The sequence below is a fragment of the Bacillus cereus group sp. MG1 genome, from assembly GCF_040460035.1.
Taxonomy (GTDB): Bacteria; Bacillota; Bacilli; order Bacillales; family Bacillaceae_G; genus Bacillus_A; species Bacillus_A cereus.
Genome location: NZ_JARVGY010000006.1, coordinates 1 through 57671, shown reverse-complemented (window position 1 = coordinate 57671; position 57671 = coordinate 1). Strand labels below are relative to the sequence as shown.

Sequence of the window (57671 nt, the reverse complement as noted above, 5' to 3'; positions counted from 1 at the left end):
GAAATTATTCCTGTTGCTTCTGGTGAATCTTATAATGCCAATGTTGAAAGAACGAATGACGATTTGATTACAAAGTGGATTCAGGATCAGTCATATAAATTAAAGTAAGAAAGGAGTTTGTATAATGGGAAAAATTATAGGTATATATGGTGTGCAAAGGGGATTAGGCACAACAACAATCGGTCAATCATTAGCAAAAGTTATAGGTGAATCTAATTCAAAGGTACTGTATTTAGAATTAGATTATTTAAATGCTACATTTGCACATAAAACATCAATATCTAATCCAGAAAGAAATATGGAATTGTTTATGGAAAAGGCCATTCTAGAAGGAAGATTTGATATTCAAAAGTATATCTTGAAAAAAAATGAGGTTAGAGAGGGAAAGAGATTTTCCTGGTTTCCGAGTAATATGGAATTATTGACTTTCAGCAATGATTTTGCGGAAGAGAGCTTTCCTCGTTTCAAAACAAATGTAGAAACTTTAGTAGAGAAGTTCAGTAATGATTTTATTAGTAAATTAAAGGCACTAGATTATGATTATGTAATACTTCAGTTGCCTAATCAAATAGAAAATGTTTTTGGATTACCTATGTTAAGTAAATGTGATAGTGTAGTCAGTATTTTAACAGGAAATCCAATTGTTTTATCAAGATACAAGAACATAACAAATGTTTTTGAAAAGGCAAACTTGCAACACAAAGAGTGGGTACATGTATTTAATCTATGTAGCAATAAAATTGATGAAGAGGACTACAAAATGTTAGTTGATTTTGAGGTAACAGCTTGTATTCCTTATGATCCAGAAAGAGCGGAAATAGAGTTTTCACTACAGTTGGGATCAGAAACAATAGATGAATATATGAAAAATATTGCTAGGAAATTAGGGTGCTTTATCAGAAATGAACAAAATGGATTCCGACTTTTCAAAAGTAAATAGAATTGAATGATCTAGGGGTGGTGAAATTTATGGAAAATGTGATTTCTTTAGAAGATTTAGGTTACATACCTTTAATGCCAGAAAGGATTAATATAGAAACGTTTATTTATATCATCAAATCTGGAGGACACACATCTACAACTACTAATAAAGAGATACCTCAAGATTTAATTGATACTGTAAAGAAATATTTATTAGATGAACATAAAGAATTAATTCAAGAATCCTTTGGTGATGAAGTCAAAAAGAAAGCACTATGGGGTGTTGTTTCACAGTTCATTACATCACAGCCTAATATAGAAGGATTTACATTAGAACAACTTGCTAAAGGAATTGTAGACGCCGTAGCGGGTCTTGATGTGTTAGAAGCTTTTGCTGAACAAGACACTGTTACAGATATTATTTGCAATAACTGGGACGAGATTTGGATAAAGGATTTAGAGAAAGGGGATTATCTTTCAAATGTAACCTTTAAAAGTAAAGAAGCGTATCTAGCGTTATGTAATAAATTTGTAAACGCATCTGGTCAAACTTGGACACATAGTAAGCCGAAATGTGATGCCTATTTTTCAAATATGAGAATTAACTTAGTGGGCTTTGATATTTCGAAATATGGTGTTTCGTTAGCGATTCGAATATTTGGTAAGACTTTAAGAATCAATGATGAAATCATAGTTGAAGAAGGTCTTGCAAGTAAAGAGATGCTTCCACTCTTTACAGCGATGATGAGATCGCGTTCAAGAATCCTTATATCTGGAGAAACAGGTACTGGAAAAACGGAATTTATGAAATATCTCTTGGGTAAAAAAGTAAAAACCGATAAAACATTGGTATTACAAGACGTTGATGAAATGAATTTGAAACAAATTTATTCAAAGGAATGGAATTTAAGTACTTGGTTAACCAGGGAAAGAGAAGATTCTTCTACCTCCGTTACTTATGAAGATTTATTATCTGGTGTAGTCAGACAAACTATAAAAATTATATGTATTAACGAGTTAAGAGGGAGAGAAGCTTGGGGGGCAAAGAAAATAGCAGAAACAGGTCATGGGATTCTTACAAGTTTACACTCTCCAAGCGCAGCTGATAGTGTTGAACGCTATTCTAGTATGTGTTTAGAAGCTGTGAATATATCCAAGGAATATTTACAGCAAAGTATTGCTTTGAATTTTGATTACGGTATGCACTTTGAATTAATGTTAGACGGAAAACGAAGACTAACCGAAATTGTGGAGTATATCGGCTATGAAAATGGAAAACTAATTTATACACCTCTATATTTATTTAATGTTAAAGAAATTAAAGAATTCCAGGATGAACATGATCAAACGAAATTTATAATCAATGGTTCCCATGAAAGGGTAGGGAAATTGAGTGGTCGTATGATTAAAGAGCTGAAATTTAAAGGGATTAAAACGTCTGAACTTGAGGTTACAAAAGAACTTCCTGTAGTGAAAGAGGGGGAGAAATTAATTGGGATTTCTTAATTATCTTCCATATTTTTTGATGGTAGTTGCTATATTCTTTGTAGTTAATTTGGGAATCAATTTAATTCAAAGAAGAAAAAAAGGCAAGTTAATTGTTACGAATGAAAAAGATGATAGTAAGATAGTGAAATTTTTAAAGGGAAAAGGATTGTATAAATGGATCAGTCCTAACTATATTCTGAGGGAAAGTAAAGATTTTAATTGGAATTTATCCTTCAGGGATTATCAAATCATACTAATTATAGGGACTCTAGTTGGAGCTGTTGCATTGTATGGTTTTTTTATGTCATTAAGTACAACAATATTCGGGGTATTATTAGGAGTATCTCTTCCGCCAATCATTGGCTTTTATAAGCGTAAGAAATACGAAGAATATGTGGAAAATCAGTTGATGGTTTATTTAGAAGCTGTAGCAAATGCAGTTTCTACACATGAAAGTATGACACTAGCTTTTAAGAGTGTTTTGCCGTTACTACAATCTCCTATAAAAGATGATGTAGAAAGATGCTTAATCTTATACACGGAAGATGGAAAGAGTATTAGAGATGCCTTTCATTCATTCGTACAGAAATATAATTATAAAGATATTAAGCTCTTTCATGATATGTTAGACCTTATTTCAAAAACAGGTAAAGATACGGATGACATACTTTTAAATATTGCACATGAATTTCAAGATAAAAAAATATACCGTGCAAAATTAAAATCAGGTATGCAACCGCAAAGGAAAACATTCAAGCAAACGGCTATCATGCTTGCTTCATTACCGGTTGCAGCCTTGGCGATCAATGCCGATGATTACGTTGTATTTGCAAGGACGTTACAAGGAAGGTTCATTCTTTTAGCAATAATTGTAGTATGCATATTTAGTGCATTTAAGATAGAGAAACATTCTTTCTACGATCCTACAGAAGATATTACAAAAATAAAATAATAAGAAGGTGATAGAGTGAATCTATATCCTTTAATTTTACTATTTATCTTAGTCTTACTCTTTGTATTAGTGGTTTACAACCTGGTACTGGAAAGACAAAAAAGTAAAAGGTTTCAAATTTATAGCATTGTAAAAAAAAGTAAGGTGGCAAATAAAAGACAACCTATTTTGTATACAATGCTGTACCCAATTTTAAAATTAAAGAAGAATTGGATATCACAAGAACGTGAAAAAGAATTAGAGAAAAAGCTAAAAAAAGTTAATTCGAGTCTTACACCAATGGAGTTTATTATTAGTAAACTTACCTTCTCAATTATAAATTTTTTAGTTATAGCTAGTTTAATATTTTATGTTCCGGATTTAAAAATAGTAATTTTCCCTTTAGCTTTGGTATTTGCTGTTATGGGATTTTATGTGAAGGAATCTAAATTAAATAGTGATGTTAAGGCGAAAAAATTAAGACTAGAGCTTGAATTACCAGAGTATATGATTTCTTTAGCTTATATGATTGGAAAATACACAGCATATGAAGCTACTAAGAGATCAATAGAATATGCTTCAGATAATTTAAGACCACTAGTTAAAAATCTAATTGCACAAATTGAACTTGATCCGGGGGATTTTGAACCATATCTGGAATTTGCGCGTCAATTAGATATACCAGAAGCGTATCAATTTATGGTTTCCTTGCAACAAGCAATGGTTATGGACGAAAGTCGAAGTAGAGAAATAATTAATAATCAAATTAAGTTAATGAGAAGACTACGGGCAGAATCCTATGAAACATTAGTTGCATCGCGGCCAGGTATGGTCTTCAAATACCTTATTTCTACATATTTGTGCATTATTGTATTTGTGATAGGCTTCAGTTTTACATCTATTTATGAAAAGTTTGTTCATATGTTTTAACTAAATCGTAAGGAAAGACCAACTATGAGAAGTCAAGGGGAGTTTTTTATATAAATAGGGGGTGTTTTTCTAAAAAAGGGCGTGCCAAATAAACCTAAGGATTTTCAAAAAAAATGAAAAGGTCATGTTTCTGTTGTGTGAGGTGGTACTTCATAAGGCTTATTGCTTTTAAGAATGGCATAGATAATGTAACACAGCTTTCTAGCTACCGCCCCTATACAAACATAGTAGTGCTTTCCTTGCTTTCGTTTCTTTTCATAAAAAGCTTTTAATACAGGGTCATGTTTATGCGCTGTAATAGCCGCTTGGAATAAGGCTCTACGCAAATGAGAAGAACCACGTTTGGATATAGACGTACCTGAGGCTTCAAATTGTCCAGATTGGGACACAGAGGCATCAATGCCTGCGTAAGCGACAAGTTTAGATGGTTTGTCAAAGCGGTGAATATCCCCAATTTCACTTAGTATAGTGGCTCCTAAAATGGGCCCAACACCAGGTATTGTCATGATAGGAGTATCTAAATCAATTAAAAGTTGTGACATTTCTTCTTCACATTCTTTGATTTGATCTTCGATAAAACGAATTTGTTCCATCAACATTTTTAGTTGGAAGGAAAAAGCGTCTTTACAGAAGGTAACACCAAACGAATTAGAGGCTAATTCCATTAGCTTGTTGGCTGTTTTCTTCCCCAGTCGATTACGACTGGTTTGCTCAATTATTTGTGTTAAATCATCAATAGATATCTGTTCATAGTCACTAGGAGAGGCATATTCAAGTAAGATTTGCGAAGAAGTTTTACCAAAAACATCCGAAAAGATGCTTTGGTACTCTGGGAAAGTCTGATCTAATACGACAAGAGCTTTTCGTTTTAAATCACTCATATTACTTACAAGCGCATTACGAAAGCGGCTCATTTGTTTTAGAGCGAACATTTTCTCGTCCACAAGTGGGGTTTCAACAAAACGGCCGAATCGAATGATATCGGCAATCATAGTGGCATCAATGGCGTCTGTTTTTCGCTTTCTAATTTCTGTTCCTTTTCGCCAAGCATTGGTTTGAATTGGATTTAATACAACGACTGAGAAGCCATGATCAAGTAGAAAAGAATAAACGGCTAACCAATAATGTCCTGTTGCCTCCATTCCAATCAGTATTTCTGTAGGAGACTCAATATATTGGTACATCCAATTTAACAGTGCTTGTCCGCCTTCTTTATGATTCTGAAAGGGAAATGGCTTAGTAATAGGTTTTCCAGTTTGGTCGATAATGGACGCATAATGTTTATGTTTAGCGATATCAATACCTAAATAGAACATAGCTTACACCCCTATTTTAATCAGTGTTAGATAGTGTTGTCCTCCTCTGAACTAATAAGCGCTACTACCTCGTAAGAGATACGAAGAATGACCAATGGTCATCAACATCCAACTCATTCGTAAACTACTTATTAGACAGAGGTACCATTCTTTCAACCGAATACAAAGATTCAAGGAGGTGGTCGGCAACACTCTATCTACAAATATAAGTATCTCATATAACTAGATACTCACGGGTTTATAGGTAAATCCCTTTCCTAAAAAACCTAACTTTATCATACGAGGAGGTGGATTTCATGTATTACAAGTCACCTCTGGACAGGCTTTTCTTCAAATCAATATTTCTTGCAATATCTTAGTTGATAAAGCAAGAGATAGTTAGTTTAGTTTTTAATTAATCAAATAAATCTATTAAAAGAAGAGGAGAAATTTATTTATGAAAACATTAGAAATGAAAGAATTGAAAGGTTCAAGTAAGGGGAAGGTTTCAGCTTTATTAACTCGTACAAAACAATGGTTGAAAAATGAGTCTTCAGATGAAACATCAAATAAAGTTTCATGGACTTACATTGGTCTTGGAATGGCAGTTGTAGTTTTAGTTATCATGTACCCAGCATTAAAATCAGGTACTTTTAATGTATCTAATTACTTTACTTCAATTACTGGCGGCGCGAAGAGTGAGCCGTCTGGATGGTCAAAATAAGTTTTTAGTTGAAAGGGCGGTTGATCCGTCCTTTTCTCTTAATTTATAGGAAGGAGAAACATATACATGCAACAAGCAGTTACATATGTTGTTTTTTTCTTGTCGTTAATGTTCATTATTGTCTTTGGTGTAGAATTTGCAGGGCAAACAGTTGTTAACGTTAAGGCGAATGAAATTAGTGAATATGCTGTAAGTTTAGCAGAGAGGGATGGGGGCTTTACTCCTGACGTAATCGATAAAGTAAATCAAAAGTTAAAGGATAGTAATATGGATTCTAAAGATTGGAAGATGGAATATACACAAGGAAAAGTACAATTTAATCAACCTCTTACCTTCACTATCAAAGGGAAGTATAAATATAATTCGTTTAAATTACTTGAAAGAGGTATAGGTACCTTTGATGTATCAGTACAAAGTACTCGTTCAGGTGTAGGACAAGTTTATTTTAGATAATAAGCGGTCTTGAAGTGTACGGAAAGAATGAGCAAATATCGTTTAAGTTAAGATCGCAGTTTAGAAAATGTTCAATAGTAAGTAAATGATGGTTTAAATTAAATCGGAGTTCTTAGTAGACTTCAATATCGCTTGCTAGTACTTAGCAATAAAGGGTGAAAATATTTCAATTTCATTTGAGATATATTTTCACCTTTTTATATAGATATCTTCTTGAAAGAGCGGGGTATATGGGGAGTTAGTTAATTCAAAAGAAAAGGTAAGGAAGGGGCTATTTATAGTTCTATTCTAATAGGGGTGAATTTCGATGTTTACAAAATGTCGAGAAGTGGGGATTTTATTAATGTTAATACCGCTTTTACTAATAGCTTGTATTTTACAAGCAATGGGAGAGGTGAACGAAAAGGGAGCTCTATAATAATTGATCTTCTAATCAAATTTATGATGATTTATTTAATAGGTTATGTCACTTGTAGTTTTTTATGGAGAGTAGAAGCAGATTTCAAGGAGGGATAATATGAAACGTTTATCAGGAGAAGTGTATCAAGATGATGATCCTTTAGCTTTTGCAAAAGGATGTAAAAATGGCTTAATCATTGCCCTTCCCTTTTGGGTTGTAGTCATAGGTGTTGTAAGTTTTATTGTGTAAAAATTTCATAACAATGAAGGGGTGGAATTAATGATCGTTTCTAATGAAATTGCTGGTATTCAAACTAAAAAACAAGCGTATGAACTCGCTAGAAAAATGACAAAACAGGTACTTCATGAAGGTGCTGGATTAACATGGATAAGAACAACACAATCATTTTTAAGTGGTGCAATTCTTTACGTAAAAGATAAGTATAAAGAAAAAGCTAGGTTATCAGATGTAAGAGAATTTGTTTTGCAAAGCGAAGAAAAGGAAGGTTTTTTGGAACATATCACAGATCACTTAGAAAAAGGTCATCCTTCTTATCATGCGTTTTCAATTATGTTGACTTGTAAGGAATCTACAAGAATTCTTGTTATAGCTCTTTCTAATTTGTGTATGAGAACTGTAAAGGAGTGAAGAGATGGGGAAGAGAGTGAAAAAGGGGAAAGTGAAAATGAAAGATGATATTAAAGAAATAGAGGAATATACATCTAGTTGGGATGCACTGGATTTTTGGACTAGATTCTTTTTTGTAGGAACGGCAGCCTTATGTGGGACGATTTTATTAATTGCTGTACTTTCTTTATTTAATTGAATATTCATTTTAATGTTATTTGAAATTTAAAGGTAAGTGATGTGATTTAATTGAAGACTCGAAAATGCAAAAAATGCAATGGAACGGGAATGATATTTGGAAAAACATGCTCAATCAGAGGATTCAAAGTACATGAATCTATGGAAAAAACACCATGTACTAAATGTTTTGGTAAGGGTGTGAAATAGAGCGGAAATGCTATTGTAGTAGATTTAGAAATTCACTAGCGAGTAGGGATAAGATGTGTTTACCTAAGCAATATGAACTTGTAGAAAGAAAAGCAGAAATGATAAATGGTATTTTGAAATTTTATGATGAAGGGAAGCTAAAAGTTGTTCATAATACTTTCATAGAATTATGTGAATTAAATCCATATGCTGTAAGGGGATTTATTGTAAGGGAATTAGAAAAACGAGACTTAAAAGGCGTAGAGGAATCCTATGATATATGTTTGGAAGAAATAAGACAGAACGACCTTAATAAATGGCTGAGTAAAACGCCTAGAATAATATATTATTCAGGTGAAAAAGTTAAAACGGAGGTGTTACAAAATGGATGAGCTAAAAAGAGTAACTCAATACAAAGCTTCAGATGGTACAGAGTTTGATGTAGGTGTGGATAAAGATGGTTTGTATTATATCGGTGCTAAATTTCCGTTTTTAACAACATCAAAAGATGGAAAGTATACAAATAACTTTGCTGGTTATGTTGCTACTGATATAACGGATGAAATGACAGCTAAGGGGATCGCGTCGTTTGCTTTCTGTTGTTACCAAAGACAATTGAAGCATTATAAAGAATTAAATTAAACCAAAATTCCTAATTTTGTAGGTAAGGTATATTATTTGAAGTTTATTAAAAGATGGAGGCGTATGAAGATGGGAAAATATCAAATAGAAGTGGAAGTAACGAAAACCTATAAAGCTTTTGTTGAAGTTGAAATACCTGAAGGTGCAAATAGTGATAATGTTCAAAGATTAGTTGAAGAAAAAGTGGAGTCAATGGATCAAGAAAAATTAGATTATCAATCTACTAGTCATTTTGTTCTAAAAGTTAACGATATTGAATAAAAGCGTTAATTAGTTTCGAATTTTAATTTTGTTAAAAATGAAGGTGGACAATGCGAAATTAAGAGCTTTAAAAGGAAGTGTACGGATTTATGGGGGAAATCATACTATTTTTTGTTTGCGTGTACATTTTGGTGACCTTTGCTATTTATATGACAATAAAAGATTTTTACTTTGAACAAGAACAATCTGGTTTACTTGTTGTTCTTGCTGTATGTTCATTACCTTTATCGGCAGTGTTTACTTATTTTATAGTTCAATTGCTTGATTATATTACAATTTGATTTTTGCTTAGAAGTGTAAATTCAAGGAGGTAAGAGGGTGTGGGTTCTATAATTCCGCATTATTTGTTTGTAGTGTGTTATTCATTAGATGAGGTATTACAAGTGCATGAAATGGCGAAAGAAATTTTTAATCCGAAGGATCAAAGTGAAAAACTAGTAAGTCAGCTGAACTTAACTTCTTTTTTCGTCCTTTGTAATGGCAGGCATACAAGATGGGGAAATCAAGAAGAGTATATGAAAGCAAGAGAAAAGTATATTAAGTATCTTATAGATCGGGATATCCGATTCGTGGAAATAACAGAAAAAGAATTTAACAGATTTGAAAAAGCTTCGAAACAATGCTTTTTTTAGAAAATCGTACTTATTATGAGCATAGAAAAAAACAGCTTATCATTAATCAGCTAATTGATTGCGGTTTTTACAAGGATGGAAAAAGGCAGCTCTATGAATTAAAGCTTTTGGAATTAGAAAAGTATTTGAAAAACATTAAAAAGGAGAGAGTAATTCTTCATAGCTGATGCAAAGGAAGTGGAGTTAGTGGCATCTAAAAATAAGTTTGAAAAAGAACTGGAGAAAGCCGTGTTGAAGGTATTAATAAAACATTGGCGATTTTTCCTATTACTATCCGGTATATTATTTGTTTGGATTACAAGATACGAAATTTCAAATCGATTAATCCAGATTGTGCCAATTGTGAAAAGGGTTGTACATGTTAGTCTACTCCTACTATTTATTGGGACTATATTTTGGATAACTAGATGTATTGTTTTATATAGGCTGGAAAAGAAGTCTTATAAATACGTTTTAGTTATTCCTCATATGTCCGATGATGCTAAAGTAGATCAATTAGGAGATATGATTCGACAAGTGCATGGTGAGGGAAGAAAACCACTAGAACAATTGTGGAAGGGTCGCGATTGGTACAGATTACTTATGTATCAGCCGGAAGATATAGATGGGAAGAGTCAAAAGGTTCGATTTTATTTAGGTGGACCAGAAGAGAATTTAGCTTATTTAGTTAAAGCGTTTCGAAATGTATATAAGAACGCTGAGGTCATAGAACAAAATATAGAAGATATTCCGTTTCCGCGTAATAAATTGTTTGGTGGTGCTGTTGGCGGGAGAATGAAATTAAAGACGAAAAAGTCTTTATCATTAGCCCAGTATAAAACTGATAAACTCCCACAGCTTATAAGTGGAATGGAAGAAAAGACTTGGATTGATGTTTCTTTTTCACCAGATCGAGACTATCGATTAACAAGAAGAATCAAAAAAGAAGAAGCAGAATTAAAGGATCGAAAGAGAATAGAAAAAGATTTAGATGTGTTTCAGAAAACAGAAGCAAAGGTTTTAACGCAACGATTTTTAGGGAAAGAAACAGCGTTTCAAGTTTGTGTTTCTGTAGCGACTGAGGTATATCCTGGTGTCAGAATGCTAAAAGGTTTAGGGAATATCATAGCGAGTATGATGGCTGATGTAAATGAACTTCGTTACCGTTCGTTTCGTCGGTCTATTTGGCGTATCCCAATTCCTTATTACGGGCGTATGACTTGGACTGGATCAGAACTTGTTAATTTGCTTCACCTTCCAAATATCAAAGGTGATAAAGAGGATGTATCTGAAAATAAGATTCTTTATTTAGAAAGTGGAGAGAAAATGTTACCTGAAGGTATTTTATCTGAAGGGTTGGAAATCGGAACGTTAGTTCATCCTCTAGAGAAAAACCGTACAGTAAAGATATTGAATGAAGTGTTTAAAAAAATGGGATGTATAGTTGGAACTACTGGTGCAGGGAAAAGTACTGTAGCAGCTAATGTGCTAGATAGTGCTATGAAACTTTGGATTGAAAATCCAGATGATGCAAGTGGTTTTTCATTGTTTGATCCAACCCCAGATTTGGCAATTGTTATGTTAAATCGACTGTTAAAGGCTGAATTAGAAGGAGCAAAAATACCTTGGGAAAAGGTGCATTTCATTCGTTTTCGAGATACTGATTATCCACCGGCGATTAACTTATTACATTGTAATCCAGGTGAGGATATGCAAACGGTGGTTGACTCCATTTTTGATAGTATTAAAGCTCTTGTTCCAAATCCAGCCCCACAAACGGAGAGAATTCTAAAATCGATTATTGGAACGCTATTATGTGATGGAAGCCAAAAGCATTCTACATTAAGTATTATTTCATTTTGTACAGATGAATTGTTTAGAGAGCGTGTATTAGATGGTTTAGAAGGTCCAGAGTCAACGTACTATAGAAATGTTTGGAAAAATGAAATAGGGAACGCGCTAGAAGATAGTGTGCAGCCTTTGTTGAACCGATTGGATATATTCAGGAGCAGTACATACTTAAAACGTATATACGGGCAATCTGAGTTCGCTTTAGATATCTTTAATTGGATGGAAAAAGGACATATTATCTTTTACGATTTGTCAGGTATGGCGAATACAGATATTAAGTTAACGATTGGCTACATTATGAATCAGTATCACCGTGTTGTGCAAAAAAGACAGGTGGGGTCAAAATTACACCTAACGTTTATAGATGAGGCTCACAAAGTACAAGTTCCAATTCTCCCTAAAATTGTAGCGGAAGACCGGAAGTACGGATTGGGACTTTGGATTATTACGCAGCAAATTTCAGGACAGCTAGATAAGGAATTAACGGATGCTCTTACGGAAATAGGCGGTAATTTCTTTGTTTGTAGACAAGGGAAGTCTTCGGCTAAAACTCTAGAGGGAGTTATGCAAGGGAAATTTCGGGCTGAGTATTTACAAGGGTTACCCGACTTACATGCAGCCATTCAAACGCAAGATAAGTTTGAAGGAGAAGCGAAAAATGTGTGGTGCATGATAAAAGCGAAACCTCTAGACCGCTATAGACCAAATGGCAAGATTGCAACGTATGGAAATGATAAAGAAATTGCTGATTCTAATGAATGGACATACAAAAAAATAGGTGAATTGGAGAAGCGAGGAAAGTCAGCTGAAGAAATAGATCGAGAAATTAACCTTTTCTTATATGGCCAAGACATAACAGCTTCAACTAAAGTGAACTTGAAAAAAGAGGATGAATCACTCTTTGAAAAGGCCGAAAAAGAGGCGGCGCAAGAGGAATCGCTCTTTGAGAAAGCTGAAGAGGCGGCGCAAGAGGAATCGCTCTTTGAGAAAGCTGAAGAGGCGGCGCAAGAGGAATCGCTCTTTGAGAAAGCTGAAGAGGCGGCGCAAGAGGAATCGCTCTTTGAGAAAGCTGAAGAGGCGGCGCAAGAGGAATCGCTCTTTGAGAAAGCTGAAGAGGCGGCGCAAGAGGAATCGCTCTTTGAGAAAGCTGAAGAGGCGGCGCAAGAGGAATCGCTCTTTGAGAAAGCTGAAGAGGCGGCGCAAGAGGAATCGCTCTTTGAGAAAGCTGAAGAGGTGGCGCAAGAGGAATCGCTCTTTGAGAAAGCTGAAGAGGCGACGCAAAAGGAATCGCTCTTTGAGAAAACCGAAGAGGCGACGCGAGAGGAATCGCCTGTCATTATGGATATGCCTTTTCCCTGGGATATGGAGAACACCGATCATATTTTTTTAAAAGAGAAAGAGGAAATTAATTATCCGTTTGAAACGGGGGATGACGATAAAGAAAAGTATCCCGTTGAAATTAAAAATGAGGAATTACAGAAAGTAGAAAACGCTGAATCAAAAGAAGAAAAAAGTATCTTTGACTTTTGATGGTGGGAAGGAGGATGAAGATGATTTTAACCACTGAGGATGAACAATTATTGATGGATATTCATACACATATCTATTTAGATTTTGAATATATTCGTATGAAAAATTATCCTAATCATAAAGAAAAATCCGTCTACGCAAGACTGGCGAAACTAGAGAAAGAAAACTACATCAAAAGTGAAAGACATCCAGTAGCAAGTATTCGTGGGAAGCGTAGGCGATCAGGTAACGGATCAAATATTTATACACTTGATAAGTACGGGGTTGAAATGGTGCGGGAGTTGAGAGGGGAGGTTCATTGGAATTACAAATGGTCCAATCGAGTTGCGACTTTCGTTTATCATAGTTTGATGTTGGCTCATGTTGAATGTGCCATGTTAGAGCAATCAAAGGCAGACATCCCAATTGGAATAAAAGAATGGATAAATGAAGCAAGAGGAACGTTTCAATATGACAAAAATAAAAGTGCTGTTATTCGACCGGATGGATTGGCTGTTATTGGCTTGAAAAACAGAATCGAAGGTAATTATGGCTTGTTTTTGGAAATGGAACGTACTTATGGAACGAAAGAGGTTATCGAAAAAAAGCTACGAAGGTATAACGACTTTTTAAGCCGAGAGGAATCGGTTAAAAAATATGATCGATATGCAGGTCTAACATACCCAATAGAGAAATGGCGACTAATCTTTATTGCTGGTAATGAGGGACGACAAAAAGAATTGTTACGGTATATGCAAGAAATGGAGAGCCCGCAAGTACCTGTTTATGTCGTGATGTTTGAAGAAGTCTTACAAAATCCATTTGGAGCGATTTATCGGAACATCGAAAATCCTAAGGAGAAAGTGAGGTTATAAGAGGGTGTTTCGATTTGTACTTTCAACAATTGTTTCTTTTATAACGGCAGTTATTGTTTTAGTTGTATCAAAAGATTTTATTTTTCGTAGATTCCCAGAAGCACAACCGGTTTATGAAGAAATAAAATCTATGTTTTTAGAGATTTATGGAAGGTATGGCTGGGAAGGGTTACTTGTTGTAACAGTTGCAGTTATGGGCCTTTCAAAAGCATTTGATAAAAAAGGTTAGGAGTGAAATGGTGTGGGATTAAAAGAAAGGTTGAATAAGTGGAGGGAAAAAAGGAGGAAACCTTTCCGAATACCTTCGTATAAAGCGAAGAAGATCGGGAATGTGGTCTTCTGGGTACTCTTCTTATGGATGTTCACGGTTTCGATTACCGGGCTTATTACGAATAATAAATTGAAAGCAATGGTGCAAAAGGGGCCGGATTCTAAAGTGCAATTAGATCAGAATGGAGCTACACGGCCAGAAGCGGTAGAATTTACAAAGCAATTTGCAAAGGAATACTTTACCTGGAAACGTGGGGATAACGAGCGTGCTAATAGAGAAGGGCGTTTAAAACCCTATTTATTAGAAGGAGCAGACCCACAAGCTGGATTAGATATGCACAGTCTTCAGTGGGATGCAAATTATGTACAAGCTTCCATTGTGCGGGTAAAAGAGACTGGAAAACAAAGTGCAGATATGGTTCTTAAAGTGGATTATAAACTTACTCGTCAAGATGAAGGGAAAGACGTTACAGAAACAATTGCTGTACCAATTCAAACGGATGGAAAAGGGTTTATTGTAACAGGAAATCCTCAAGTGGTTAAAGTAGACAATAAAGCAAAAATCAAAGTTGATAAAGATGAAAAGCAGTCAGATGAAGCAGATTATAAAGCGAAACAAGAAATTCGCGACTTCTTACCAACTTTCTTCAAGTCTTACACAACAGCGACCCAAAAAGAATTGGAGTATGTATTACACAACAAAGATATTAAAGGGTTAGAAGGAGCGCTACACTTTGAACAAATCAAAGAAACGAAGGTATATGTAGGATCAAAGAAAGGTACGTTTGATGTTTATACAATTGCTGAAATGAAGGATGCTGTTTCAGAATCCAAAATGACAATGAAATATGTATTAACAGTTAAAAAAGAAGGAAAACAATATATCGTCACTGATATGACTGTGAAATAGAGAGGGGAAAATAAAATGAATTTATTAAATAATATGATACTAGGATTTGGTTTGGATGGAGCGTATGACTGGGTTAAAACACAAGGGAAATATGCTTTAGGGATTATCATTATTGGGTTAGTTATCTTTTGTATTGCGAAGCGGGCATGGGGCTTCCTTGTTACAATTGTTATCGCGGGTGGCCTTGGATTCTTCCTTGTAGCAGCACCAGAAACTCTTGAAAAAGTAGGATCATTCTTAGGTGGAATGTTAGGAATGTAATTAAATAAGGAGGCGTTCTTGCTGATGGAAGAAAAATCAAAACCTTTTATTGTATATACTTTCGGAAGTTATATGAAATATGAACGTCGCCAATATGAATTATTAGGCTATCGTCTTCCACGACCTGTGTCGTGGAAGATGTTAGGCTATTATGCCTTAATAGTATTGGTGTTTGTTATATTAAGAGTTTTCCCATTAACTTCTTGGTTTATTGGACCAATTGCAGATGAATTTTGGCTTCCATATTATATTATCATTCCAGGTTTTGCAGTTTGGGGCTTAGATACGTATAAAACAGATGGTAAGTCATTTTTAGTGTTTGCTAGATCATGGATTTTATTTAAATTAAGGCCACATAAAATGTCACGCTTTATAAAGTTTGAAAAACCAAAAAAATATGTTTTTGAAAGTCCTATTTTCATTCGTTACCGTGAATCGGATATTGTTCCTATTATACCTACGAGTCAAGGGGAGGTTGAAGATTACCCGTTGACTTTAATAGAACAAGAGACAGAAGAATTCGAAACAATGCGTTTAGAAGAAGACGAATGGTATTAAAATAAGAGGATGAAATTGAATGTTTAATAAAAAATATTGAAAATATAGAAGGTGAGGATATTTAATGCTTGCGTTAAATAGTGTATCGGAATTCCCAATTAATCATGTAGAGGATAATCTTTGTTTTTGTCCAGATCAGAGGGTTTGGAGTATTTATGAAGTCGAAGGTTTTGAATATGAACATCAAAGTGATCGGATGAAGAAAACATATTTCTCAAACCAGAAGTCTTTATTTACACAATTAGAAAGTGATTTTCATTTACTTGTCATTCCAAAAGTAACTGATTCTGACGCAATTATAGATGAACATATTGCAAGATTGAAAGGACCTTTGTCTAACACGGCAAAGGTCCTTTTTGAAAAAGTGAAATTATATTTGCAACAATCATCAGTCTCAAAAGAAAATACAGAATATCATTTTTTCTTATTGGTGCAATTAAATCAGGATAGAAAAGAAAAACAAGTCAAAAATCCAGTAATTGAAACCTCAAAATTCGCACGAAAATTTATAAAGGGGTTTACTGAAACGCCGTTTCGAGCAATGGGAATTGAAGAAAGTGATTTGTTAGAAGAAGAGATTAATGATTATAAGGAAGCTGAAGATGGTATTTATAATCAATTGTTAGGCGCTTTTCGTTTTGTGAGAAGAGCGACGCCACCAGTTACAAGGTTCTTAATTGAACATAATTTCAGTCGTGGAATGACAGCTCCAGAAACAGTGAAGGATTGGAATGTAGGAAGAAAAATTTCATGGGTAGATGAAAATGGAGAAACTAAAAAGGCTACACGTCCAGATCGTGATGCTATTCTCCGCTTAACTGAGTGTGAAGTAGATGAAGAGCCTGGCCGTTGTATTCGACTTCAAAGGAGAAATGCAGAGGGGGATTTAGAAGAAAGTTACGTTTCGTTTCTTGCAGTAAGTGATATGGACCCACAATCACATTTTCCAGGCCGAGAATGGATATATCGTATACAATCGCATTCTTTAAAATTCCCGGTGGAAGTAAGTATTCGTGGTCATCATATGGAGAATGTGAGTGTTCTAAAAGGATTGCAAAATAGCGAGCGGGAATTAAATGACCAACGTCACCAGGCGGCACTTGGTGGAACAGTAGACCGGACTGTAGATCGTAAGGCGGCCGGAGTTAAACTGATGCAAGACGTTTTCCAGACAACGGGTGCACCAGGATTTGAAATGAGTATTTTATTTGCTGTTCATGCTCAAGATCAAAAAACATTGGCTCATCGCGTTAAGAAACTAATTACAGAGTATAGAAAGATGAAAATTCAATTAGTAAATCCTTATGGCGATCAGATGGCATATTTCTATGAATTTTTCCCAGGGGCCAAACGCTATAATAAAGATTTTAAAATATATGCGGAGCCAGGAGTTTTAGCACAAGGTATGTTTGGGGCAACAACACAAATTGGCGACAATCAAGGGTTCTATATTGGTCGTACAGTTAAATTAAATCGCCCAGTCTTTATTAGACCAGACTTAGCAGCAAAAGCGCTAGAGAACTTAAATAATGAATTTGATAGTTTATCAGTAATGATAGCCGGTATGACAGGGAAAGGGAAATCGTTCTTAATGAACATCTTATTATACTGGATTGTTATGAGCGATGGGCTTGCATTTTGTGTCGATCCTAAAGGGGATAGAAGTGAATGGCCAAAATTGCTCCCAGGGTTTAAGAAAAATAAGGATCAATTGGAAGTGTGGACTTTAGGACAAAGTGAACGTGATAAAGGATGTTTAGACCCATTCCGTGTTAGTGCAACAAAAGAAGATGCGATGAGTTTATCGTTGGAAGTTTTAACATATTTAACAGGTGTAACGCTAGAGAATTCAAAATATGACTTCCTATGGACAGCAATTCAACGAGTGGCAAAGAAAGAAGAGCCTTGTTTATCTTTAGTAAAAGATGAATTGTTTGAAATGAAACAAGATGGTGAATTGATCCAAGAAGAGTTGGCATTATTAACAGAATTAGTAACACGTTTAAATACAATTGAAAATTCGCCACTTGCAAATCTATTGTTTGGTAAGCCTGGCCAGGATTACAGAGCCTTAGATTTAGAAAGGGCTTTACAAGTTTTACAAATTCAACATTTATCATTACCACCATTAGAGCAAACTGTATTGAGTATTACTGATAAATTATCAGAAAGTGTTCTTACAGCTTTAACAGCATTCGGTAAATCCCTTATGCTTTCAACAGATCGTAAGAAATTTAAAGTTTATATTCAAGATGAAGCTAAAAACGTTATGCGAAATCGTGAAGGGGCAAAACTTTCGGATGAAATTATTCGTAAAGGGCGTTATCACAATACAGGATTATATCTTGGTACACAAAATGCGAGCGATTTTAATTCAGCGAATAAGGAGATTGCCAACGTTGGAATGAAATTCTCCTATTGCTTGAAAAATGATGCTGAAGCAAAAGAAATGTTAGGATATTATAATTTGCCAGTAACAGACGCTAATATAAGAATGTTGCAGAATTTAAAAAGGGGTCATTGCTTGTTCCAAGACATCTATGGACGTACAGCAGTTATTAAAGTTGATCCTGTTTTCAAAGAATTAGCAGAGGCATTTGATTCTTCAACGAAAACAGCGGAAGAACGTGAACAGGAACTCGCGGGCGCTTAATATAAGGCGAAATAGGAGTGAAGGAATCGTGAAATATAAAAGAACATTGGGCTATTTAGTAGGAGCTATTATGGCTGGAGGGTTAATTGTAACAACCCTTACAGCCTGTCAATCTACTAAAAGTGAAGTGATAGATAATCAGAAATCGATTAATATAAAAGCGGCTGATAAAGCAGCCTTGGAATATATGAAAGCTTATATTGAATTAGATAATAAAAAAATGAATGAATTGCATATAAATGAATACGAATTTTTGAAGGAATACAATGTAACATATCCAGGGGCAAGTGATAAATTGAACGGGCGATATGAGCTGTTTAGGTATGATCTAGAAGAAGGTTCAAATGAATTTTATTACAAGGCTCGTTATTATCATCCAGGTACAGGTGGGAAGAGTAGTGTGGAATTAAAAATGATAAAAGATAAAAAAGATGGAAAATGGAAGAATTACGGTTGGGCTTGGGGAGATACTCACAATTTAGAGTCCATTGTAGGAGATAAGAAGCCAATACAAGTCCATAAGTGGGAGGGGGAACGAGAATGAAAAAGCTCTTCCCTCTTTTTATGGCCATTTTTATTTTATTTGTCGGTACTGTGCCGAATGTAGCCTTTGCAGAGGACGAACCAAAAGCGTCAGAGGCCAATACAATTTCAGGTAACTTGTTTGATAAATCTAAACAAGAAGATTTTGAGAATGTTCATTATGAGATAGATACCGCACCACATAAAGACGATGAGAAAGGCTTTTTCTCAAAGGCTTGGGGCTATATGTTTGGTGATGATTCTGTGGGGAAAGATATACAGCGGAAAATTAATGGAGTTGGTCAATGGATAGTTTCATTAATGTTCCAGTTTGGGGTTTGGTTGACAAAAATATTGTTATTTATAGTAGAACAATCCTTCAGCTTAGACATTATCGATGTTGTTGCAGATAAATTAGGTAAAGCAATGCAAAATATAGCGGGGATTGGAAGTAAACCGGAATTTGAAAGTGAAGGTTTATTCCCGTCGATTATTAAAATGACATGTATTTTATCTGTTATATATTTTATTTATCTGTTTTTTGTAAAAAGACAAATGACAAAGGGGATAAGTGAATTATTTAAGGTAGTGTGTGTTATTGCAGGGATATTGATTTACATCGCAAATGCACCAGCGATTCTGAAAGGAATGAATACAATTAGTTCTGAAATTAGTCTTCAAGTTTTAAGTAAGACAACCGGAACGATCCATGGGAATCCAGGGCAAACAAAAAGTCGGGCTATAGCGAATGTAAAAGCACAAATGTGGGAATTGATGGTGGAACGTCCATATTTGTACTTACAATATGGTCAAGATTCACTAGACACTATTGGTGTCGAGAGGGTAAATAAATTAATCAATACACCACCTGGGGAAGATAGGGTTAAGTTAGTAACAGAAGATGTTAAAGAACATAAGAATTTTATGATGACAAATGAGTCGGTAGGGGAGCGATTGATATTTACATTTATGTACTACATTGTAAATACTTTTGCAGGAGCTCCAACAGCAGTTATATGCTTGCTGATAGTAGCGTGCCAATTGTTATTTATGGTAATGAGTATTATTGGTCCAATAGCGATGGCTTTTGCATTACTACCTAAAAATAGGCGCGTTTTAATTAGTTGGGCTGAACAATGGCTTAAACCGTTAGCCGCAAAAATATTCTTGTCACTTATTGTAATTATTCTGTTTTCAATTGCTGGGCTGTTATATGAACTTCCGGAAGCGGGAACATCTGGCTATTTAATGACGATGATCCTTCAGATTCTGGTATTTGTCCTTTGTTATATCTTTAGAGATAACATCAAAGCGGCATTCCGTAAATCGAAGGTTGCGTATAATTCATTTACGGATTTAGAGTATATGGCAGGCAAAACAAAGGATGGATTTAATCGAACAATGGATGGCATTAATGCAGGTGTAGGAAGAGCAAAAGATATGTTTGGAGATTCTGATCCAAATTATATGGGGGATGATCCTTCTGAACATACAGCTGATGAAAGCGGAACAAAACAAGCTACCCTAGATGAAGAGAAAGTTTCGGGAGAAAGTGAAGAAGAAAAAACAAAATATGCAAGTATTGGTGAAGAAGACGAACAAACAGAACAACATCAAGACGAAGAAAAGCAAGTCGAGGAAGAACAAGAAAGAGCCACAATTGATGAAGATGAGGATGAAGTGGTTGTAAATGCAGAGCAAGAAGAGACAGAAGAGTATCAAGAAGATCAAGAAGAAGTCAATCCAGAAAACCTTGCATCGTTAGAAGGAGTTGAAGAAGAAAATCCGGAGTTATCTGAAGTAGAAGATGCGGAGCAGCCTGAACAGGATGATTCTTCTCAATACGAAAATCAAGAAGGAGAAGATAACAACGAAGAACTTTCAAAAATTAATGAGGAAAGAGAAGGTACAGAAAAAAGCGATTCAGAATTGCAGGATGTAGAAGCTCAAGAACAAGGTGAGCAGGATGATCCATCTGATTATGAAACTGAAAACCAAGAAGGAAACAATGAAGAATTGGCAACGGTGAATGGAAATGATGAAGAAGAAAATCCGGAGTTGTCCGATGTAGAAGATATAGATCAGCCTGAGCAGGACGATCCTTCTCAATACGAAAACCAAGAAGGGGAAGATAATAACGAAGAACTTTCAGAAATTAGAGAGGAAGGAGAAGGGGCAAACCAAAATGATTCAGAATTGCAGGATGTAGAAGCTCCAGAGCAAGGTGAGCAGGATGACCCATCTAATTATGAAACAGAAAATCAAGAAGAAAATAATGAAGAATTGGCAACAATGAATGGGAATGATGGCGAAGAAGAAAATCCGGAATTGTCCGATGTAGAAGATATAAAGCAGCCTGAGCAAGATGATCCTTCCGATTACGAAACAGAACAAGATGGAGGGAACGGTGAAGTTTTAGTAACGACTGAAGAAACTGAAGTGGATTCAGCACAAAATAATGAACCGTTATCAGATGTAGAAACACCAGAACAAGTAGAACAAGATGATTCCTCTAATTACGAAGCTGGATATGAAGAAGGAAATGCAATGGAGTTAGCGACAACAGAAGAAAGTACTACAGACTCGCAAAAAGAGAATATGGAAGTGTCAGATATAGAAACACCAGAACAGGTAGAACAAGATGATTCCTCTAATTACGAAGCTGGACATGGAGAAGGAAACGCAATGGAGTTAGCGACGACAGAAGAAAGTACTACAGACTCGCAAAAAGAGAATATGGAAGTATCAGATATAGAAACACCAGGACACCAGGAGCAAGATAACGTTTCGGAATATGAAACTGAAAATGGTGAAGGAGCCTTAAATCAAATTGCCAGTGTTGGACAGCTGAACTCTTCAGAAGGAACTTCAAATTCAACTGGAAAATCAGGTGAGATTGTACCATCATTGGATGAAAAACAAGGGGTAGTTAATCCATCTGGTATAGATCAGGAAAGTGGGAGTGAAAATGAATTTGTATTAAATGAAACGAATGGAAAGGAATTGACTTCAACAAAAGGGTTGGAGGCAAAAAGTTCGACGAAAACGGAAGGTTTTAATTTAGAGGGAAGTCCAATTGGAAATGGTTCGACAAAAGTATCGTCAGTTGGTGAATTTAATATAGCGAAGCCTGGTGGAATGGGTATAAATAATGAATCGATGAATGTTAATGATATCCAAGGTGCATCCGTCGAATCTTCGGGAGACTTGACGATGACAAGCCCGGATTCGCTAGAATCTTCCGGTTCGATTCCTGGACAAACTATGAATGGAAGTAGTTTAGGAGAACAAGGGATAAAAGGTCAAACTATGAATGGAAATAGTTTAGGAGAACAAGAGGTAAAAGGTCAATCTTTTGAAGGGAGCCAAGTCTTGCAAAGACAAGGGGCTTCGCAAGAGATTAGGGGAGCGGTGGAAGCGAAGCCGTCAGAACATGTAGAGTCTTCGCAAGCCGATAAAATAAATAGAACAAATGAAACAACACATATAGAATCCGCACAAGCAGAAGTAGCAGCATCGCAAGAAATTATGATAGATGCGACACAACAAAAGGTAGAGTTAGAAACCTTAGCTGAAGAAAATGAAATAAAAATAGAAACAGAAACAATATAAAAATATGTATTTAGTTACAATGCCTCGCTAGTTTATAGCGGGGCATTTTTTGTAAGGGAGGTACATGAAGCGTGGATTTAGAGCACGAGGATATAGAGGAAAAAGAAGCCAAAAAGAAAGCGAAAATAAGTAAAGTCCGTAAACTATGGATGGTTAGTGGTTGTTTGTTTAGTAGTGTTTCTCTAATTGTAATTTTCTTTGTTTTAATAGGAATCGTCTTATTTATGCTTTTAGGTGATGAAAAAAAAGAACCAGTAAGTGGTGGGGGCGGGTTAATAGGTAATACAATTTGCCGCCCAGGGGACAAACAATTGACCGCAGCGGATTTAGACCCACACTTGAAGGGTGTGTTTACATCTAAGGGGCAAGCTTTTATTGATGCAGGTACACAAAATAATATTGATCCAGTCTTATTAACCGCTATAGCGATGCTAGAAACAGGTAACGGTACAAGTAATGCTGTGAAAAAATATAACAATCCAGGTGGATTAATGAACCCCGCAAGTACTAACATGACAGGCTTTATTCAGTTTGCGACATTAGAAGAAGGTATAAACGGCATGGCTCGTAACTTATACAAAAATTATATAGGAATGGGAATTACAACAATTGAAGCAATTGGTGCTAAGTATGCACCGCCGGGCGCGGCAAATGATCCGCACGGTACAAATGGTTTATGGCCAGCTTTAGTTACAAAGTTTGCTCAGCAGTTAGGTGGACTTACATTTAACTGTACACCAGCAGATAGCGGAGGTGTTGGGAACGTGGGTGATCCTAGCTCGCATGGATTTGTTTTACCGATTCCAGGAAGTCCACTTGTTACCAGCCCATATGGTCCGCGTTGGGGCACGATTCATAAAGGAACGGATTATGCGTGTACGCGAGGACAGACAGCGATTGGCGCGGCAAAAGCTGGTCGAGTTGGTTTTGCACAGTTTGGAGCCAGCGGTAGTGGTTTTGGTGGATACGGAAATGCAGTGGTTCTAGAACATGAAGGCGGTTTGTGGACGTTATATGGTCATATGGACGTACTTTCTGTGCAACAGGGGCAAATGGTCCAAGCGGGGCAACAGCTCGGCGTATGTGGGGCGACAGGGCAAGTTACTGGCCCGCATTTACATTTCGAAATTAAAACATCATTTAAATACGGTCAGGTTGACCCGGCACCATATATGCCGTAATAAGACCTACGGTAATATGTCAACTAAAAAATATAAACGTTTAAAGTTATCAAAGGGCAATTTGCTAAAAAAAGACATCACGAAACTAGACCAGCATTATATGTAAAATAATGGAATTTATTCAAAGGTAGCGATGACAAATTTTATGTCACACTTTCACGCCCCTTTCTGGCGCAAAGAGTTGGTGACTACGTAGTAGCGCATCCACCAATCGCACAAGTTTTCTTGCGGTTAGAACGAGTGCACGTTTGTGTTGATGTTTTGGTACTTCATTATATTTTTTTACGTAATATTCTTGGTAATCGGATACATGCTTTCTTACAGAGTTGGCGGCTTCAACTAAGTAATACCGCAAGTAATGATTTCCATTACGAGATAATGAAGTGTTTTCAGCAGTGAAGCGACCAGACTGGTGTGTACGCCAATATAATCCGGCATATTTTGCTATCTTGGTTTCATCATCAAATCTTTCGATTTGACCAATTTCAGCGATAATACCTGCGGCGAATACAGGACCAATTCCAGGAATGGATTCGAGTGTTTGCGTTAATCCAGCCATGATTCGCTTAATGGACTTCTCTATTTCTTTGATTTGTTGTTGATAGGTACGAATTACCGCAATTGATGTTCCGAGAAGGACATCGATTGAGTCTTCCACGACCTTATCCAAGCGATAGGAAGAGCGAACAGCCTTTTGAATTGTTGATGCTACACATTTTGGGTCACCAAATCGGTTTTTCCCTTTCATTTGTAGGAACTCAGCGAGTTCATCTAAAGACATGTCAGCTAACTCTTCTAGACTGAATTTTTCAAGGAACAATTCCATCATGGCGTTGCCAAATATAGAAGAATCCACCTCTTGTGAAAACGTATTACATTTATAACTTAGGTGTTGGAGAAAATGTTGTTTTTCCTTTGTCAACATTCTAACGAGCTGATAACGAGATCTTGTTAATTGCTGAAGTGCCACATACTGGCTTTCTTTGACGATGGACATTTGATTCCGTCCGAATCGTAAGTAATCAGCGATGACAAATGCATCAATCTCATCTGTTTTATCCATGTCAGAATAGCTTTTCTTGAAGTTTGCGATTTGCTTTGGATTCATAAGAAATACCTTCGCTCCAAAGCGTTGTAAGTCTTCATCATAGTGAAGAAACATAGATGGATGAAAACTATAAACAGATGTGGATTCTAAGCCGATTTTAAAGGTTTTAACCTCTTGATTGGCTATACGCTGCAATAATCGCTCTTTGATTGCTGTGGCACCTGGCAAGTCATTATTGACCGAAAAGGAATCCAGCTTTTTTCCTTCACCATTTAAAATACAAACTTTTATATCAAACGAACTTACATCTAGACCAACAAATAATCTCACGTAAGAGACCTCCTTTCGGTTTAGAATCATTGCTTGGACGTCTCGAGATATCTCTAGTGTGTACGCCGACCAACAACCTCGTGTATGAGAGCTTGTCCTGAATCGAAAGCCGCCCTAGAGCTACTATCATCTAGGTTCGAGGGTCAGGCTGCTCAGCCTGCGAGTAGGGAGTCCCGCACGTTCACTGAGAAACACTCTTAATTATGTGGTAAGTCCACAGGAGGAAAAAGAATTGTCCCAAATGATCCTAAGACCATTATCTAGAAATATCTTGAGACGTCCAAGTATTAATTTACGGATCTCTTATTAAGGGAAATTAAAGCTGAAGTGACAGCTTAAACATAATATACGAGGAGGAAATCAAATGAAACAAATATTACAAATTGGCGCAATTATCGCGTTAAGTATTACAAGCTTGACACTATGGAGTAGTAATTCTGATTTAAAGGGTGAGGCTAAACAACAGAAGACAAAACTTACAGCTGAAATAAAAGAATTGAAGAATGTAAATAAAGAATTAGAAGAGCGTTTGCAAGTTCTAAAAGAAAATACGCAAGAAAAAGGTCAGGTAGTGGCCAGAAATTTTGTAGAAACTTTAATGACGTATGACAGTAATGATAAGGAGAAAAAAGGGCTTGAAGCGTTACGGAAATTAGTTAAGGGGGAAGCGGAAAATAAATTGTTTAATGCTGGTGAAGATTCACATAAGCAAATTGATGATGCAGCCATTCATTACATGACAAAAGCGAATGTGAAAGATATGTACTATACACGTTCAGCTGAAGACAAAGCAGATGTTACTGTCAATTATGAATATGTAATTTCAATTGAGGGAGAGAAGAAAAAAGAGAATCATAGCATGAAATTAAGCTTGGTACTAGAAAATGAAAATTGGTTTGTAGAAAACTATGATTTCAAAATAGAGAATGGAACAGAAGGGCCGTAAAAGTACGGAATTAGGAAAGGGTTTTAAAATGAAAAAATTTAATTTGGCATATAAAGAGGTTCGAGTATTTGAAGTGACTGTTGAAGCGGGAACGGTTGAAGAGGCAATAAAAAAGTTTAATAGAATGTCCCATCAAGATAGGGAGAGAGTAAATCGAAACATTACAGTTCAAGAAAGAGAGCAGGAAAATGAAAGCTTTAAATAATAATTATAAAGTTTTACTTTGTATCATATTAGGTATTGCTTTTAATGTATGGGCTTATGAAAGACCCTTAATTGAAGCGATATTTGCTCTAGCATACTTAATGCTTTTTCTATTTATATTATTTGCAACATGCTATTTCATGTTGTGGAGTAAGGTTAGGAAAATGAGATCAGAGCATTGAATAATTAAGTGGATTTTATATAAGGGCTTTAAGAGAATATATCCAAAATATGAAGGAGGAAGAGGAAATGAATGAAAATATGTGTAAATGTCAAGATAAACATGTACATTTTCGCTTGTTTAAGCATGTACAAAATCAATCATTTTCTTTGCTAAAATGATCTTTAATTCGATAGGATTGTCCTACAATACTGACCACCGTGGCATGATGTAAGACACGATCTAGTATGGCATTGGCGAGTTTAGGGTCCTGGAATACTTCGTCCCAAGACTTGAAGTTGATATTGGTCGTTAGGATGGTACTACGCTTTTCATAACGCATATCGATTAATTGAAAGAATAATTTTGCATCCTCCGGATCAATAGGCAAGTACCCAATTTCATCAATAATAAGTAATTTGTATTTTGTATAGTGCTTTAAACGAGATTCTAGGCGATTCTCAATCTTGGCACGTTTTAAATTTTGAAGTAAATCATGACATTTAATAAAATAAGTACTTGTTCGCTTTTTAGCTGCTGCTATACCAATAGACGTGGCCAAATGGGTCTTACCAACACCACTAGGTCCTAAAAATACTATGTTTTCTTGTTGCTCTAAGAAACGTAGAGAAATAAAATCTAAGATTTGTTGTTTATTAATACTCGGCTGGAATTCGAAATCAAACTCATCAACCTCCTTTCTATGAGGAAATGCGCCCATTTTCACCATAGAATGAATCATATTTTGTTCTCGTACATCAATCTCATAGTTTGTCAGTTTAACAAGTGTCTCTACGAAGGATAATTCATTATTAATGCTAAAATCGACTACGTCACCTAAATGTTGTGCCATTTGTTTTAATTTTAAATACTCTAGGTTTGTTGTTAATTGTTGATAGCTATTCTTCATTTCTATATACCTCACCAATTACTGATAAATTTTGTTTCGCCAAATTGTCAATGTTCGGATATTTAGGTAGTGACTTAGCCAATGCTTTTTTATAATGTTCTTCTTTATAATTGAGCTTAGATTGGCTGATTTTATGTTGTACAATTAACTTCATGTTATGATAAACATATATTTGATTATCATATACTTGTAAACCGACGGTTTTACCTTGATATTCAGCTGGAACTGAGTATTGATTCGATTTGTAAGATATCATGCCTGATGTATTAACTTTTACAAGTTTATGCTTAATCATATAGGAATCTCTTATCGCGCTCTTCGGGAGTGGTTGTAGGAGATTCTTTTCCTGTTTTAGGGCAAACACTGGAATCTTACCAGTCCCTTGATGAAATGTTTGATTAATTCTTGCACATAATTTTTGCACAAATTCATGTAATTCTTCAAAAGTGAATCTTCCTTGATAAGCATGAATTTCGTCTAGAAGTTTCATTGGCGCTTCTACTTTCCCTTTGGTATTTGGTCGCCCTGCGATACAAGGTTGTACCTTAAATCCAAAATCTTGAGCGAATTGGGCAAACTTATTGTTAATCGTTCCTGTAAAGTGTTCTGTTCGAGCTTCATCCATTACCGTCTTCATATTATCCGTGACAATTACCTTCGGTACACCACCAAACATTTCAAATGCCTCTGTCATAAATGACATTAAAACACTTTGTGATTTTGAAATATTCAAATGAAAAACTTTAAATCTCGAGTAGGACAATAAAAGTACAGCTACATTCACATATACGATTTCGCCACTTTTGGTTTCAAATCGTATGCTTTCTTTCCAATCTAATTGAGCTTGTTCTCCTGGAGGTGTCTCATAACGGACACCCACTGAATGACCTGATAAAATACGCTTCCCCTCATCAAAATATGTTCTAAATTCAGGCTTTCTATTAATATAAGCACGAAATGCAGACTGTGAACATTTTAAACCGTGATTGTCTGTTAGATACTGCCATAACACTCGTTTGTAGTAGAAGATTTGTTTAGAATCACTAGATAAAAGAGCTGCAATCACTTCATAATATGTATCGATTTTCGATGTTTTATTTTTTGTCCCTTTTGGTGTAAAACCATTCAAATACTTATCTATGGTACGCCGATCCACATTCAATTCTCTGGCTAATTGACTTTTATTTATCTTCATTTTTAAGTTCCCCATTAGTTTTTTAAAATTTGGTAAGTCTGAAAGACTTTTAACCTCAAATTCTGTTTGAATATCTAGCTTAATATACATACTAACCACCTCAGAGTCAGTATGGAGAATCCAATTGAAAATGTACATATTTATTCAAGCGTTAATGTACATATTTAAGTTAGCATTTATACTTAAGAACAAAAATAAAATGAACTTTCGTTCAAAGCAACTAAAAAACTCGTAATGTACTTTTGGTATTGAAAAGTACACACACCAAATAAACTCTAACGAGTTTCATTTTAAAAATTATGCAGCTTTCTTTTGTTTTCCAAACCCATTATACTCATAGACAACACCCATAATATCAAAGATAGTTTTCCTCTCATATCGATGAGATTTCCGTCCATTCTTCTGTAGGAGGTCGAACAAACGGATTAAAATCTTTGTTAGATCTTGGGTGTTTCTCTGTATCGCTTGATATAACAGCGATACATGATCTTGAATCATCCCAATAGCTTTATATTCACTTAATTCTCTTTTGTTCTTTTGCAACAGAAGTTTACGCATCTTAAACATCGTAGAAGAACAGATAAAAATGGCAATAAGCCTTCCATACACATGACATTCTAATCGCTCTTGTTTGATATTTTGCCAATGATGAATTTGAAATAAGGATTTCCAAGTTTTAAAAATGATTTCTATTTGCCAGCGAAGGGAGTAAAAGTCATGTATTTGTTCCATCGGAACAATCCCTTCAGGCGTATTTGAGACATATATGTTGATACCCGTTAATCGTTTACTCTTTTCTGAAAACGTAATACCCTTTTTACTTTCCGTATAGGCTTGTTTTTTTCTACGTTCCTGTATCTGTTTTTCTGTTAAACGATAGATAATTACGCGCGTGAATAGTTTTTGATTCTTTCCAATGTAAGCTTCTTTTATTTCATATGTTTGACCGGGTTTTAAATGGTTCATGATATGTTCTAAATCAACTTGAATATACTGTGATTGCTTTTTTACGGTTCCGTTTCGAAAGTATTCTGGAGACGGATTTTTTATATAAACAGTATGGTTTAATTTTAATCTGGATATATAGTAGGCACCTCGTTGATCCATTTGATCTAAGTCTTCTAATGAAAAATAACCTAAATCACGAATGCACAAGTCACCTGGACGTAAGGTATCTAAACATTCCGTTCCAAAGGTCTTATCATTATTTTTCCCTGGACCCACCTGAAAGTTTAAAAATTGACCGCTATGTAAATCATACTCTAATTGAATCTTGATACCCGCTGTTTGTGCGCAACCACCGGATCCAGGATATATACTAGCTAAATGTTTTGGGATTTGAAAAATCGTCGCATCTAAAATACGAATACGTTGAAAGTGGGTAAGCGCCGTGCTTGAAATAGCCGATGTTTTACAAAGTTTACTTTTCCATAATGTAGAAAAAATATATTTCAGAAATTCAACAGCTTTTTTATCAAAGCGTTTATTAAGTCCTTCTGGACTCATAAGAGTACCTGTAGCTGCATGTAATTGGCTACATAATCGAACGAGGGAATCACTCGCTGTCCTTTGACTTATCCAAATAAAAATGGTAGCTAATTCACTTCCTGAAAATTTTCGTTTTCTTTTTACAAAACCTAATTTTTTTGCGAGTTCTTCTAAAAAAGAAGGGGTTAAATGACGGCACAGCTCTTCAGAAAATAGTTGTAATTCATCTTGAATCGAAAGATTCATAAAAAACGTCATCCTTTCTAGTTAGCTTTTTAGAAAGAATAACGTTTTTTTACACTTGGGGGTAGTCTAGATTCTTAAGTTGATGGGCATGTGGAACAATCTATATTTTGATTAATTTTTCGTTGGGGTTACTATATGGATTTTTGATGAGATTCCCTTTATTAGAAACTTTGATTATAGCGGGGGTTATTACAATTTCTTCTAGTGCTATCGTTGCAAAAGTGCTAGTTGATTTAAAAAGAACAGGGAATAACGAAACGGAGCTAATTTTAGGAATTATCATGTTTGAGGATATATTCCTTGCTGTATATTTATCAGTGGTTTCTGGCTTAGTACTTGGTGATCATGCTTCATTTTTAGGTGCTCTTACCTCAATTGGTATAGCTTTGGGATATATGCTCTTATTCTTTATTGTAGCTAGATGGGCTACTCCGTTATTAAATAAATTGTTGAATATTAGTTCAGATGAAATTTTTATTATAGTAGTATTTTCTTCTTTATTCTTTATCGCTGGTTTTTCTGAAACAATTCATGTTGCGGAAGCAATCGGAGCGCTTCTGTTAGGTTTAGTTTTTTCTGAAACAGAGCATAGTGATCGAATTGAACATCTTGTTGTTTCATTTAGAGACTTTTTTGGAGCTATCTTCTTCTTTAGCTTCGGTTTAGGTATAGATCCGTTTTCGTTGGGTGGAGCTATATGGCTAACGTTAGGTGCTGTACTACTGACAATCATCGGGAACTTTGTAGCAGGGATGATTGCAGGAAGGCAAGCTGGATTATCTCATAAAGCATCAACAAATATTGGGTTAACAATAGTGTCAAGAGGGGAGTTTTCAATTATTATGGCTAATATTGGTATAGCGGGTGGTTTAATGTCAGTGTTGAAACCGTTCTCAGCACTATATGTACTTATCCTATCTATTTTAGGACCACTCTTTACTAAAGAATCGAAAAAAATATATAAATTTTTAAATAAAATATTTAGGTGGGATACAAAATCTACTTAAACTTAGGACATTGAACTACTCACCACTTAACGTCCTTACAGACTTTTTGAAGTGGGAGATTCCTGCTAAGATAACCAATGTATCCACCGGTTATCTTAGCAGGCGCTACCCGTAGTCCCTACAGTGAGAACATAAGTATCTTGTACATTGACGCACCACACTCCCTACTTTAGTTTGGTTTTCGCAACTTCGGCAAGCATGGGGCGAAAGAACGTTGAAGATTTTACAGTTGCAACGTTTTTCTGAAACCAACCTCATAACTTCAGTTTTCGAAGAGCAATCTGTATAAGTAAATGATAGCAAATATGTTGGCTTATGCCTATCGATATTCATATCCCACCTAAAATTGGTGTTTCACACCTTGACATTTTTGAGGAAGGAGTCTTCTGTTGGAAAACGATAAAATCTTTTTAATTACTTGAATTCTAAGTGTAGAAACTTTGTAATTTGTATGAATTGAGGGATTGAATTCCTTGTGTTAATTAACATATATATCGATTTGATATAAAGATAGGATCTAAAAGGAGCTAACAAACTGTTAGCTCCTTTTAGATCCTTTTTAAGTATATCGCACAAAAATCAAATCATACATCACGAAAAGTAGCTTTTAAGAACCCCTATTTTAAATGTTTTGTCTAGAAAAGTATGGATAACTTCATGAATGGGTGAAAATATCTATGCTTTTTTATTACAAGACAAAGATATACTGTACTCATAAATGTAGAAATATCTATTTAAGAAAGATTGAAATCATATCCAATAATCTGATAGGAGATGTAGCTATATGACAGTATTCAATACTAAAGAAATTAATAACACACCTTTTGAAAGTAATATCATTCCAAAAGGAAACCGTAACCGTCCTGCATATTCCATGAATCCAAGATATATCACAATTCACACCACCGCGAATCAAAATGCAGGTACTGATGCAAGAGCGCATGCTAGATATGTTAACAATGGTGGTGGATCATCCAGCGTATCTTGGCACTTTACGGTAGACGATAATCGGATTGTACAGCACTTACCACTAAATGAGAATGGTTGGCATGCCGGAGACGGGAATGGAGCGGGTAATCGCTCGTCTATCGGCATTGAAATTTGTGAAAATCGTGATGGTAATTTTGAAAAAGCCTTAACCCATGCTGCGGGTCTCGTTAAGTTTCTCATGGCTCACCTTGGATTAAAGATTGGGAACGTAGTTTCCCATCAACATTGGAGTGGAAAGAACTGTCCACGTCCGATATTTAATCGACCAGGTGGATTTGAGGGTTTCAAGAGGATGATTGAAGATAGTCTAAACGATATGGTTGTAGAGAATCATAACAAGGATGCGGGTACACAAGGATTAGGAATTGCTTACATGGAAGGTGTAAATATTAACCTTCGCAGAGGACCTAGCACGAGTAGTGATGTAATTCGTAAATTGAACAAACCTGAATCTTATATTGTTTGGGAAGAACGTGAGGGCTGGCTGAACCTAGGTAATTCATGGGTGAAATATGACTCTTCCTATATTTACTTTGCCCGTAGACAAACGAGTAATATTGGTAAATTAGTGGTTGTAGATACAAACGAATTATGGGTCTATGGTTCTGCTAATTGGAATGATAAGATTAAGACTGTAAAAAAAGGGGAAGCATTTACAATTCAAGATGAATTGCAGGTAAATGGTTCTAACATGTATAAGTGTAAGTATTTCTACATTACCACAAATTCTCAATTTGTATATGTAAAATAGGAAAAGTGGATTTTATATATAAGTATAAAAAGTAATAAGACTTTAAAATAAGTTAACGGAATACAAACCCTTAATGCATTGGTTAAACATTGTAAAGTCTAAAGCATGGATAATGGGCGAGAAGTAAGTAGATTGTTAACACCCTGGGTCAAAAATTGATATTTAGTAAAATTAGTTGCACTTTGTGCATTTTTTCATAAGATGAGTCATATGTTTTAAATTGTAGTAATGAAAAACAGTATTATATCATAATGAATTGGTATCTTAATAAAAGAGATGGAGGTAACTTATGGATAACAATCCGAACATCAATGAATGCATTCCTTATAATTGTTTAAGTAACCCTGAAGTAGAAGTATTAGGTGGAGAAAGAATAGAAACTGGTTACACCCCAATCGATATTTCCTTGTCGCTAACGCAATTTCTTTTGAGTGAATTTGTTCCCGGTGCTGGATTTGTGTTAGGACTAGTTGATATAATATGGGGAATTTTTGGTCCCTCTCAATGGGACGCATTTCTTGTACAAATTGAACAGTTAATTAACCAAAGAATAGAAGAATTCGCTAGGAACCAAGCCATTTCTAGATTAGAAGGACTAAGCAATCTTTATCAAATTTACGCAGAATCTTTTAGAGAGTGGGAAGCAGATCCTACTAATCCAGCATTAAGAGAAGAGATGCGTATTCAATTCAATGACATGAACAGTGCCCTTACAACCGCTATTCCTCTTTTTGCAGTTCAAAATTATCAAGTTCCTCTTTTATCAGTATATGTTCAAGCTGCAAATTTACATTTATCAGTTTTGAGAGATGTTTCAGTGTTTGGACAAAGGTGGGGATTTGATGCCGCGACTATCAATAGTCGTTATAATGATTTAACTAGGCTTATTGGCAACTATACAGATCATGCTGTACGCTGGTACAATACGGGATTAGAGCGTGTATGGGGACCGGATTCTAGAGATTGGATAAGATATAATCAATTTAGAAGAGAATTAACACTAACTGTATTAGATATCGTTTCTCTATTTCCGAACTATGATAGTAGAACGTATCCAATTCGAACAGTTTCCCAATTAACAAGAGAAATTTATACAAACCCAGTATTAGAAAATTTTGATGGTAGTTTTCGAGGCTCGGCTCAGGGCATAGAAGGAAGTATTAGGAGTCCACATTTGATGGATATACTTAACAGTATAACCATCTATACGGATGCTCATAGAGGAGAATATTATTGGTCAGGGCATCAAATAATGGCTTCTCCTGTAGGGTTTTCGGGGCCAGAATTCACTTTTCCGCTATATGGAACTATGGGAAATGCAGCTCCACAACAACGTATTGTTGCTCAACTAGGTCAGGGCGTGTATAGAACATTATCGTCCACTTTATATAGAAGACCTTTTAATATAGGGATAAATAATCAACAACTATCTGTTCTTGACGGGACAGAATTTGCTTATGGAACCTCCTCAAATTTGCCATCCGCTGTATACAGAAAAAGCGGAACGGTAGATTCGCTGGATGAAATACCGCCACAGAATAACAACGTGCCACCTAGGCAAGGATTTAGTCATCGATTAAGCCATGTTTCAATGTTTCGTTCAGGCTTTAGTAATAGTAGTGTAAGTATAATAAGAGCTCCTATGTTCTCTTGGATACATCGTAGTGCTGAATTTAATAATATAATTCCTTCATCACAAATTACACAAATACCTTTAACAAAATCTACTAATCTTGGCTCTGGAACTTCTGTCGTTAAAGGACCAGGATTTACAGGAGGAGATATTCTTCGAAGAACTTCACCTGGCCAGATTTCAACCTTAAGAGTAAATATTACTGCACCATTATCACAAAGATATCGGGTAAGAATTCGCTACGCTTCTACCACAAATTTACAATTCCATACATCAATTGACGGAAGACCTATTAATCAGGGGAATTTTTCAGCAACTATGAGTAGTGGGAGTAATTTACAGTCCGGAAGCTTTAGGACTGTAGGTTTTACTACTCCGTTTAACTTTTCAAATGGATCAAGTGTATTTACGTTAAGTGCTCATGTCTTCAATTCAGGCAATGAAGTTTATATAGATCGAATTGAATTTGTTCCGGCAGAAGTAACCTTTGAGGCAGAATATGATTTAGAAAGAGCACAAAAGGCGGTGAATGAGCTGTTTACTTCTTCCAATCAAATCGGGTTAAAAACAGATGTGACGGATTATCATATTGATCAAGTATCCAATTTAGTTGAGTGTTTATCTGATGAATTTTGTCTGGATGAAAAAAAAGAATTGTCCGAGAAAGTCAAACATGCGAAGCGACTTAGTGATGAGCGGAATTTACTTCAAGATCCAAACTTTAGAGGGATCAATAGACAACTAGACCGTGGCTGGAGAGGAAGTACGGATATTACCATCCAAGGAGGCGATGACGTATTCAAAGAGAATTACGTTACGCTATTGGGTACCTTTGATGAGTGCTATCCAACGTATTTATATCAAAAAATAGATGAGTCGAAATTAAAAGCCTATACCCGTTACCAATTAAGAGGGTATATCGAAGATAGTCAAGACTTAGAAATCTATTTAATTCGCTACAATGCCAAACACGAAACAGTAAATGTGCCAGGTACGGGTTCCTTATGGCCGCTTTCAGCCCCAAGTCCAATCGGAAAATGTGCCCATCATTCCCATCATTTCTCCTTGGACATTGATGTTGGATGTACAGACTTAAATGAGGACTTAGGTGTATGGGTGATATTCAAGATTAAGACGCAAGATGGCCATGCAAGACTAGGAAATCTAGAATTTCTCGAAGAGAAACCATTAGTAGGAGAAGCACTAGCTCGTGTGAAAAGAGCGGAGAAAAAATGGAGAGACAAACGTGAAAAATTGGAATGGGAAACAAATATTGTTTATAAAGAGGCAAAAGAATCTGTAGATGCTTTATTTGTAAACTCTCAATATGATAGATTACAAGCGGATACCAACATCGCGATGATTCATGCGGCAGATAAACGCGTTCATAGCATTCGAGAAGCTTATCTGCCTGAGCTGTCTGTGATTCCGGGTGTCAATGCGGCTATTTTTGAAGAATTAGAAGGGCGTATTTTCACTGCATTCTCCCTATATGATGCGAGAAATGTCATTAAAAATGGTGATTTTAATAATGGCTTATCCTGCTGGAACGTGAAAGGGCATGTAGATGTAGAAGAACAAAACAACCACCGTTCGGTCCTTGTTGTTCCGGAATGGGAAGCAGAAGTGTCACAAGAAGTTCGTGTCTGTCCGGGTCGTGGCTATATCCTTCGTGTCACAGCGTACAAGGAGGGATATGGAGAAGGTTGCGTAACCATTCATGAGATCGAGAACAATACAGACGAACTGAAGTTTAGCAACTGTGTAGAAGAGGAAGTATATCCAAACAACACGGTAACGTGTAATGATTATACTGCGACTCAAGAAGAATATGAGGGTACGTACACTTCTCGTAATCGAGGATATGACGGAGCCTATGAAAGCAATTCTTCTGTACCAGCTGATTATGCATCAGCCTATGAAGAAAAAGCATATACAGATGGACGAAGAGACAATCCTTGTGAATCTAACAGAGGATATGGGGATTACACACCACTACCAGCTGGCTATGTGACAAAAGAATTAGAGTACTTCCCAGAAACCGATAAGGTATGGATTGAGATCGGAGAAACGGAAGGAACATTCATCGTGGACAGCGTGGAATTACTTCTTATGGAGGAATAATATATGCTTTAAAATGTAAGGTGTGCAAATAAAGAATGATTACTGACTTGTATTGACAGATAAATAAGGAAATTTTTATATGAATAAAAAACGGGCATCACTCTTAAAAGAATGATGTCCGTTTTTTGTATGATTTAACGAGTGATATTTAAATGTTTTTTTGCGAAGGCTTTACTTAACGGGGTACCGCCACATGCCCATCAACTTAAGAATTTGCACTACCCCCAAGTGTCAAAAAACGTTATTCTTTCTAAAAAGCTAGCTAGAAAGGATGACATTTTTTATGAATCTTTCAATTCAAGATGAATTACAACTATTTTCTGAAGAGCTGTATCGTCATTTAACCCCTTCTCTTTTGGAAGAACTCGCTAAAGAATTAGGTTTTGTAAAAAGAAAACGAAAGTTTTCAGGAAATGAATTAGCTACCATATGTATCTGGGTCAGTCAACGTACAGCGAGTGATTCTCTCGTTCGACTATGCAGTCAATTACACGCCGCCACAGGCACTCTTATGAGTCCAGAAGGACTCAATAAACGCTTTGATAAAAAAGCGGTTGAATTTTTGAAATATATTTTTTCTGCATTATGGAAAAGTAAACTTTGTAAAACATCAGCCATTTCAAGTGCAGCACTCACGTATTTTCAACGAATCCGTATTTTAGATGCGACGATTTTCCAAGTACCGAAACATTTAGCACATGTATATCCTGGGTCAGGTGGTTGTGCACAAACTGCAGGTATCAAGATTCAATTAGAATATGACTTACACAGCGGACAGTTTTTAAACTTCCAGGTAGGTCCTGGAAAAAATAATGATAAAACATTTGGAACAGATTGCTTAGATACCTTACGGCCGGGTGATCTGTGTATTCGTGATTTAGGATATTTTTCATTGGAAGACTTAGATCAAATGGATCAACGTGGCGTGTGCTATATATCAAGACTTAAGTTAAACCATACCGTCTATACGAAAAATCCATTTCCAGAATACTTTCGAAATGGGACAATCAAAAAACAGTCACAGTATATCCAAGTTGATTTAGAGAACATTATGCACACGTTAAAACCAGGACAAACGTATGAAATAAAAGAGTCGTATATTGGCAAGAATCAAAGATTATTTACAAGAGTAATTATCTACCGATTAACAGAGGAACAAATACTGGAACGTAGAAAAAAACAAAGCTATACCGAAAGTAAAAAGGGGATTACATTTTCAGAAAAGAGTAAACGATTAACGGGTATCAACATATATGTTACGAATACGCCTTGGGAAGTGGTTCCGATGGAACAAATCCATGATTTTTACTCCCTCCGCTGGCAGATCGAAATCATATTTAAAACGTGGAAATCTCTATTTCAAATTCATCATTGGCAAACTATCAAACAAGAGCGATTAGAATGCCATGTGTATGGAAAACTCATTGCCATTTTTATATGTTCTTCCACGATGTTTAAGATGCGCCAACTTCTGTTGCAAAAGCACAAAAGAGAACTAAGCGAATATAAAGCAATTGGGATGATTCAAGATCATCTATCCCTGTTATATCAAGCGATACAGAGAAACACCCGTATAATAACAAAGGTTTTAATCCGCCTGTTTACCCTACTAAAGAAAAATGGCCGGAAATCCCATCGATATGAGAAGAAAACTATCTTTGATATTATGGGTGTTGTCTATGAGTATAATGGATTGAGAAAACAAAAGAAAGCTGCATAAGAAAAAAATGAAACCCGTTAGGGTTTATTTCGTATGCTCATTTTTAAGAGGATTATACTGTTTAAAAGTTTGTTCATTTCAATTAATGGAAAACCGTAGAGTTTCTATCCTTAAGTTGATGGGCATGGGGTACCGCCAGCATTTCGGAAAAAAACCACGCTAAGAAAATCAGAGTTAAAAAATCAGAAAATATATCATTATTCCAAGACACATACAGTGTCTTTTTTTATACAAAAAATAATACAACACAATATTAATTGTGTTGTATTAGGTGTTATAATAAATATAAATCTAGGGGTTTAACGCAACACAATTTATCGATAAATAAATACTTTTAGACGCAACACAATTTATAGACGCGGAGGAAATCACATGGATGTTGCAAAACAGTTTTCTTCTTATCTTAAACAAGAGAATAAAACTGAGAACACTGTTCAGGGATACACATCAGGTATTAGACAGTACATAAAATGGTTTGAAGGTTCCTATGACAGAAAATTAACAAAATTGTACCGACAAAATATCTTAGAGTACATTAGTTATTTAAAGAATGTCAAAATGTTGAACGCCAAGTCCATTAACCACAAGATTAGTAGCCTTGCTAAATTTAATGAATTTCTAATACAGAAAGGAAGTCAACAAGATCAAGTAATTTTAAAAACAGACATGATAAAGGTTCAAACTGTCTATGCTTCTCCAACCCAAATTGTTGAATTAGATGTAAAAAAGTTTTTACAAAGTGTGTTAGAGGATAATAACAAACGTAATTATGCAATTGCCACTCTCCTAGCATATACAGGAGTACGTATTTCAGAGGCATTATCTATCAAAATGAATGACTTCAATTTACAGACTGGGGAATGTATTATTCGAAGTGGAAAAGGAGGTAAACAACGAATTGTATTACTAAATAGTAAGGTACTTAGTGCTATCAAAGATTATCTCATCGATCGAAAAACATACAGTACAGCACATGAATCTCCGTATCTTTTTATTAGTAAAAAGCGAGAAAAGCTCGACCGTACGGTCGTCAATCGTATCTTTAAATCATACAGCAATGTTATTACTCCACACCAATTACGACACTTCTTCTGTACGAATGCAATTGAAAAAGGATTTAGCATTCATGAAGTTGCAAATCAAGCTGGGCACTCTAACATCCATACGACACTACTTTACACAAATCCAAACCAACTGCAGCTAAAAAATAAAATGGAGCTCTTATAAAGGAGTAAAGGGGAAACAATGGGAGTTAAACAATTACTGTCAGAGGCACAACGAAATGAGTTAATGGATTTATCACGTTTAACAGAATGGGATTTGGTAACATTTCATACTTTTTCTAAACATGACTTACATTTAATATTAAAACACCGTAGAGGATACAATCGTTTAGGGTTCGCTCTTCAGCTTGCATTAATTCGTTATCCTGGCTGGTCCTTAACAGAATATAAAGACATTCCACAATATGTAGTGGCTTACGTTGCGAGTCAGTTACAGATTCCACCTGAAGAATTTTTAGTATATGCCAAACGTGGGAATACTTTATGGGAGCATCTTGGGGAAATTCGAACAGAATATGGATATCAGAATTTTTCTTCTGAATATAAAGAAACTTTATTACAATTTTTAGTGCAACAAGCAATGGATAACAATAATACCCTCTATTTAATTGAAATAACAATATCTACATTGCGAAAAATGAAAGTCATTCTTCCAGCTATGTATGTGATTGAAGATATCGTCTGGGAAGCAAAGCAACAAGCAGATCAGAAAGTGTATAGTATACTACATGACGGTTTGGTCCAAGAACAAAAAGATCAATTAGATGCGTTACTTTTACCAACTATAAATGGTAAATCTCCATTAGCATGGCTAAAAGATGTACCGGCCCAGCCTTCACCAGAATCATTTTTAAAAGTAATAGACCGATTACAATTTGTTCAAAAAATTGGTCTTACTATTGATACCACAAAAATTAATACAAATCGTCTTCGGCAGCTCGCTAGATTAGGATCAAAATATGAGCCATATGCTTTTAGACGATTCAATGAAGTAAAAAGATATAGTATGTTAGTCTCATTTTTATTGGAGATTACACAAGACCTTATAGATTACGCAATTGAAATTCATGATCGTCTTATGATGAATCTTCAAACAAAAGGGAAAAAAGAACAAGACGAAATACAGCAAGCAAATGGGAAAAAATTAAACGAGAAGATTTTACAATTTATTACTGTATGCGGGACACTAATTGAGGCAAAAGAAACGGGTAAAGATGCTTTTGCAGCCCTAGATGAAGTAATGTCATGGAATGAGATGGTCGAATCTGTTGAAGAAGCAAAACAACTATCACGGCCTTTAAATTATGACTATTTGGATTTGTTAAATACTCGTTATTCCTATGTTAGACGATATGCACCTACTTTATTACGCAGTCTTCATTTTAGAGCGACGAAATCTGGAGAACCCGTTTTACAAGCACTTGATACGATTCATGAATTGAATGAAACAGGTAAACGAAAAGTGCCTCATGGCGCTCCCTTACACTTTGTATCTAACCGTTGGCAAAAACATGTATATGATGATGACGGAAACATTAATCGGCACTATTATGAATTGGCAGCTTTAACCGAGTTAAGAAATCATATTCGTTCAGGAGATATTTTTGTATCAGGCAGTAGACATCATAAGGCATTTGATGATTATCTTATACCGTATGATGAATGGAACGAAGTTTCAAACATTCCAAATGGCCTTACAGCCCCTTTAAAAGCTGAAGATTATATAACTGACCGAATAAACCGATTAAATGAACATTTAGAATGGTTATCAAAAAATAGCGAGAAATTAGAAGGAGTAGATATTAGTCAAGGAAAACTACATGTTGAGCGATTGGATAGAGGAACTCCAGAAGAAGCAAAAGCATTTAGTAAACTTCTTCATAGTATGTTACCCAGAATAAAACTGACAGATTTACTAATAGAAGTGGCCAGTTGGACTGGATTTCATGATCAATTTATCCACGCCTCTACCAATCAATCTCCTGATCAAGAGGAACAGAATATTGTATTAGCTACTTTGATGGCAATGGGGACAAATATAGGTCTTACAAAAATGGCGGAAGCTACCCCTGGAATCTCCTATAGACAAATGGCAAATGCTTCACAATGGAGAATGTATGATGATGCAATGGTTCGCGCTCAATCTATTCTCGTGAATTTCCAAAAGGAACAAAAGTTATCATCCTATTGGGGAGATGGGACAACTTCTTCTTCTGATGGTATGCGTTTATCCATTGCTGTACGTTCTCTACATGCAGATTCCAATCCACACTATGGAACGGGAAAAGGTGGAACCATTTATCGATTTGTAAGTGATCAGCTATCTGCCTATCATGTGAAAGTCATTACTACCAATGCACGAGATGCTCTTCATGTATTAGATGGGCTTCTTCATCATGAAACAGATTTAAAAATTGAAGAACATTACACAGATACAGCTGGATATACAGATCAAGTTTTCGCTTTAACACACTTGTTGGGATTTCGATTTGCTCCTCGTATTCGTGATTTGGCAGATACTAAGCTTTTTTCTATACCTGGTGGAGAAGAATATGAAAATGTTCAAGCACTTTTAAAAGGAAAAATTAATGTAAAGTTAATAAAAGAAAACTATGAAGATATTAGAAGGTTGGCATACTCGGTTCAAACAGGAAAAGTATCTAGCGCTCTTATCATGGGGAAGCTCGGATCATATGCAAGACAAAATAAACTCGCAACAGCACTTGGAGAAATGGGACGAATCGAGAAAACCCTCTTTACGCTGGATTACATATCTAATAAAGCCGTAAGGAGACGGGTTCAAAAAGGTTTAAATAAAGGAGAAGCAATCAATGCATTAGCTAGAAGGGTATTTTTGCCCATCCCCCCGAAAAGGGGGAATAAGGACAGCGATACTTCATTTTTCCAAGGGGTCTTCTCGTGTTAAGCTGGTTAGAATAGCGTCTTTATTGATACTCTCAAGAATTTCCTCTATATTTACTACCGTTGGTGATTTACTAAATTCATAACGACCATAAAAATTGATATGTTGCCATGCAATTGGTGAAATATGCTGTAATATTTTCATCACAATCCTTGTATCTTTAGATTTTATTAGTAAGTTAGATAATATACTCGCATTGTAATAAACAATACAGTTGCTGAGCAGCCTACTACATTCATTCCAAATGTGCTGATCTTGTTCAGTCTTGAAACGGAGTTTCCCAAAGTTTGCATATGATACGGATCGACGTAATTTATGATAACTTTCTCCACGATTTAGTGATTTTTGAACATTTTGACGTAATGATAATGAATCAATATATTCTAAAAAATATAGACTTTTAATGATGTTATCATACTCCCATAATGCTCGCTTGGTTTGATTTTTTCGTGCATAAGAACTTAATTTTCGTACAATAACATTTTGAGTCGTCGTCTTTAAAGCAAGAGATACCATAATTCGTTTTATATTGTCCCATTCTTTTACAATGAGATCTGTATTAATTTTACGCACAGGTTTAATCAGTAATTCTTCATAATGGCTTGGATGTTGAAAACCATATAAATTTCGAGATATCGTTGCTTGAATATCTTTATATCTAGGTGCAAATTGGTAACCAAACAAATCTAAAATAGCAAAATTAACTTCATTCGTTCCATGTGTATCTGTAGAATGGATAGTAGGCTTTATATTGGTTGTATTATTGTATAAAATATCAAATACATAATGGCTTTCATGCTCATTTGCACCAATAATTCTTGCTTGAATTGGAATGTGGTTAGCCACCATTGTATAAGAAGTGATTCCTTTATTCATTCCAAAATATTTAGAAGAATGACGGGACTGTAGTGTATGAATCTGTGTTTCGTATTTTTGGCCATCACTACTTGAATGGATGAAATCATCAATGTTAAAATACGGGAAAATAGGAAGTTGACTTGTGGCATTACTGATACAATCATTAGCATCTTTTAATGTTTCTAATCGAATAAAATTAGCTGATGTAGTAGCTAATTTTGAAAAATCCATATCAGAGACTTCTCCCATTCTATATAACCCCATATTTGTTCCCCAAGCTATTAAACATGGAATAAGAGTATAATCATTTGCTTTTTGATTGGCATAGCGTCCCAGAATATGTTCAAAGTTATCTAGAAAATTGCATTGCTGATTTACAAAATACAGGATGCTTCTCATATCAACTTGTGGTAATACATCGAAAAAAGAATGATTAATAAGAGCTGAAGCTCGAGTATATGGAAGTGTCCAAGAATGATGATTTTTATGTTTTTTCACTTGAACATGTTTGTTTTTTCCAGAAGTAATCCTTTTATTAATAGAGATGATACGAGCGTCCAATTTGTTTTCAAGTTCTTTTAAATGTTGTTCGATGGGTTGTTGTAGCTTAGTTAAATTGAAATCTTGAATCATACTCTCTTTATGTACCCACGTATTTTCATCGACTAAATCATCTTCAAAACTTCTATACTGTATGCTATCTCTACAAAAAATATCTCCTGATTGTAAGCGATGCCATAAAGAATGATAAATTAAAAATTCATATCGATCTATTAGTAAACGTTTTGAATGCACATCATCTTTCGTGTAAAGGTAACGTTTGGTACCATTTTGTATAAAGGTTTGTGGAATATCTTCGATATCATATTTAAGTAAAGTTTTTCGTTTCATAAAAACTTCTTTTAAAAAATGTATTGCATCCATAAGAGGATCTTCAATATCTGTTGTAACAAAATCAATCGTCATAAAAATCGGACGAATTTGTCTCTTGAATTGTAAAGCTAATGTATCAATACGTTCCCAACGGAACGCTTTTTCATCTATCTTCGAAGTATTCAGGATTTGATTTGCTAGCTCGGTTAATCTAGGACGGTCTAGGATAGAAAATACCCGTCTTTGTATGTCTTTAAATACTGTATATTCGGAAATATTTTCATCTATTATAACCTGTAAAACATTTCCGACTTTCTTGAAATCTTCTTGGTTTTCTGTGTAATAGTTATATACTTGGTCTTTTGCAAAGGATACGATATCATCATTGTATTTTCTCATTTTATAAATAAAACTATTAATCAAATTATCATTCATTCTTTGGTATCGATAAAAAATAAAGCACAATAAATAAAGATTTATAAGGGATTCATTAAACCTTTTTAATTTATATACGGAATAATATTCTACTAAAGAAGCGTAATATTTAATACTTTCATTAGAAATTTTTAGTTGTGGCAAAATTGAATTGGCCAGTTGAAAAAGAGGATACATTTCTTTCCCATATTCAATTTCTCGTTTAATTTCATTCATACTAAAGTCTTTAGGTTCATGTTTGATTCGAGTAATCTTATATAAACCAGAAGGATTATATAATAATTCTTTTAAATGCTGTTTATCCGTCTCGGATAGCTGTTTTTGTATAATCCTTATAAGGCGTTTTTGTTCATATGTAATAGCATTTCCTATAACCTCTTGTATAAAGCTATAACCAGGAATAATAATTCGTTTAGTAGTTAAATAATTTATAAGCTCGCGAAAAATAAAAATTGGTTTCCCACTTATAGCTGCAGCTCTACGAGCTTGTTCTTTTAAATCTAGTCGAGATTGTGAATCACAAAGACAATAGTTAAATCGCTTGAGAATAAGTTGTTGTTGATTTAGCCTAGTTTTCTTATCAATAGATCCAAAATCTGAGAACTCAGCATTATTGAAATGGACTTTAAGAATATATTGAATCTCCTCTTTCACTTCACATAGGTTAAATTGAAAAAATAAATGCTTTGACTTAAAGTATCCAAGTTGAAGAATGAAATAAATTTTAGATTTTATTGAGCGTAAAGTATATAACAATTCAGTTTCCATTTGAGAAAGAGCAAAATATTGTACGCGCTCTTTAGTTGTAAAAAGAGGTCTACTATAAAGTTGATTTATTTCATCTGTAGTTAAAATAGTTAATCTTTTTTGAATATTCATATTCAATCGTTTTCTACATCTCCTTATGAGTTATAGTTATAATAGATTACACCATGTCAAAAAGTATACTTTTTGACATGGTGTGTTTGAGTAGGTTTTAATATTTCACAATTATAACATAATTATTTTTGAAATATGTCATTAGAGTTGTATAGAATTTGACATTAAAGTGTAATAATTATATCTTATAACCATCAAATTTTTATAATTATAGATTTTATGTGGGATTTGAAATGGGGAAGGAATACATAATGAGAAAATTCTTTTATATTAGAGTAAGTAGTAAAGATCAATCTATTGAGAGACAACTCGCAACCGCAACAGAGATCAGTATTCCTGAAGAATACATCTTTATAGAAAGAGCAAGTGGAAAAGATTTCAAACGTCCTGAATATCAACTTATGAAACGTATGTTGAGAAAAGGCGATCTTTTATATATTCAATCATTAGATCGTTTGGGAAGAAATAAACAAATGATTTTAGACGAATGGCAAGAATTAATTAAAGAAAAAAAGATTGATATCGTTGTGTTAGATATGCCACTTCTTAACACTATGAAATATAAAGATTTAAATGGAATTGAAACTCTTATTTCAGATTTGATTTTACAGTTATTAAGTTATATGGCTGAAGATGAAAGAAAAAGAATCCGCGAACGACAAAAAGAAGGAATTACAATTGCACTTCAAAAAGGAGTTAAATTTGGCCGCAAAAAAGTTGAAATTGATGATAATTTTAAAGGAGCTTATCAAGAATGGAAAAATCATAAAATTACTGCAGTAGAAGCCATGCAAAGAGTAGGCATGAAGAGTAATACATTTTATAGAAGAGTTAAAGAATATGAACATAATTTGGAAGAAAAGAAGCTTTCTTAAATAGAAAAGCTTCTTTTTACATACTACCCTATTTCAAGAGAAATTATTAAAAGTCAAATAAATCCCCTTTCAATAATTTGATTTTTCGTTATTTTTTGTCAGTTATGTGTTATAATGATAATGTACATGTAAAATGGTTTGAAATATTAGTATAGACTCATTCAGGAAAAGCGCGTTCTACAATAGAACGTGCTTTTGTATTATACACCTAAATAATCTCAATAATAAGAATATTGATTATCAATTTTATTAGAAACGCAATGATGTAAAATGACATTAAGCTAAACTTTTCTTTAAATCTTTACCCCTAACAAAGATTTAAAGGTTCTTCTATGTCTTAATATAAAATATAGGAAAGGAAGGAGTTCACTCTAATGAAGATTGCACTCCTTCCTTTATTATGGTTCTTTATATAATTAAAACTATATATTAATTATAATTAATTTGTTTATCTAATAACCTATTATACTATTAATAAATCATTCATTATATACATAGTAATATAACAAAGCTGACATTCACTCTTTATGTATAGAGGGGCATTTTCTACATATATTTTTAAAATATTCACTATAATAAAAGAGGAAAGAATACATCCTTTAAAAAATATATACATATACCCATGCTAAGGAGTGTGATGCCTTTGAAACAGTTTAAAGAAATTTTAGAAAAAGGGGCCATACCTATTGGCCAGTCCGATATATTAGGAAAATCACTGCGGCAATTTGATGAGATACAATATGAAAATGAAACATATCTTATTATTTGGCATCCCATTTATAATGAATTTGTCGGTTCTCATGAATCAGGGAATTGGATATCTCATACCGATTTACATAAAGCTGTTTGGATCAGAAATTTAAAAGAAGCATTTGTTACGAAAAAATAAGAAAAGGTTCTAACAAAAAAGTTAGAACCTTTTCTACATACTTTCTAGGGATTTCGTAAAAACGAAAGTAAATATAGTATACCATAAGTACAAAAACATTTATTTGAAAAGATAGTAAATTCCTCTTATTATTGCTGGTTAATGTCCGCTAACACTTTATTTCATGATTTGGTTCTATTGTCACACAGATCAATGTTACCAAAATATTTACTACAACTCCTTTTAAAAATGTACTGCACAATTGTATTGAATGATACTTTTCAGTCCATGACAGTAACTCTGGCGCTCCATCTACAAAAAAATCCTATTTTTTCTTATTCCCCCTTCCCGAAAAATCAAGACTAAAATGAAAAATAAACAGAAAATATAAGGCTCTTACTTTGTGGATATGACCACAAAGTAAGAGCCTTATTTCATTAAATTTGTTCATACATTTTTCCTTGTAGTCTTTTGTTTTCATCCTTTAATCGCCTATTCTCGTACTCTACTTCCTTGATTCGATCCCGTAATAATTGAATCATTGCATCTTTATTTTCATCACTCATTTTCCGTTTTTCGAATTTTGGAGATACAGCTCGTTGCTGTTGTTTACGAAGCGTTTCAATTCGTTCACGAAGGGTAGTATGACTATACAAGTAAGACTTGGACACTTCTGCGAAGTCGGAGACAGAGTTGAAATTAATACGTCTATTCTCTTTAATCAGTTGTCTAATTGCTTTCTCAACCTTTTGTAGGGTTTCTTCTCGCTTCTTTTTAGCCAAGGCTACAATAGCATCTGTAGATCGTTTATGTTTCATGATGATACACCTTTTTCTTTAATAATTTGAGCATCAAAGAGAATTTTTTTAGCACTCTCCCCCCGATGAGACTTGCCTTCGACAAGTTGGTTTCTAATTTTGATGAGGTTATCCAATTGTTCCTTGGTTTTCTCATTGTAAATTGGGTAGTTTTGTGTCATCTGAATATGTTCTTCCACTCGCCGGATTTCTCTTTCAAAGTCACACAGATTGTCAGGGGTTGTACAGAAGTTTGGGCATGTCAGACATGGGGTTACAACATAAGGACAACCTTCCTTCTTCGAAGCCAGGCAAAACCCAAGTGGTACTCTTATAGCCTCGATATTACTGCGTATATATTCCCAATGGATCAAGTCTTCGTCCATGGCCATTTCATTTACTTGACCATTATCTAAATTTACACGAAGGAGAGGTCCTTTTTTCTTTTGTGCCTTTTCCCATTCTCGTCTCAATGTATCATCGGCTATCTTAGCATAGACTAGTGTCATTTCTGGTGTAGAGTGGGCAAACCATTTCATAATGTGAGTAAGATTCATTCCTAGATTAATCAGCTCCACACCTTTGGTGTGCCGAAAGGCATGGTTTCGAAAATGATAGATACTTTCATCTTGATCCACAATGTTGTATCGTTTAGCCAAACGATTTAATGCTCGTGATATATTCCCACTACAAAATGGGTTCCCCTTACGTTTTCCTTTTGTATGAACGAATAAGTATCGATCAGGATTATTTTCTATAGTTGACATATCTTTAGTTTGTTCAATGACAGCTTGAATAATTAGTGCTACATCTTTATCTATAGGAATACGATGTTGTTTAACATCAGTTTTGGGAATATCTCCTTGAAGATAATAGTTTCTGTTCGTATCAGTAATTAAGCAATTATAGTAACGAATATTGAGTATATCACTTATTCGCCATCCTGTAGCCATAAGTAAAATGATAACAGGAATATATTTCTTATCGCTATCTTTCATAGGGGGATTGAGTTCATCAGGATTATGACTTAATAACAATTCTAACTGACTCATTACTGAGTCAGGAATATATTTAATCTCATTTTCATTCCATCGTCTTTGTTTTGGGAAATCTTCCTTGAAGAACAAAGTGAAAACAGGTGTAGTAGGTGCTTTAGGATGTTCAGTACGTTGTAAGTAATCTATAAATACTTTTACTCCATACAAATAATCCGCTTTAGTTCCTTCAGATAAATGGCCCAAATTATGGTTAACGTATAATAAATATTGTTCAATATGTGATCTTTGCAAATCAGTGATACCGTTCCAATTAGGATAATATTTTTGTAAGAACACTATAAAGTGTTTGATTCCTCTTAATATTGTTTGCAATGATGAAAAACTACGTGAAACCGTTGTAAACTTAGCATACTTTTTAACAGCTTCCCTATAGGATGGATGAATATCATGAAATGATATTCGATATTCAGCTTTACTTTTAGAATAGCGTACATTAGGAATATTTCTTACATCCCATATATCTTTTTCAAACTCTTCTCTTATGTCATAGAAATCAAACAGAAATTGATACGCTCGATTAAAAAAAGCAATAGCTTTACTTGAAATCTGTCCTTTTGAATTTGTGATGTTGACATTCCTATTAATTAAATAACTTTTGTATTTCATAAGACCACGTTCATATGGTATCTCTATAAAACTATGGATGTTAGGATAATGTTTGTTTAAAAAAGCAGCTAAATGTTTAAACGTAAATGAATAACTTAATAGAGTTCCAATAGTTACACTTCTATTTAATATTTCTATTGCAAAGAAATATTTTAACTCTTGTCGAATATAGAAAGAAAATGATGTGAAATCTATTCTTTTTTTATTTGATCGCCAAGATTCTTTGCTATCATATACTTCGAAGAAGTTATCCCTTAAATCCCACACATCGTTTATCCGATACCCCTGTAATAGCTGCAGTAATTCATCTTTTTTCTCTAATGTAACCTTCGGTTTATAGGATGTATTACTTACTATATTCATGATTCTCCTCGTCGTTCATCTTTTCATTGCTTTCTCCCAATCTTCTTGTATATCTTCCATTGTGGGATGGACATACATTTGCATAGTAGTCTGTATATGAGCATGTCCAGCGCGCTTCTGAAGCGTTTCAGGTCTCATTTCTCCTGTCTTCCATAACTCCGTTATGTTGGTATGACGAAGCATATGAGGAGTTACTTCCATTTTAGTTTTTGTTTTCAAACGTTTGAAAAGGGACTGTACGCTTGCATAATCAAGTGGAGTTCCTTTCCGATCCCCTGTTAGTTTGATGAAAACAAAATCTGAATCTATCTCATCTGTATGTATCTCTAAAATATACCGCCGGTATAAATCAGCCAATTCTTTTGAAATATCTAGAGTCCGAGGACTACATACCGTCTTAATCTCAGCGCCATTAATCAATTCTCCACGATCCTGAATATGTATTTTTCTAATCGTAGGGACAATATCGGATAAATGAAGTGAAAGTGCTTCACCAATCCTCATGCCAGTTTCATATAAAAGAACCAGTAGAAACTTATCTCTGGTGTTACAACAAGCATCAATTAAGATTTGTACTTCATCCGGGGACAGTACTTTTAATGTCTCTTTTGAAACTTTTAGTTTGAGTATCTTAGTATCTTTCATTTTATTCTTAAAGGTATGATGAAGAAATCCCTTGAAATTCCCCCTTGAAGCTGAAGATTGCTTTTTTAATCGTTCTGATAAAGTTATCGAGTAATCTTCATGCCTCATAAGATAATCATAAAAAGCATAAATCTTGTCTAAATAGATATTAATTGTTCTTGCCTTACGCTTCTTTGAATTGTTACGAATACTTGTTACTTTCACATTCTGGAATGGATTTTGAAGCCATCTAACAAATTCAGCTAGCTCATCAATCCCCACATCTGTATAAGACAGTTCCTTTTGTTCTAAGAACTCAAAATAGAGTTTAAGTGCATAGCAGTAAGAACGAAGTGTATTACGTGCTGTACCTGTATTATCTTTATACTTTAGAAATTTCATCACAGGCATAATCATTTCCCTATACTGATTTACCAAGAGATAACGAATCTTATTATCGGAGATAATTACTTCCTCAACCTTCATCTTTTATTCCTCCTTTATCTGAAAAGACGTTTTCTTAAAGTACTTTATTTACGTTATTTTTTCAATATAGATATTTAGTAGATAAAGAAAAAAAAAGGAGCATTCCTGTTCGTTTAATACGTTCAGAACGCTCCTTAATTATAGTCTTGTTTTTTCGAGGGGATGGGCAAAAACACCCTAGAATTATATTTTTTGGACAACGTGGAGAATTTAGAGAACGTGCTCTCCAAGACCAGTTACAAAGAGCTAGTGCACTAAACATAATTATTAACGCTATAAGTGTGTGGAACACTGTATATATGGAAAAAGCCGTAGAAGAATTAAAAGCAAGAGGAGAATTTAGAGAAGATTTAATGCCATATGCGTGGCCGTTAGGATGGGAACATATCAATTTTCTTGGAGAATACAAATTTGAAGGATTACATGACACTGGGCAAATGAATTTACGTCCTTTACGTATAAAAGAGCCGTTTTATTCTTAATATAACGGCTCTTTTTATAGAAAAAATCCTTAGCGTGTTTTTTTTCCGAAATGCTGGCGGTACCCCATGCCCATCAACTTAAGAACAAAAATAAAATGAACTTTCGTTCAAAGCAACTAAAAAACTCGTAATGTACTTTTGGTATTGAAAAGTACACACACCAAATAAACTCTAACGAGTTTCATTTTAAAAATTATGCAGCTTTCTTTTGTTTTCCAAACCCATTATACTCATAGACAACACCCATAATATCAAAGATAGTTTTCTTCTCATATCGATGAGATTTCCGTCCATTCTTCTGTAGGAGGTCGAACAAACGGATTAAAATCTTTGTTAGATCTTGGGTGTTTCTCTGTATCGCTTGATATAACAGCGATACATGATCTTGAATCATCCCAATAGCTTTATATTCACTTAATTCTCTTTTGTTCTTTTGCAACAGAAGTTTACGTATCTTAAACATCGTAGAAGAACAGATAAAAATGGCAATAAGCCTTCCATACACATGACATTCTAATCGCTCTTGTTTGATATTTTGCCAATGATGAATTTGAAATAAGGATTTCCAAGTTTTAAAAATGATTTCTATTTGCCAGCGAAGGGAGTAAAAGTCATGTATTTGTTCCATCGGAACAATCCCTTCAGGCGTATTTGAGACATATATGTTGATACCCGTTAATCGTTTACTCTTTTCTGAAAACGTAATGCCCTTTTTACTTTCCGTATAGGCTTGTTTTTTTCTACGTTCCTGTATCTGTTTTTCTGTTAAACGATAGATAATTACACGCGTGAATAGTTTTTGATTCTTTCCAATGTAAGCTTCTTTTATTTCATATGTTTGACCGGGTTTTAAATGGTTCATGATATGTTCTAAATCAACTTGAATATACTGTGATTGCTTTTTTACGGTTCCGTTTCGAAAGTATTCTGGAGACGGATTTTTTATATAAACAGTATGGTTTAATTTTAATCTGGATATATAGTAGGCACCTCGTTGATCCATTTGATCTAAGTCTTCTAATGAAAAATAACCTAAATCACGAATGCACAAGTCACCTGGACGTAAGGTATCTAAACATTCCGTTCCAAAGGTCTTATCATTATTTTTCCCTGGACCTACCTGAAAGTTTAAAAATTGACCGCTATGTAAATCATACTCTAATTGAATCTTGATACCCGCTGTTTGTGCGCAACCACCGGATCCAGGATATATACTAGCTAAATGTTTTGGGATTTGAAAAATCGTCGCATCTAAAATACGAATACGTTGAAAGTGGGTAAGCGCCGTGCTTGAAATAGCCGATGTTTTACAAAGTTTACCTTTCCATAATATAGAAAAAATATATTTCAGAAATTCAACAGCTTTTTTATCAAAGCGTTTATTAAGTCCTTCTGGACTCATAAGAGTACCTGTAGCTGCGTGTAATTGGCTACATAATCGAACGAGGGAATCACTCGCTGTCCTTTGACTTATCCAAATACAAATGGTAGCTAATTCACTTCCTGAAAATTTTCGTTTTCTTTTTACAAAACCTAATTTTTTTGCGAGTTCTTCTAAAAAAGAAGGGGTTAAATGACGGCACAGCTCTTCAGAAAATAGTTGTAATTCATCTTGAATCGAAAGATTCATAAAAAACGTCATCCTTTCTAGTTAGCTTTTTAGAAAGAATAACGTTTTTTTACACTTGGGGGTAGTCTAGATTCTTAAGTTGATGGGCATGTGGCGGTACCCCTTTTTAAGCAAATAGGCCTTTGATAACTTTAAACGTTTATATTTTTTAGTTGACATATTACCGCAGGTCTATCGTTATATATAATAACAGTCTACTACAATTTAAAGATAATCTAAAATTTCACTTACCGTATTAAGTAGATTTCTCCATATCGCTCCAAAACACTACATAACGATGTAGGGCTTCAATGCTTTTTAAACCAAGATGTAACTTGATCTCTACCGGCGTCATTCCTTTTTGTAAGGCATTTAGTATCCAACGATTCCGTAACGTTGTAGGAGTAACGTGGATACTTGCACGTTTAATTTCTTTTTGAAGCATCCTTTGTACACCAATTTTCGTTAATGCTCCAGGAGCATCTTTCTCATAATTCCAACGAAATGTTTGTGGTCCGAAATCAAAAGCTACAAATAATGGATCGTTACTATGTTGTTTTGGCCGTATCGTTTCAGGAATGTCATTTAAATAGTCTAGGACTAATTCTCTATCTTTTTTAGATAGCTTTACGGTGCGTTTAAACGCACTTGTTTGTCCTGGGGTAATAATACCTTCACTAAGTTTTAAATCGTTCATGGATAGCGAAATAATGTCCTGAATAGATAAACCATACTTTAGCATGAAACGGACTAACAGGATATTTCGGTTCAAGATATGTATTCTTCCGGATGCCTGGTATTCTGATAATCCATCTAAACTTTTTATAGTGCGCATAAGTTTACGTATTTCCCTATCTGAAGCGAAATTTTTTGATGTAAGGGGTGGAGGGGCAACATCACTTTTTAAATCGCTTGTATTACCATGAAACTGTAAAAAGTTAATTACAACTCCTTTAATCCTTTTTATGTTAGATATAGACGCTCCACGATCTCTTTTAAGAGCATTTAAGAAACTAAACAATGTATTTGTATCGAAAGATTGAAAGACTTCTTGAGAAGGGGATGGGTGTCTTTTTTTGATCCAGGAGACAAAAATAGATAGATCGTATTGGTATCTTTGGAGAGTAGATTCTTTGCGCCCGCGACTCTTAAGTGAAGACAAAAACATGCTGACACTTGTTTCGTATTTCATTTCTATATACCTCTCTTTTCTAAAAATCGTGTACCGCAATTATACGCCGAAAATCTTACATAATGCAATAGGGGGTTCTTGTCTCTTTTATGTTCTCCTTCTTCTTTTCTTGTTTTTTTCGTCGCGAAACATCATCTAAAAGAATGAGGGGATGTGTTTTCTTTACTCCTGATCATAGGTTATTTTAGTTCCATTACGTGGTTAGTTCTGAAAATTCAATTTATTTTTAATACGAATGTTTCATAAGTACATTTAACCCTTTATTCGCATTAATATCGAAGTGGATCAGTGATGAAAACATCAATTTCTCAAATAATACCTTCGATATTTCAAACAGAATACACTAAGGAATAAGTTTAGAATATATTTAAGAATTACTTATGGAATTACTATAGAAATGAATAGAATAGCTATAGGAATAGGCGTAAGAATACTTGTAAATTAGTTCTGTGCCTATTCCTATAGCTATTCTATACTAAAATCCTATTATATCAAGGTAGATTCTAATTCTTATAAAGATCAAGATTACTGAAGTTATCCTTGAGATAGTAACTGTATTCTACGAATACTGTAACTAATCGAAAGGCTATTAGTCTTTTAACTACAGTAAATCCGCGGCGGCCGGCAGCCCATTCATTCCATATTCCATCATCCAAATCCAACTCAACATCTTTCGTATTTCGGTACGAAACACCATCCATCGTTCCTGGCATATAATATATATCACATAGCTTGTACATATATATTATCTCTGTATATATCCTACCTATATAACTGATCTCTAGATCACACTATAATATTATGTCAGCTGTCCTCACTATTACCCTCTCATAAAAAAATGCTAGTTGCCCTTTACGGACAACTAGCATTTTCACTTCAATATCCCTGTACTTTTTTTGTTCATAATCTTGTACATATATCTCGTATGGATCATGACCAATTACATTTCTGTTTAATAGTTTTGATGCACATATTCAAACAATATTATCGCGATTTACAGCACCAAATATATTCGGTGCTGATGTTTCTTGTTTCACTTCTTCTTTTGTTTCTTCTTTAATTGATTCCTCTTTTTTTACAGATTCACCTTTTGAGGGTTCAATATTTTGAACAGAAGGTTGTTCAGTGATCACTTTAGAAACAACTGTATTATCTTGTAATAAATTTTTCATTTTGTTGAACTCTTGATAAAATTCATCTTTCATCAACAAATCTCTATGCATTTCTTGCTGTGCTTCAAAGCTTTTTACGTCTAACGTTCCATATTGTTTTATAAAAAACTTTATTAAAGTAAATAACGATTCACCTATATTATCTTGATTTTCGTACCAATCCCAAAATTCCGGATCATTTACTTTTTTTAGTTTCCATCCATATTGTTCTGGTTTTGTTTTTGCCTTCATAATTTAACACCAACCTAAACTAACACTTCTTTTTCTAGTACATCTAAGCCTTCAATATTCATGTCAACAGCATATTCAGCCGGAATCCATAGTAATTCTAATTTATTTCTTTTACAGAACGATACTAACTCTTTTTCCAAATCTTCTTCTAGTGCAATTGATCCTCCTCCATAAATTGCAATGACTTCGGCTTCACTGGCTGTATTATTTCTATATTTATTACGAATATCGCGCAAAATATTCTCAGCTTGAACATAACGAGTCTCATAGAAAAACTCTTTAGCTTCTTGATGGAATTTGTGTTCCTCATGTAATAAAATCTCAGCAAATTGTTGACGGGTAATTTCTCCAACCCCTGGTCTGTTATTCTGTAAAAGTTTTATCGCTTCTAACAAAGCATGTCCGATACCTCGACGTTCACCTGTGCATGAATCAGGTTTAGGATTTAATCCTTCTGTATAAATGTACTCTGTTGTACCATCACCAATATCAACATGCAGGATTTTCTTTGCTGAAAACACTTCGAGTTTTAACATTTTTTGGATTTCTTCTTCGGTATATTTTAGTTCTTGTTTACAAAATTCCACGTATTTTCTAAACATCTTATTCTCACCATCAGCAATCGCGCGAATCATTCGATACAATGGAGGAATCCCCTCACGAGTAACAGTTACTTGTTCAAAACTAACTGTTACAGTCACCTTCTCTTCAGCAACATCTACAATTGCAATGTGTGGCTTTTCTACTAATCGTTTTTCTAATACTCTAGCGTGTTCTGGTTTCCATTCACTTGCTGGTATAGCTGTAGTTAGCTTTACTTTTACATCAAGTGTTGCTGGTAAGGTGTTAGTTTCTCCAAATTCCTTTTGGATTGCCTTTGCAGCTACAATACTAACTAAATGAATAATCGGTAGATCATCTTCATGTTTTCCACCTTCTTCAATATCCATTGTTGTTGTATCCTTAGCAAAATTCATCGCACGTTTGCCAACTAAAAATTGACCACTACGCTTTATTGTATTGCTTGTAATATGTACCTGTAATTCATCTAGTAAATTCACAACACATTTTTCAATATTTGTTTCACTTGGATCAAGAGGTTTAAACAAACGTTTGTATACACTAGGTACTTTTTCAATCTTATCTTCAATTTTGAACTTAACTTTACTATTTCCAATATCCGCTTTTAAGTTAAACATCATACTCATAAAACACATCTCCTTTTGTTTACTATTCCATTACTATATGAATATTTTCCAAAACCTTATTGGTTATAAAAAGATTACTTTTTGATACCTTATTGTAATTGTAACACGATCCTTTGGGTGATGCAACAAAAAATGCAATAAAATCACCAAAAGATTACCAGGGGATTACTTTTTGATACCTTTATTGTGACTAATAAGTGTTTTATTTGTTATTTTTCCGTAACCTTTCGGCGAGAGGGTGTTTTCGCATTATGTTTTAGGTATCTTTCTGGTTATGATTTGTATGTCAGTTGTAAAGTGGGCAGATTATATGAAAATCCGTGGGATATGGACGATCGTTGTTACAACAAATTGAAACATTTGGGTGTGACAGTGTCTAATAAACTTTGTTATAAACTTCTAGATTTGGTTGTAACAGTTTTTTGTACTTTTATAAGGAAGAATCACTGATTTTGTTGAAAATCG

The 57671-nt window shown here is 34.7% G+C and carries 48 protein-coding genes and 3 pseudogenes (1 of these 51 running past the window's edge); 37 read left to right on the top strand and 14 right to left on the bottom strand.

Features of this window, described 5'->3' with window-relative positions:
- The 5 genes in view from QCI79_RS33785 to QCI79_RS33765 are tightly spaced (at most 29 nt apart) and all read left to right on the top strand, a layout consistent with a single transcriptional unit that may run on beyond the window.
- Positions 1-108 carry the end of a CpaB family protein gene (locus tag QCI79_RS33785; protein WP_002134136.1) on the top strand. The gene continues 684 nt to the left of window position 1, outside the view, so the window shows 108 of its 792 coding nt (coding positions 685-792); its start codon lies beyond the left edge, outside the window; the stop codon is at positions 106-108.
- A gap of 16 nt (positions 109-124) precedes the next feature.
- The gene (locus tag QCI79_RS33780) at positions 125-940 is read left to right on the top strand and encodes a CpaE/TadZ family protein (protein ID WP_000516215.1); all 816 of its coding nucleotides are present in this window, start codon (positions 125-127) and stop codon (positions 938-940) included.
- 29 nt (positions 941-969) lie between these two features.
- The gene (locus tag QCI79_RS33775) at positions 970-2427 is read left to right on the top strand and encodes an ATPase, T2SS/T4P/T4SS family (RefSeq protein ID WP_000432468.1); all 1458 of its coding nucleotides are present in this window, start codon (positions 970-972) and stop codon (positions 2425-2427) included.
- Complete coding sequence (locus tag QCI79_RS33770) at positions 2414-3361, top strand: type II secretion system F family protein (RefSeq protein ID WP_000506473.1); 948 nt, start codon at positions 2414-2416, stop codon at positions 3359-3361. The genes QCI79_RS33775 and QCI79_RS33770 overlap by 14 nt, the downstream gene beginning before the upstream one ends.
- A 15-nt stretch (positions 3362-3376) precedes the next feature.
- A complete protein-coding gene (locus QCI79_RS33765) occupies positions 3377-4270 on the top strand; it encodes a hypothetical protein (protein ID WP_001055431.1) in 894 nt (297 codons plus the stop codon).
- A gap of 122 nt (positions 4271-4392) precedes the next feature.
- Here the strand turns inward: QCI79_RS33765 and QCI79_RS33760 are convergent, their stop codons facing one another.
- Positions 4393-5586, bottom strand: a complete 1194-nt coding sequence (locus tag QCI79_RS33760; protein ID WP_000499523.1) for an IS110-like element ISBth13 family transposase — start codon at positions 5584-5586, stop codon at positions 4393-4395.
- A gap of 436 nt (positions 5587-6022) precedes the next feature.
- Here QCI79_RS33760 and QCI79_RS33755 point away from each other — a divergent pair, with 436 nt between their 5' ends.
- The 21 genes from QCI79_RS33755 (at position 6023) to QCI79_RS33655 (ending at position 23851) form a co-directional block, all read left to right on the top strand.
- On the top strand, positions 6023-6289 hold the full coding sequence (locus QCI79_RS33755) for a hypothetical protein (protein WP_000853549.1): 267 nt from the start codon (positions 6023-6025) through the stop codon (positions 6287-6289).
- A 66-nt stretch (positions 6290-6355) separates the two neighbouring features.
- On the top strand, positions 6356-6742 hold the full coding sequence (locus tag QCI79_RS33750; protein ID WP_001183554.1) for a DUF4320 family protein: 387 nt from the start codon (positions 6356-6358) through the stop codon (positions 6740-6742).
- Positions 6743-7259: 517 nt separating this feature from the next.
- On the top strand, positions 7260-7391 hold the full coding sequence (locus QCI79_RS33745; protein ID WP_000826653.1) for a hypothetical protein: 132 nt from the start codon (positions 7260-7262) through the stop codon (positions 7389-7391).
- A gap of 30 nt (positions 7392-7421) precedes the next feature.
- A complete protein-coding gene (locus QCI79_RS33740; protein WP_000637299.1) occupies positions 7422-7790 on the top strand; it encodes a hypothetical protein in 369 nt (122 codons plus the stop codon).
- A gap of 4 nt (positions 7791-7794) precedes the next feature.
- Positions 7795-7968, top strand: coding sequence for a hypothetical protein (locus QCI79_RS33735; protein WP_000520182.1), 174 nt, complete (start codon positions 7795-7797; stop codon positions 7966-7968).
- 241 nt (positions 7969-8209) lie between these two features.
- Entirely contained in the window at positions 8210-8527 is a 318-nt protein-coding gene (locus QCI79_RS33730; RefSeq protein ID WP_000335789.1) for a hypothetical protein, read from the top strand.
- On the top strand, positions 8520-8777 hold the full coding sequence (locus QCI79_RS33725) for a hypothetical protein (protein WP_000343902.1): 258 nt from the start codon (positions 8520-8522) through the stop codon (positions 8775-8777). Before QCI79_RS33730 ends, QCI79_RS33725 begins: the two co-directional genes overlap by 8 nt.
- A gap of 69 nt (positions 8778-8846) precedes the next feature.
- On the top strand, positions 8847-9038 hold the full coding sequence (locus tag QCI79_RS33720) for a hypothetical protein (RefSeq protein ID WP_000521607.1): 192 nt from the start codon (positions 8847-8849) through the stop codon (positions 9036-9038).
- 89 nt (positions 9039-9127) lie between these two features.
- Positions 9128-9319, top strand: a complete 192-nt coding sequence (locus QCI79_RS33715; protein ID WP_000503868.1) for a hypothetical protein — start codon at positions 9128-9130, stop codon at positions 9317-9319.
- Between the two features lie 72 nt (positions 9320-9391).
- Positions 9392-9670, top strand: coding sequence for a hypothetical protein (locus QCI79_RS33710; protein WP_003275708.1), 279 nt, complete (start codon positions 9392-9394; stop codon positions 9668-9670).
- Complete coding sequence (fbpA, locus tag QCI79_RS33705) at positions 9658-9837, top strand: Fur-regulated basic protein FbpA (RefSeq protein WP_000898046.1); 180 nt, start codon at positions 9658-9660, stop codon at positions 9835-9837. Before QCI79_RS33710 ends, fbpA begins: the two co-directional genes overlap by 13 nt.
- Positions 9838-9856: 19 nt before the next feature.
- The gene (locus QCI79_RS33700) at positions 9857-13030 is read left to right on the top strand and encodes a nucleoporin (RefSeq protein WP_015413262.1); all 3174 of its coding nucleotides are present in this window, start codon (positions 9857-9859) and stop codon (positions 13028-13030) included.
- Between the two features lie 20 nt (positions 13031-13050).
- Complete coding sequence (locus QCI79_RS33695; RefSeq protein ID WP_000604211.1) at positions 13051-13884, top strand: replication-relaxation family protein; 834 nt, start codon at positions 13051-13053, stop codon at positions 13882-13884.
- A gap of 4 nt (positions 13885-13888) precedes the next feature.
- The gene (locus QCI79_RS33690; RefSeq protein WP_000488267.1) at positions 13889-14113 is read left to right on the top strand and encodes a hypothetical protein; all 225 of its coding nucleotides are present in this window, start codon (positions 13889-13891) and stop codon (positions 14111-14113) included.
- 102 nt (positions 14114-14215) lie between these two features.
- Entirely contained in the window at positions 14216-15064 is an 849-nt protein-coding gene (locus QCI79_RS33685) for a conjugal transfer protein (protein ID WP_228161281.1), read from the top strand.
- Between the two features lie 15 nt (positions 15065-15079).
- On the top strand, positions 15080-15325 hold the full coding sequence (locus QCI79_RS33680) for a TcpD family membrane protein (protein ID WP_001050787.1): 246 nt from the start codon (positions 15080-15082) through the stop codon (positions 15323-15325).
- A 24-nt stretch (positions 15326-15349) separates the two neighbouring features.
- Positions 15350-15883, top strand: coding sequence for a TcpE family conjugal transfer membrane protein (locus tag QCI79_RS33675; RefSeq protein ID WP_000391620.1), 534 nt, complete (start codon positions 15350-15352; stop codon positions 15881-15883).
- 64 nt (positions 15884-15947) lie between these two features.
- Positions 15948-18536, top strand: a complete 2589-nt coding sequence (locus tag QCI79_RS33670; RefSeq protein ID WP_000880538.1) for an ATP-binding protein — start codon at positions 15948-15950, stop codon at positions 18534-18536.
- 28 nt (positions 18537-18564) lie between these two features.
- A complete protein-coding gene (locus QCI79_RS33665) occupies positions 18565-19080 on the top strand; it encodes a hypothetical protein (protein ID WP_000875802.1) in 516 nt (171 codons plus the stop codon).
- On the top strand, positions 19077-22670 hold the full coding sequence (locus QCI79_RS33660; RefSeq protein WP_000732771.1) for a CD3337/EF1877 family mobilome membrane protein: 3594 nt from the start codon (positions 19077-19079) through the stop codon (positions 22668-22670). The genes QCI79_RS33665 and QCI79_RS33660 overlap by 4 nt, the downstream gene beginning before the upstream one ends.
- 71 nt (positions 22671-22741) lie before the next feature.
- The gene (locus QCI79_RS33655; RefSeq protein WP_000362624.1) at positions 22742-23851 is read left to right on the top strand and encodes a M23 family metallopeptidase; all 1110 of its coding nucleotides are present in this window, start codon (positions 22742-22744) and stop codon (positions 23849-23851) included.
- 148 nt (positions 23852-23999) lie between these two features.
- On the opposite strand, the gene QCI79_RS33650 is transcribed toward QCI79_RS33655, so the two are convergent.
- The gene (locus QCI79_RS33650) at positions 24000-25229 is read right to left on the bottom strand and encodes an IS110 family RNA-guided transposase (RefSeq protein WP_001236352.1); all 1230 of its coding nucleotides are present in this window, start codon (positions 25227-25229) and stop codon (positions 24000-24002) included.
- 364 nt (positions 25230-25593) lie between these two features.
- On the opposite strand from QCI79_RS33650, the gene QCI79_RS33645 reads away from it, so the two are divergent.
- Positions 25594-26175, top strand: coding sequence for a hypothetical protein (locus QCI79_RS33645; protein ID WP_000809635.1), 582 nt, complete (start codon positions 25594-25596; stop codon positions 26173-26175).
- A gap of 28 nt (positions 26176-26203) precedes the next feature.
- A complete protein-coding gene (locus QCI79_RS33640; RefSeq protein WP_000714368.1) occupies positions 26204-26380 on the top strand; it encodes a hypothetical protein in 177 nt (58 codons plus the stop codon).
- Positions 26381-26696: 316 nt separating this feature from the next.
- On the opposite strand, the gene istB is transcribed toward QCI79_RS33640, so the two are convergent.
- From istB to QCI79_RS33625, 3 genes are all read right to left on the bottom strand, one after another.
- Positions 26697-27449, bottom strand: coding sequence for an IS21-like element IS232 family helper ATPase IstB (gene istB / locus QCI79_RS33635; RefSeq protein WP_000798699.1), 753 nt, complete (start codon positions 27447-27449; stop codon positions 26697-26699).
- Positions 27439-28734 (bottom strand): IS21-like element IS232 family transposase, encoded by a 1296-nt coding sequence (gene istA, locus QCI79_RS33630; protein WP_000275580.1) that lies wholly within the window; start codon positions 28732-28734, stop codon positions 27439-27441. The genes istB and istA overlap by 11 nt, the downstream gene beginning before the upstream one ends.
- A 207-nt stretch (positions 28735-28941) precedes the next feature.
- A complete protein-coding gene (locus tag QCI79_RS33625) occupies positions 28942-30378 on the bottom strand; it encodes an IS4-like element IS231B family transposase (protein WP_001053956.1) in 1437 nt (478 codons plus the stop codon).
- 92 nt (positions 30379-30470) lie between these two features.
- Here QCI79_RS33625 and QCI79_RS33620 point away from each other — a divergent pair.
- The 6 genes and pseudogenes from QCI79_RS33620 to QCI79_RS33595 all read left to right on the top strand — a co-directional run.
- Positions 30471-31385: pseudogene (locus QCI79_RS33620) on the top strand (cation:proton antiporter); the annotation flags it as partial.
- A 784-nt stretch (positions 31386-32169) separates the two neighbouring features.
- Positions 32170-33126 carry an N-acetylmuramoyl-L-alanine amidase gene (locus tag QCI79_RS33615; protein WP_000215667.1) on the top strand — a complete coding sequence of 319 codons (957 nt, stop codon included), beginning with the start codon at positions 32170-32172 and terminating at the stop codon, positions 33124-33126.
- Between the two features lie 289 nt (positions 33127-33415).
- Positions 33416-36883, top strand: coding sequence for a pesticidal crystal protein Cry1Ab (gene cry1Ab, locus QCI79_RS33610; RefSeq protein ID WP_000369819.1), 3468 nt, complete (start codon positions 33416-33418; stop codon positions 36881-36883).
- Positions 36884-37166: 283 nt separating this feature from the next.
- Positions 37167-38603, top strand: a complete 1437-nt coding sequence (locus tag QCI79_RS33605; RefSeq protein WP_001053969.1) for an IS4-like element IS231C family transposase — start codon at positions 37167-37169, stop codon at positions 38601-38603.
- A gap of 372 nt (positions 38604-38975) precedes the next feature.
- Positions 38976-39830 carry a TnP I resolvase gene (tnpI, locus tag QCI79_RS33600; protein WP_000382147.1) on the top strand — a complete coding sequence of 285 codons (855 nt, stop codon included), beginning with the start codon at positions 38976-38978 and terminating at the stop codon, positions 39828-39830.
- 18 nt (positions 39831-39848) lie between these two features.
- Positions 39849-42521 (top strand): annotated as a pseudogene (locus QCI79_RS33595) (Tn3 family transposase); the annotation flags it as partial.
- A 42-nt stretch (positions 42522-42563) separates the two neighbouring features.
- Here the strand turns inward: QCI79_RS33595 and QCI79_RS33590 are convergent.
- Entirely contained in the window at positions 42564-45635 is a 3072-nt protein-coding gene (locus QCI79_RS33590; protein ID WP_021729420.1) for a Tn3 family transposase, read from the bottom strand.
- Between the two features lie 251 nt (positions 45636-45886).
- Here QCI79_RS33590 and QCI79_RS33585 point away from each other — a divergent pair, with 251 nt between their 5' ends.
- Complete coding sequence (locus tag QCI79_RS33585; protein WP_021727887.1) at positions 45887-46510, top strand: recombinase family protein; 624 nt, start codon at positions 45887-45889, stop codon at positions 46508-46510.
- Between the two features lie 637 nt (positions 46511-47147).
- Positions 47148-47399 (top strand): hypothetical protein, encoded by a 252-nt coding sequence (locus QCI79_RS33580; protein ID WP_031303061.1) that lies wholly within the window; start codon positions 47148-47150, stop codon positions 47397-47399.
- 416 nt (positions 47400-47815) lie between these two features.
- Here the strand turns inward: QCI79_RS33580 and QCI79_RS33575 are convergent, their stop codons facing one another.
- Genes QCI79_RS33575 through QCI79_RS33565 form a run of 3 tightly spaced genes read right to left on the bottom strand, consistent with a single transcriptional unit; the run spans position 47816 to position 51312 of the window.
- Positions 47816-48196 carry a DUF6262 family protein gene (locus tag QCI79_RS33575; protein WP_000681129.1) on the bottom strand — a complete coding sequence of 127 codons (381 nt, stop codon included), beginning with the start codon at positions 48194-48196 and terminating at the stop codon, positions 47816-47818.
- A complete protein-coding gene (locus QCI79_RS33570) occupies positions 48193-50202 on the bottom strand; it encodes a tyrosine-type recombinase/integrase (RefSeq protein ID WP_001028548.1) in 2010 nt (669 codons plus the stop codon). The genes QCI79_RS33575 and QCI79_RS33570 overlap by 4 nt, the downstream gene beginning before the upstream one ends.
- A gap of 15 nt (positions 50203-50217) precedes the next feature.
- The gene (locus QCI79_RS33565; RefSeq protein WP_353842275.1) at positions 50218-51312 is read right to left on the bottom strand and encodes a tyrosine-type recombinase/integrase; all 1095 of its coding nucleotides are present in this window, start codon (positions 51310-51312) and stop codon (positions 50218-50220) included.
- A gap of 41 nt (positions 51313-51353) precedes the next feature.
- On the opposite strand from QCI79_RS33565, the pseudogene QCI79_RS33560 reads away from it, so the two are divergent.
- A pseudogene (locus QCI79_RS33560) lies at positions 51354-51794 on the top strand (Tn3 family transposase); the annotation flags it as partial.
- A 193-nt stretch (positions 51795-51987) separates the two neighbouring features.
- On the opposite strand, the gene QCI79_RS33555 reads toward QCI79_RS33560, so the two are convergent.
- The 5 genes from QCI79_RS33555 to QCI79_RS33535 all read right to left on the bottom strand — a co-directional run bounded on the left by QCI79_RS33555 (position 51988) and on the right by QCI79_RS33535 (position 57206).
- Complete coding sequence (locus QCI79_RS33555; protein WP_001053955.1) at positions 51988-53424, bottom strand: IS4-like element IS231A family transposase; 1437 nt, start codon at positions 53422-53424, stop codon at positions 51988-51990.
- A 235-nt stretch (positions 53425-53659) separates the two neighbouring features.
- Complete coding sequence (locus tag QCI79_RS33550) at positions 53660-54595, bottom strand: tyrosine-type recombinase/integrase (RefSeq protein WP_000873092.1); 936 nt, start codon at positions 54593-54595, stop codon at positions 53660-53662.
- A 503-nt stretch (positions 54596-55098) separates the two neighbouring features.
- Positions 55099-55335 carry a hypothetical protein gene (locus QCI79_RS33545; protein WP_000277226.1) on the bottom strand — a complete coding sequence of 79 codons (237 nt, stop codon included), beginning with the start codon at positions 55333-55335 and terminating at the stop codon, positions 55099-55101.
- 234 nt (positions 55336-55569) lie between these two features.
- Positions 55570-55998 (bottom strand): hypothetical protein, encoded by a 429-nt coding sequence (locus QCI79_RS33540; protein ID WP_000645017.1) that lies wholly within the window; start codon positions 55996-55998, stop codon positions 55570-55572.
- A 14-nt stretch (positions 55999-56012) separates the two neighbouring features.
- Positions 56013-57206 (bottom strand): ParM/StbA family protein, encoded by a 1194-nt coding sequence (locus QCI79_RS33535; RefSeq protein ID WP_000062290.1) that lies wholly within the window; start codon positions 57204-57206, stop codon positions 56013-56015.
- Positions 57207-57671: the final 465 nt, after the last annotated feature.

Bases quoted from the DNA above. Each gene is read 5' to 3' on its own strand.
- QCI79_RS33535 (WP_000062290.1), bottom strand. From the start codon at position 57,206: ATGAGTATGATGTTTAACTTAAAAGCGGATATTGGAAATAGTAAAGTT.
- QCI79_RS33725 (WP_000343902.1), top strand. From the start codon at position 8,520: ATGGATGAGCTAAAAAGAGTAACTCAATACAAAGCTTCAGATGGTACA.
- istA (WP_000275580.1), bottom strand. From the start codon at position 28,734: ATGTATATTAAGCTAGATATTCAAACAGAATTTGAGGTTAAAAGTCTT.
- fbpA (WP_000898046.1), top strand. From the start codon at position 9,658: ATGCTTTTTTTAGAAAATCGTACTTATTATGAGCATAGAAAAAAACAG.
- QCI79_RS33575 (WP_000681129.1), bottom strand. From the start codon at position 48,196: ATGAAACATAAACGATCTACAGATGCTATTGTAGCCTTGGCTAAAAAG.
- QCI79_RS33755 (WP_000853549.1), top strand. From the start codon at position 6,023: ATGAAAACATTAGAAATGAAAGAATTGAAAGGTTCAAGTAAGGGGAAG.
- QCI79_RS33625 (WP_001053956.1), bottom strand. From the start codon at position 30,378: ATGAATCTTTCGATTCAAGATGAATTACAACTATTTTCTGAAGAGCTG.
- QCI79_RS33615 (WP_000215667.1), top strand. From the start codon at position 32,170: ATGACAGTATTCAATACTAAAGAAATTAATAACACACCTTTTGAAAGT.
- QCI79_RS33780 (WP_000516215.1), top strand. From the start codon at position 125: ATGGGAAAAATTATAGGTATATATGGTGTGCAAAGGGGATTAGGCACA.
- istB (WP_000798699.1), bottom strand. From the start codon at position 27,449: ATGAAGAATAGCTATCAACAATTAACAACAAACCTAGAGTATTTAAAA.
- QCI79_RS33555 (WP_001053955.1), bottom strand. From the start codon at position 53,424: ATGAATCTTTCGATTCAAGATGAATTACAACTATTTTCTGAAGAGCTG.
- QCI79_RS33720 (WP_000521607.1), top strand. From the start codon at position 8,847: ATGGGAAAATATCAAATAGAAGTGGAAGTAACGAAAACCTATAAAGCT.
- QCI79_RS33660 (WP_000732771.1), top strand. From the start codon at position 19,077: ATGAAAAAGCTCTTCCCTCTTTTTATGGCCATTTTTATTTTATTTGTC.
- QCI79_RS33715 (WP_000503868.1), top strand. From the start codon at position 9,128: ATGGGGGAAATCATACTATTTTTTGTTTGCGTGTACATTTTGGTGACC.
- QCI79_RS33745 (WP_000826653.1), top strand. From the start codon at position 7,260: ATGAAACGTTTATCAGGAGAAGTGTATCAAGATGATGATCCTTTAGCT.
- QCI79_RS33640 (WP_000714368.1), top strand. From the start codon at position 26,204: ATGAAAAAATTTAATTTGGCATATAAAGAGGTTCGAGTATTTGAAGTG.
- QCI79_RS33590 (WP_021729420.1), bottom strand. From the start codon at position 45,635: ATGAATATTCAAAAAAGATTAACTATTTTAACTACAGATGAAATAAAT.
- QCI79_RS33645 (WP_000809635.1), top strand. From the start codon at position 25,594: ATGAAACAAATATTACAAATTGGCGCAATTATCGCGTTAAGTATTACA.
- QCI79_RS33740 (WP_000637299.1), top strand. From the start codon at position 7,422: ATGATCGTTTCTAATGAAATTGCTGGTATTCAAACTAAAAAACAAGCG.
- QCI79_RS33680 (WP_001050787.1), top strand. From the start codon at position 15,080: ATGAATTTATTAAATAATATGATACTAGGATTTGGTTTGGATGGAGCG.
- QCI79_RS33670 (WP_000880538.1), top strand. From the start codon at position 15,948: ATGCTTGCGTTAAATAGTGTATCGGAATTCCCAATTAATCATGTAGAG.
- QCI79_RS33550 (WP_000873092.1), bottom strand. From the start codon at position 54,595: ATGAAATACGAAACAAGTGTCAGCATGTTTTTGTCTTCACTTAAGAGT.
- QCI79_RS33675 (WP_000391620.1), top strand. From the start codon at position 15,350: ATGGAAGAAAAATCAAAACCTTTTATTGTATATACTTTCGGAAGTTAT.
- QCI79_RS33565 (WP_353842275.1), bottom strand. From the start codon at position 51,312: ATGAAGGTTGAGGAAGTAATTATCTCCGATAATAAGATTCGTTATCTC.
- QCI79_RS33580 (WP_031303061.1), top strand. From the start codon at position 47,148: ATGCCTTTGAAACAGTTTAAAGAAATTTTAGAAAAAGGGGCCATACCT.
- QCI79_RS33760 (WP_000499523.1), bottom strand. From the start codon at position 5,586: ATGTTCTATTTAGGTATTGATATCGCTAAACATAAACATTATGCGTCC.
- QCI79_RS33735 (WP_000520182.1), top strand. From the start codon at position 7,795: ATGGGGAAGAGAGTGAAAAAGGGGAAAGTGAAAATGAAAGATGATATT.
- QCI79_RS33585 (WP_021727887.1), top strand. From the start codon at position 45,887: ATGAGAAAATTCTTTTATATTAGAGTAAGTAGTAAAGATCAATCTATT.
- QCI79_RS33695 (WP_000604211.1), top strand. From the start codon at position 13,051: ATGATTTTAACCACTGAGGATGAACAATTATTGATGGATATTCATACA.
- QCI79_RS33750 (WP_001183554.1), top strand. From the start codon at position 6,356: ATGCAACAAGCAGTTACATATGTTGTTTTTTTCTTGTCGTTAATGTTC.
- QCI79_RS33545 (WP_000277226.1), bottom strand. From the start codon at position 55,335: ATGTACAAGCTATGTGATATATATTATATGCCAGGAACGATGGATGGT.
- QCI79_RS33570 (WP_001028548.1), bottom strand. From the start codon at position 50,202: ATGAATATAGTAAGTAATACATCCTATAAACCGAAGGTTACATTAGAG.
- QCI79_RS33775 (WP_000432468.1), top strand. From the start codon at position 970: ATGGAAAATGTGATTTCTTTAGAAGATTTAGGTTACATACCTTTAATG.
- cry1Ab (WP_000369819.1), top strand. From the start codon at position 33,416: ATGGATAACAATCCGAACATCAATGAATGCATTCCTTATAATTGTTTA.
- QCI79_RS33540 (WP_000645017.1), bottom strand. From the start codon at position 55,998: ATGAAGGCAAAAACAAAACCAGAACAATATGGATGGAAACTAAAAAAA.
- tnpI (WP_000382147.1), top strand. From the start codon at position 38,976: ATGGATGTTGCAAAACAGTTTTCTTCTTATCTTAAACAAGAGAATAAA.
- QCI79_RS33605 (WP_001053969.1), top strand. From the start codon at position 37,167: ATGAATCTTTCAATTCAAGATGAATTACAACTATTTTCTGAAGAGCTG.
- QCI79_RS33730 (WP_000335789.1), top strand. From the start codon at position 8,210: ATGTGTTTACCTAAGCAATATGAACTTGTAGAAAGAAAAGCAGAAATG.